Source organism: Pseudoalteromonas aurantia (assembly GCF_005886875.1).
Lineage (GTDB): Bacteria > Pseudomonadota > Gammaproteobacteria > Enterobacterales > Alteromonadaceae > Pseudoalteromonas > Pseudoalteromonas aurantia_A.
Map to the genome: position 1 here is coordinate 1 of NZ_PNBY01000025.1, position 57671 is coordinate 57671.

General features: G+C 40.2%; 55 protein-coding genes and 2 pseudogenes (1 of these 57 running past the window's edge). 28 read left to right on the forward strand and 29 right to left on the reverse strand.

Annotated features, from left to right (window positions below; genetic code table 11):
* Positions 1-1908 (reverse strand): sensor histidine kinase (locus tag CWC18_RS05540; protein WP_249930083.1); only part of this gene is annotated, 1908 nt, incomplete at its 3' end.
* 363 nt (positions 1909-2271) lie between these two features.
* Between CWC18_RS05540 and CWC18_RS05545 the strand changes: the two genes are divergently transcribed.
* The 5 genes from CWC18_RS05545 (at position 2272) to cydB (ending at position 8375) form a co-directional block, all read left to right on the forward strand.
* Entirely contained in the window at positions 2272-3411 is a 1140-nt protein-coding gene (locus CWC18_RS05545; RefSeq protein ID WP_138591851.1) for a Na/Pi symporter, read from the forward strand.
* A 196-nt stretch (positions 3412-3607) separates the two neighbouring features.
* On the forward strand, positions 3608-5287 hold the full coding sequence (locus tag CWC18_RS05550) for an asparagine synthase-related protein (RefSeq protein WP_138674874.1): 1680 nt from the start codon (positions 3608-3610) through the stop codon (positions 5285-5287).
* Between the two features lie 191 nt (positions 5288-5478).
* Complete coding sequence (locus CWC18_RS05555) at positions 5479-6024, forward strand: GbsR/MarR family transcriptional regulator (RefSeq protein WP_138591849.1); 546 nt, start codon at positions 5479-5481, stop codon at positions 6022-6024.
* Positions 6025-6040: 16 nt separating this feature from the next.
* Positions 6041-7384, forward strand: a complete 1344-nt coding sequence (locus CWC18_RS05560) for a cytochrome ubiquinol oxidase subunit I (protein WP_138591848.1) — start codon at positions 6041-6043, stop codon at positions 7382-7384.
* Complete coding sequence (gene cydB / locus CWC18_RS05565; protein ID WP_138674875.1) at positions 7377-8375, forward strand: cytochrome d ubiquinol oxidase subunit II; 999 nt, start codon at positions 7377-7379, stop codon at positions 8373-8375. The genes CWC18_RS05560 and cydB overlap by 8 nt, the downstream gene beginning before the upstream one ends.
* Before the next feature lie 120 nt (positions 8376-8495).
* Here cydB and CWC18_RS05570 read toward each other — a convergent pair whose 3' ends face one another.
* Positions 8496-9512, reverse strand: a complete 1017-nt coding sequence (locus CWC18_RS05570; protein ID WP_138591846.1) for a lytic murein transglycosylase — start codon at positions 9510-9512, stop codon at positions 8496-8498.
* Positions 9505-9786 (reverse strand): YcgL domain-containing protein, encoded by a 282-nt coding sequence (locus CWC18_RS05575; protein WP_138591845.1) that lies wholly within the window; start codon positions 9784-9786, stop codon positions 9505-9507. Before CWC18_RS05575 ends, CWC18_RS05570 begins: the two co-directional genes overlap by 8 nt.
* 214 nt (positions 9787-10000) lie before the next feature.
* Between CWC18_RS05575 and minC the strand changes: the two genes are divergently transcribed.
* Genes minC through minE form a run of 3 tightly spaced genes read left to right on the forward strand, consistent with a single transcriptional unit; the run spans position 10001 to position 11788 of the window.
* Positions 10001-10702, forward strand: coding sequence for a septum site-determining protein MinC (gene minC / locus CWC18_RS05580; RefSeq protein WP_138591844.1), 702 nt, complete (start codon positions 10001-10003; stop codon positions 10700-10702).
* 5 nt (positions 10703-10707) lie between these two features.
* A complete protein-coding gene (gene minD / locus CWC18_RS05585; protein WP_010361934.1) occupies positions 10708-11517 on the forward strand; it encodes a septum site-determining protein MinD in 810 nt (269 codons plus the stop codon).
* Position 11518: 1 nt separating this feature from the next.
* Positions 11519-11788 carry a cell division topological specificity factor MinE gene (gene minE / locus CWC18_RS05590; protein WP_010361933.1) on the forward strand — a complete coding sequence of 90 codons (270 nt, stop codon included), beginning with the start codon at positions 11519-11521 and terminating at the stop codon, positions 11786-11788.
* Between the two features lie 62 nt (positions 11789-11850).
* Here minE and rnd read toward each other — a convergent pair whose 3' ends face one another.
* From rnd to CWC18_RS05605, 3 genes are all read right to left on the reverse strand, one after another.
* Positions 11851-12981 carry a ribonuclease D gene (gene rnd, locus CWC18_RS05595; protein ID WP_138591843.1) on the reverse strand — a complete coding sequence of 377 codons (1131 nt, stop codon included), beginning with the start codon at positions 12979-12981 and terminating at the stop codon, positions 11851-11853.
* A gap of 55 nt (positions 12982-13036) precedes the next feature.
* Positions 13037-14689 carry a long-chain-fatty-acid--CoA ligase FadD gene (gene fadD / locus CWC18_RS05600; protein ID WP_138674876.1) on the reverse strand — a complete coding sequence of 551 codons (1653 nt, stop codon included), beginning with the start codon at positions 14687-14689 and terminating at the stop codon, positions 13037-13039.
* A gap of 120 nt (positions 14690-14809) precedes the next feature.
* Entirely contained in the window at positions 14810-15673 is an 864-nt protein-coding gene (locus tag CWC18_RS05605; RefSeq protein ID WP_138591841.1) for an alpha/beta fold hydrolase, read from the reverse strand.
* A gap of 131 nt (positions 15674-15804) precedes the next feature.
* Here CWC18_RS05605 and CWC18_RS05610 point away from each other — a divergent pair, with 131 nt between their 5' ends.
* Positions 15805-17094 (forward strand): alkaline phosphatase, encoded by a 1290-nt coding sequence (locus CWC18_RS05610; protein WP_138591840.1) that lies wholly within the window; start codon positions 15805-15807, stop codon positions 17092-17094.
* A 4-nt stretch (positions 17095-17098) separates the two neighbouring features.
* Here the strand turns inward: CWC18_RS05610 and CWC18_RS05615 are convergent, their stop codons facing one another.
* The 6 genes from CWC18_RS05615 to CWC18_RS05640 form a co-directional block, all read right to left on the reverse strand.
* A complete protein-coding gene (locus tag CWC18_RS05615) occupies positions 17099-19123 on the reverse strand; it encodes an EAL domain-containing protein (RefSeq protein WP_249348262.1) in 2025 nt (674 codons plus the stop codon).
* Between the two features lie 91 nt (positions 19124-19214).
* Entirely contained in the window at positions 19215-19505 is a 291-nt protein-coding gene (locus CWC18_RS05620) for a hypothetical protein (protein WP_138591839.1), read from the reverse strand.
* A gap of 45 nt (positions 19506-19550) precedes the next feature.
* On the reverse strand, positions 19551-20234 hold the full coding sequence (tsaB, locus tag CWC18_RS05625; RefSeq protein WP_138591838.1) for a tRNA (adenosine(37)-N6)-threonylcarbamoyltransferase complex dimerization subunit type 1 TsaB: 684 nt from the start codon (positions 20232-20234) through the stop codon (positions 19551-19553).
* A gap of 1 nt (position 20235) precedes the next feature.
* A complete protein-coding gene (locus CWC18_RS05630) occupies positions 20236-22062 on the reverse strand; it encodes an ATP-dependent DNA helicase (protein WP_432760773.1) in 1827 nt (608 codons plus the stop codon).
* Between the two features lie 176 nt (positions 22063-22238).
* Complete coding sequence (locus CWC18_RS05635; RefSeq protein ID WP_138591837.1) at positions 22239-23843, reverse strand: methyl-accepting chemotaxis protein; 1605 nt, start codon at positions 23841-23843, stop codon at positions 22239-22241.
* 144 nt (positions 23844-23987) lie between these two features.
* Positions 23988-24212: a hypothetical protein gene (locus CWC18_RS05640; protein ID WP_138591836.1), complete on the reverse strand. Its 225-nt coding sequence runs from the start codon at positions 24210-24212 to the stop codon at positions 23988-23990.
* A 319-nt stretch (positions 24213-24531) separates the two neighbouring features.
* Here CWC18_RS05640 and hisG point away from each other — a divergent pair, with 319 nt between their 5' ends.
* The 10 genes from hisG (at position 24532) to CWC18_RS05690 (ending at position 32889) form a co-directional block, all read left to right on the forward strand.
* On the forward strand, positions 24532-25431 hold the full coding sequence (gene hisG, locus CWC18_RS05645; RefSeq protein ID WP_138591835.1) for an ATP phosphoribosyltransferase: 900 nt from the start codon (positions 24532-24534) through the stop codon (positions 25429-25431).
* A gap of 4 nt (positions 25432-25435) precedes the next feature.
* Positions 25436-26734, forward strand: a complete 1299-nt coding sequence (gene hisD / locus CWC18_RS05650) for a histidinol dehydrogenase (protein ID WP_138674877.1) — start codon at positions 25436-25438, stop codon at positions 26732-26734.
* Positions 26727-27800: a histidinol-phosphate transaminase gene (hisC, locus tag CWC18_RS05655; protein WP_138674878.1), complete on the forward strand. Its 1074-nt coding sequence runs from the start codon at positions 26727-26729 to the stop codon at positions 27798-27800. Before hisD ends, hisC begins: the two co-directional genes overlap by 8 nt.
* A 10-nt stretch (positions 27801-27810) precedes the next feature.
* The gene (hisB, locus tag CWC18_RS05660) at positions 27811-28872 is read left to right on the forward strand and encodes a bifunctional histidinol-phosphatase/imidazoleglycerol-phosphate dehydratase HisB (protein WP_138591832.1); all 1062 of its coding nucleotides are present in this window, start codon (positions 27811-27813) and stop codon (positions 28870-28872) included.
* The gene (hisH, locus tag CWC18_RS05665; RefSeq protein WP_138591831.1) at positions 28869-29459 is read left to right on the forward strand and encodes an imidazole glycerol phosphate synthase subunit HisH; all 591 of its coding nucleotides are present in this window, start codon (positions 28869-28871) and stop codon (positions 29457-29459) included. The genes hisB and hisH overlap by 4 nt, the downstream gene beginning before the upstream one ends.
* Before the next feature lie 11 nt (positions 29460-29470).
* Positions 29471-30205: a 1-(5-phosphoribosyl)-5-[(5-phosphoribosylamino)methylideneamino] imidazole-4-carboxamide isomerase gene (locus CWC18_RS05670; RefSeq protein ID WP_138674879.1), complete on the forward strand. Its 735-nt coding sequence runs from the start codon at positions 29471-29473 to the stop codon at positions 30203-30205.
* Complete coding sequence (gene hisF / locus CWC18_RS05675) at positions 30187-30966, forward strand: imidazole glycerol phosphate synthase subunit HisF (RefSeq protein WP_138591829.1); 780 nt, start codon at positions 30187-30189, stop codon at positions 30964-30966. Before CWC18_RS05670 ends, hisF begins: the two co-directional genes overlap by 19 nt.
* Positions 30957-31568: a bifunctional phosphoribosyl-AMP cyclohydrolase/phosphoribosyl-ATP diphosphatase HisIE gene (gene hisIE / locus CWC18_RS05680; protein WP_138591828.1), complete on the forward strand. Its 612-nt coding sequence runs from the start codon at positions 30957-30959 to the stop codon at positions 31566-31568. Before hisF ends, hisIE begins: the two co-directional genes overlap by 10 nt.
* 62 nt (positions 31569-31630) lie before the next feature.
* Positions 31631-32116: a hypothetical protein gene (locus CWC18_RS05685; RefSeq protein ID WP_138591827.1), complete on the forward strand. Its 486-nt coding sequence runs from the start codon at positions 31631-31633 to the stop codon at positions 32114-32116.
* The gene (locus CWC18_RS05690; protein WP_138591826.1) at positions 32116-32889 is read left to right on the forward strand and encodes a glycosyltransferase family 25 protein; all 774 of its coding nucleotides are present in this window, start codon (positions 32116-32118) and stop codon (positions 32887-32889) included. The genes CWC18_RS05685 and CWC18_RS05690 overlap by 1 nt, the downstream gene beginning before the upstream one ends.
* A gap of 75 nt (positions 32890-32964) precedes the next feature.
* Here the strand turns inward: CWC18_RS05690 and CWC18_RS05695 are convergent, their stop codons facing one another.
* A complete protein-coding gene (locus CWC18_RS05695) occupies positions 32965-34749 on the reverse strand; it encodes a M61 family metallopeptidase (protein WP_138674880.1) in 1785 nt (594 codons plus the stop codon).
* 184 nt (positions 34750-34933) lie between these two features.
* Between CWC18_RS05695 and CWC18_RS05700 the strand changes: the two genes are divergently transcribed.
* The 6 genes from CWC18_RS05700 (at position 34934) to CWC18_RS05725 (ending at position 42016) form a co-directional block, all read left to right on the forward strand.
* Positions 34934-36475 (forward strand): GGDEF domain-containing protein, encoded by a 1542-nt coding sequence (locus CWC18_RS05700; protein WP_138591824.1) that lies wholly within the window; start codon positions 34934-34936, stop codon positions 36473-36475.
* Between the two features lie 14 nt (positions 36476-36489).
* Positions 36490-37833 carry a nucleotide 5'-monophosphate nucleosidase PpnN gene (ppnN, locus tag CWC18_RS05705; protein ID WP_138591823.1) on the forward strand — a complete coding sequence of 448 codons (1344 nt, stop codon included), beginning with the start codon at positions 36490-36492 and terminating at the stop codon, positions 37831-37833.
* The gene (gene xni / locus CWC18_RS05710; RefSeq protein ID WP_138591822.1) at positions 37830-38621 is read left to right on the forward strand and encodes a flap endonuclease Xni; all 792 of its coding nucleotides are present in this window, start codon (positions 37830-37832) and stop codon (positions 38619-38621) included. The genes ppnN and xni overlap by 4 nt, the downstream gene beginning before the upstream one ends.
* A 48-nt stretch (positions 38622-38669) precedes the next feature.
* Positions 38670-39056 (forward strand): DUF3192 domain-containing protein, encoded by a 387-nt coding sequence (locus tag CWC18_RS05715; protein ID WP_138674881.1) that lies wholly within the window; start codon positions 38670-38672, stop codon positions 39054-39056.
* A complete protein-coding gene (locus CWC18_RS05720) occupies positions 39056-40750 on the forward strand; it encodes a hypothetical protein (protein ID WP_138591820.1) in 1695 nt (564 codons plus the stop codon). Before CWC18_RS05715 ends, CWC18_RS05720 begins: the two co-directional genes overlap by 1 nt.
* A gap of 258 nt (positions 40751-41008) precedes the next feature.
* Positions 41009-42016: an isocitrate dehydrogenase gene (locus CWC18_RS05725; protein ID WP_138591819.1), complete on the forward strand. Its 1008-nt coding sequence runs from the start codon at positions 41009-41011 to the stop codon at positions 42014-42016.
* A 211-nt stretch (positions 42017-42227) separates the two neighbouring features.
* On the opposite strand, the pseudogene CWC18_RS05730 reads toward CWC18_RS05725, so the two are convergent.
* Both CWC18_RS05730 and CWC18_RS21915 read right to left on the reverse strand, forming a co-directional pair.
* Positions 42228-43070: pseudogene (locus CWC18_RS05730) on the reverse strand (IS4 family transposase); the annotation flags it as partial.
* Positions 43051-43236: pseudogene (locus CWC18_RS21915) on the reverse strand (transposase domain-containing protein); the annotation flags it as partial. The pseudogenes CWC18_RS21915 and CWC18_RS05730, both read right to left, overlap by 20 nt.
* A gap of 671 nt (positions 43237-43907) precedes the next feature.
* Here CWC18_RS21915 and CWC18_RS05740 point away from each other — a divergent pair.
* Positions 43908-45632, forward strand: coding sequence for an acetolactate synthase 3 large subunit (locus CWC18_RS05740; protein ID WP_138591817.1), 1725 nt, complete (start codon positions 43908-43910; stop codon positions 45630-45632).
* Positions 45632-46129, forward strand: a complete 498-nt coding sequence (gene ilvN, locus CWC18_RS05745) for an acetolactate synthase small subunit (protein WP_010361903.1) — start codon at positions 45632-45634, stop codon at positions 46127-46129. Before CWC18_RS05740 ends, ilvN begins: the two co-directional genes overlap by 1 nt.
* A 62-nt stretch (positions 46130-46191) precedes the next feature.
* Here the strand turns inward: ilvN and CWC18_RS05750 are convergent, their stop codons facing one another.
* The 14 genes from CWC18_RS05750 to CWC18_RS05815 all read right to left on the reverse strand — a co-directional run bounded on the left by CWC18_RS05750 (position 46192) and on the right by CWC18_RS05815 (position 57055).
* Entirely contained in the window at positions 46192-46467 is a 276-nt protein-coding gene (locus tag CWC18_RS05750; RefSeq protein ID WP_010361902.1) for an HU family DNA-binding protein, read from the reverse strand.
* Positions 46468-46668: 201 nt separating this feature from the next.
* Positions 46669-47178 (reverse strand): DUF2878 domain-containing protein, encoded by a 510-nt coding sequence (locus CWC18_RS05755; RefSeq protein ID WP_171041041.1) that lies wholly within the window; start codon positions 47176-47178, stop codon positions 46669-46671.
* The gene (locus tag CWC18_RS05760; protein ID WP_138591815.1) at positions 47150-48412 is read right to left on the reverse strand and encodes an SAM-dependent methyltransferase; all 1263 of its coding nucleotides are present in this window, start codon (positions 48410-48412) and stop codon (positions 47150-47152) included. The genes CWC18_RS05755 and CWC18_RS05760 overlap by 29 nt, the downstream gene beginning before the upstream one ends.
* A gap of 4 nt (positions 48413-48416) precedes the next feature.
* Positions 48417-49142 carry a DUF1365 domain-containing protein gene (locus CWC18_RS05765; RefSeq protein WP_138591814.1) on the reverse strand — a complete coding sequence of 242 codons (726 nt, stop codon included), beginning with the start codon at positions 49140-49142 and terminating at the stop codon, positions 48417-48419.
* A 1-nt stretch (position 49143) separates the two neighbouring features.
* A complete protein-coding gene (locus CWC18_RS05770; protein ID WP_138674882.1) occupies positions 49144-50397 on the reverse strand; it encodes an NAD(P)/FAD-dependent oxidoreductase in 1254 nt (417 codons plus the stop codon).
* Positions 50394-51104, reverse strand: a complete 711-nt coding sequence (locus tag CWC18_RS05775; protein ID WP_138674883.1) for an SDR family NAD(P)-dependent oxidoreductase — start codon at positions 51102-51104, stop codon at positions 50394-50396. The genes CWC18_RS05770 and CWC18_RS05775 overlap by 4 nt, the downstream gene beginning before the upstream one ends.
* Positions 51101-51529, reverse strand: a complete 429-nt coding sequence (locus CWC18_RS05780; protein ID WP_138591811.1) for a nuclear transport factor 2 family protein — start codon at positions 51527-51529, stop codon at positions 51101-51103. The genes CWC18_RS05775 and CWC18_RS05780 overlap by 4 nt, the downstream gene beginning before the upstream one ends.
* A gap of 1 nt (position 51530) precedes the next feature.
* On the reverse strand, positions 51531-52919 hold the full coding sequence (gene phrB, locus CWC18_RS05785) for a deoxyribodipyrimidine photo-lyase (protein ID WP_138674884.1): 1389 nt from the start codon (positions 52917-52919) through the stop codon (positions 51531-51533).
* Positions 52919-53878 (reverse strand): YbgA family protein, encoded by a 960-nt coding sequence (locus CWC18_RS05790; RefSeq protein ID WP_138591809.1) that lies wholly within the window; start codon positions 53876-53878, stop codon positions 52919-52921. Before CWC18_RS05790 ends, phrB begins: the two co-directional genes overlap by 1 nt.
* 10 nt (positions 53879-53888) lie before the next feature.
* Positions 53889-54539, reverse strand: coding sequence for a ChrR family anti-sigma-E factor (locus tag CWC18_RS05795; protein WP_138674885.1), 651 nt, complete (start codon positions 54537-54539; stop codon positions 53889-53891).
* Entirely contained in the window at positions 54532-55155 is a 624-nt protein-coding gene (locus CWC18_RS05800; RefSeq protein WP_138674886.1) for a sigma-70 family RNA polymerase sigma factor, read from the reverse strand. The genes CWC18_RS05795 and CWC18_RS05800 overlap by 8 nt, the downstream gene beginning before the upstream one ends.
* 59 nt (positions 55156-55214) lie before the next feature.
* Entirely contained in the window at positions 55215-55796 is a 582-nt protein-coding gene (locus tag CWC18_RS05805) for an LON peptidase substrate-binding domain-containing protein (RefSeq protein ID WP_349304811.1), read from the reverse strand.
* Positions 55797-55869: 73 nt separating this feature from the next.
* On the reverse strand, positions 55870-56175 hold the full coding sequence (locus CWC18_RS05810) for an MGMT family protein (RefSeq protein ID WP_138591805.1): 306 nt from the start codon (positions 56173-56175) through the stop codon (positions 55870-55872).
* Positions 56159-57055 (reverse strand): LysR family transcriptional regulator, encoded by an 897-nt coding sequence (locus CWC18_RS05815; RefSeq protein ID WP_138591804.1) that lies wholly within the window; start codon positions 57053-57055, stop codon positions 56159-56161. The genes CWC18_RS05810 and CWC18_RS05815 overlap by 17 nt, the downstream gene beginning before the upstream one ends.
* A gap of 109 nt (positions 57056-57164) precedes the next feature.
* On the opposite strand from CWC18_RS05815, the gene CWC18_RS05820 reads away from it, so the two are divergent.
* Positions 57165-57671, forward strand: partial view of an efflux RND transporter periplasmic adaptor subunit gene (locus CWC18_RS05820; protein ID WP_138674887.1) — the 5' portion only. 573 nt of this gene lie beyond the right edge of the window; only the first 507 of its 1080 coding nucleotides appear in the window; it begins with the start codon at positions 57165-57167; its stop codon lies off the right edge, out of view.

Below are 57671 nucleotides of genomic sequence, written 5' to 3' on the forward strand. Positions count from 1 at the left end.
AGCGGCTTCGTTCAACAAGCTATTATGTGAACTAATCTTACCGTGATGTGCTTCTATAATTTTTCTACACATGGCAAGTCCCATCCCCTTGCCACCCAACATAGCACTGCGCGATGCCTCTTGCCTATACAGAGGTTGAAATAATTGCTGGTGTGCTTCATAAGTGAGAGGGGTACCAGAGTCTTCAATCCTTATTATTAAACCACCGGCATCTTGCAAAAAACTAAGTTGTACTTCAACGTCCTTGCCACCAAAGCGCAACGCGTTCTTTACTACCTCTAAAATAACTTTCTTCAACGCGTCAGGATCAAACTGAATACACTGAAGCTCCGTTATTTGTGAGTTAAGGTTTAAACTTTGGCGACGCATATCCACCAAATGCTGACACTCTTGATATACTTCATTAATAAATGGCTTTAATGTCATACTTTTAAATTTCAACAACTTATGCATATCACCAGAGCTCGTAACTAACATGAGGGAATTGATGAATTGATTAAGTTCATCAATTTTATCCATCAATTTAACATAAGAGTCATGAACGTTATCGACAATATTATGTTGCAGTGACTCTACCTGTATTTTCATGACGGTCAAAGGCGTTCGCAGTTCATGAGATAAATCAGTAAACAGCTGCGCTTCGTGCTTCTTAATATCATGCTTTTGCTGCTCGAAAGTAAGTTTTTCAAACGCCACCGTTTGATTCAGTGAGTTAACTTGATTTTGTAGTTGAAAGACCAATTGTTTTTGTACTGATTTATGTTGAATTGCCATTGCTATCGTGAATAAACACACCTCGACTAAGTAACCAATTTTGATATAACTGGCAATGTCGAATACATCAAAAGCATTCCCATAACTCGCCCCCATTATCGTAAGTGCATTTAGAAAAAAAATATGATTAACTAAACTCAATGCAAAAATTCGAATTCCTGGCGCTGACTGCTTTAATGACCACCAGCAGGTATAAGCAAACAAGGGAATAATGAGGGTACTCGTTATGAGGTTGTAATATACAGTCTCAAGATAAAGCGCGATAGGCAATAACAAGCAGTAAAGAAATGTAAATCCGATGTATAGTTTATCCAGAACCACATTGTGATATTTCAATTGTAAAAAGCCGCGGACAAATAACAGATGAAATATAGGCACCACGGCCATCAAACCAATTGAAAATAGACCAGCGAACGCACCATGACTTGGCCAAATATACTGATAGGTAAACCCAGCCATATCAACAACGATAATAAAAAATAGAAACGTCCAAATGGCGTAAAATACATTGGTTAGATTCATGTTAAACCACAAGTTAACCACGACTATCAGCAGTATTGCCGTGATAACACCAGCTAAAGCGGCATTCGTCAGCAAACTGGTTTGTGACGTTTTCATATAATGTGCAGAACTATGAATTCGAATATTAGCAGGTGCATTAGCGAATGTTTGATATTTAACAAAGAGAGTTTTAGTTTCGCCAGCTGCAATGCTTATTGGAATATACATCTGAGGGTCTTGCACAGCCCTGTCGTCAAATGCGCTATGTTCCGTTAATTGGTAAATGGGCGCTTCATCTGGGGTATTTTGCCAGTAAACAGCCAACTTAGGTAACCGAGCAAACCCGAAAGAAAGATACCACTGTGTTGTTTGTGATTCATTTACCAATGTTACCTTAAGCCACCGATCATATTTCAGGCTATGTGGTTTTTTTTGTTCTTCGTTAAATGGAGAAAGTAATTGTGGCTGATCAATGAACTGCTGTTTTGTCGAGATTGCACCTGAGAAATCATTATAATGCAATGCACTGGGCTTAATAGAATACACATCTTGCGTGTTCTTAAGCGACAAACTTGCTTCTTGCGCAAAAACACTAGAACATAATAGCAACAGTAAAAAACTTACTAGCTTCATTTTCTTCACTATTCTTTTTTTGATTAACAACAGCTTATTATCAAAAAATGTAGAAAATATGGAGAAACATTCTCCACTAGTTCTTAATAGCAAATGAGGCCATTACATTGTAAATCAATGTAAAACCAAACCATCAACTACTTATGTGAGACTTTAAATTATCTTAAACTAAAGCAATAAGTTACCAATACACTCAGAAAATAGATAGTTCGTTTTTGGCAAAAACACTCCGGTCTGCGTGCTGCTTGTGCCTTTTATGACCGCAGTGAAATATTTCTGTAATATTTAGATGTTCTAATCCTCGCTGAAGTAAAAACGTCATAATAGCTAATCGAAAGCTAGACACACACTTGAGAACACACAATGAGTGAATCAAACCAGAATTCGTTATTTTCAAAAGTTATAAATTGGGCAGCAATCGCACTTTTAGTTTATTTAGTGCTCGTTGCTGTTGGTACCGTAAGCGGTGGTTTTAAACTCGCATCTGGCGGCAGTGCCGGTGCAAAAGAAATCTTCGAATTTGCTACTAACCCATTCGTCGCATTACTCTTAGGTGCGCTTGCCACAGCGCTTGTGCAATCTTCGTCTACTGTTACATCGGTCATCGTTGGGCTAGTTGCCGGCGGTCTCCCAATTGGCATCGCAATTCCAATGGTCATGGGGGCAAATATTGGCACTACTATTACTAACACGCTCGTTTCAATTGGTCACATACGCTCTAAAGAAGAGTTTCAACGAGCATTTGCTGCTTCTACGGTTCACGATTTCTTCAATTTACTTGCCGTTACTATATTTTTACCACTTGAAATTATGTTTGGTGTGTTACAAAAGTTAGCTGAAAGCCTGTCTCATTTATTTGTTGGTGATGCTGATTTATCACTTAAAAGCTATAACTTTATCAAACCACTCGTCAAGCCTGCAGTTGGCTTAGTAAAAGATGCTGTTAGCTTTTTGGATGGCAAAGCTGTAGGCGTTGCCATGGTTGTTGTCGGTATAGCACTGATCCTGTTTGCAGTAACGACGTTAGGTAAACTATTGAAAAAAGCGCTAGTAGGCAAAGCAAAAGACCTGCTCCACAGTGCAATTGGCCGTGGCCCGGTTGCTGGTATCTCCTCAGGTGCTGCCGTCACAATTATGGTTCAGTCTTCTTCAACGACCACAAGCCTTATGATCCCTCTTGCTGGTAGCGGTGTCTTTAATACAAGACAAATCTACCCTTTCACATTAGGTGCTAACATTGGCACAACTATTACAGCGCTACTTGCTGCAACATCAATTTCAGGTCCAGCAGCAGAAGTGGCATTAACGATCGCATTAGTACACGTAATGTTTAATGTCTTTGCTGTTGCGCTTATCTATGGTATTCCAACACTGCGAGAGCTACCTCTTGTCATGGCAGAAAAGCTTGCAAAAATAGGTGCTAACAATAAACCGGCTGCGCTTGGTTATGTATTAGGCTCGTTCTTCGTTGTGCCAGGTATCATCATGATGGCTGTTCGATAAATTAATATAAAATAAAAGTAATAAGCTCAGTTTTTGCTGACTTATTACTTTTAAACTGCTTTGCAATTTGCTAACCATAATCCCTCCCCAACCCCTACTAACCTATAAACTATTGATATATATATACTTATAACGTTGTGTGATATGGCATGCGACATGCTACACCTATTGATATTACTTTAGGTGGGATCTTGATATGTCACAGCTCAGCATTAAATTTAATCTAATCGAGGGCGTAAATGTTAACTCGTCAACGCCGTTGTACGATGTTGAACATGACTGTAATAACGACAAACACGCAATTGTGCAAATGAAGAATGACTGGGGCCATCTCGTTATTTGGGGTGATGTAGCACAAAAACATCAAGATGCTAAGATTTGGCACAACGTGCAAGACAATCAATCTTCTTCTGTCGCTGGGAGAAGCTGGATATTTATCAACAAGCTAACGAGAACCGTTTTTGCCGGCTGTGACAGCTTCGGATCATTCCCTGTATTTCTTTATCAATGTGATAACACCATTATTATTGCATCCAGTCGTCAGGCCCTCGTGAAACAGCTGGGAAAACCATTATCTCTTGATACAGATGCAATGCGCTGTATGCTTACTTTTGGCCAGTTATTTAATGAATCCTGTATATTAAAAGATACTCAACACATTGGCGCGAGTTCAACATTTTCTTTATCACTCACGTCTGAGCGACTTTTTGAATTATCCACAAACCCACTCACTGGCTTTCCTCGAGACAATACAACATGCTTCAAAGATGCCCTTGAGGCCGTTGTTGAATCTGTCAGGAGCAGTGTCACCAATTGCGAAAATCCTATGCTATCTCTGTCTGGTGGACTTGACTCGCGACTGATTCTTGCCTGCTGTGAAGCACTTAATGTCAAATTACCCGCCTTATGTTATGGCAACAAGCTCAGCGCAGATGCGAGAATAGCAAATGAGTTAGCAGCAGCCTGCAATATTTCTTTAGTTACCAGCACCGACTTAACCGGTCATGTCACAGAAACCAGCAGCCGCCGGATTGCGTTTGCAGGTCAAGGTGAGGTACCCGTTCATCATGCACATGCACTCATTGATGAATCATTGATTGAAGCAACTAAACATCATACGCTGTTAACGGGGACCGGCGCCGAAACCTACCGTGCATTTTATTATGATAGGGGAATGCTTGGTTTCTCAGTATTCGGTTTGAAATGTTTAAACAAACTCACGATGCCAAGGGTGAAGCGATACATAACCGAAGAATATGGCAAAACAGCCAGTGCAGCTTATACCCTATTTCCTCATCATGCTGAACAACTACAGTCTCAAGTAACAGAGCTACTCTTGGCATTAAATGACAATGCATTTAGCGCGGCTCAATACGCCGATAATTTCTATCTAAGAGTACGGGCTGCCCGTATGGTTGTTGCTGACCAGCAGTTGCTCGATGAAGACTATAACAGAACCCACCCTTTTCTATCTCCCGAAGTCGTCAGTTCAATTGGTTCACTCCCAGCACGCTATAAATTAAGTAGTGCATTTCACCGCAAAGCAATTTGCAAATTATCTCCAAAATTAGGGAGGATTGAGTGGGATAAAACCTCCAAGCCCCTAAACCAAGGTTTGTCGCTCTTCCAACGTTACCCTGGGCTTGCCTCTCGTTTAGGCTTAAATAATTTCTTTGGAAAAAGTGCAGCGCCTATGTTCCAGTACAAATATAGTGGCCATACTTCTCATAGTTTATATGCCGTACTCAAGTATGTTGGCATAGACAATACGAAAAGCATACGAGATTGCTATGAAGAAATGGAGAAGGCAGGTATATTGGCACATGCTCTGGGTTTAGCTGCAGTTTGGCAGCACCTTCTGCACGAAAGTCATTGAGTGTTTGTTGCATATTACATGACAAAGACGTACGTTTGATGTACGTCTAAAGCAGTCCATTTTGATGGCCGTTTAATATAGTTAATTAATACCTAAAGCGCAGCTGTGCAAAATATCTCCACATAAAGCTTGATCCAAATCAAATGGCCCTATATATTAAACTTTCAATAATTACTGAAAGTTTAATAACTATGATCTTATCGCCTAAAATAGAAAACTTTGTGCTGCATTGCGGCGAGATGGGCAGTCGTTGGGGTTTTAATCGCACAATAGGCCAAATGGTTGGCCTACTAGTAATACATGAAAAGCCACTAACAGCAAATGAAATCGCCGATGCGCTTAAGATCAGCCGCGGTAACGTAAGTATGGGGATCAAAGAACTTCAATCTTGGCAACTCGCTAAAGTACACCACATCCCTGGTGACAGAAAAGAGTATTATTCGCCGAACGGGTCAATTTGGGACCTAGCCAACAAAGTATTTGATGAACGTAGAAAACGTGAAATTGATCCAACACTTAGCCTACTCCGTGACCAAATACTGGAAAATGCAAATTCACCAGAGGAAAAGTACGCACAAGAACAAATGCAATCGATACATGATCTTCTAGAAACCGTCACAAAATGGTCGGCAGAGTTGCAGCGCTTGTCTCCTGAGCAGTTGCAAACACTTATGAAACTTGGTTCGTCAGTCAGTAAAGTCATTGATTTAAAAGATAAGCTTCTAGGAAAACAGTAAAAATCGGAGTTGCGCGATGCTTGATACATTATTATTGTCTCGAATACAGTTTGCTACTAATATCAGTTTTCACATTCTATTTCCTACTATAACCATCGCACTTGGGTGGTTTCTCGTTTTTTTTAAAGTACGATTCGATATTACAAACCACCCTGTTTGGTTAAGGGCCTATCGATTTTGGGTTAAAATTTTTGCATTGACGTTTGCTTTAGGCGTTGTCAGTGGCATTACCATGTCATTTCAGTTTGGGACAAACTGGCCTGGTTTTATGGAAAAGGTGGGGAATATCGCAGGGCCACTATTGGGCTATGAAGTACTGACGGCCTTTTTTATGGAAGCGACATTTCTTGGTGTAATGCTATTTGGGATGAATCGTGTATCACCCAGAGTTCATACTTTATCTACTATTGTTGTTGCCATCGGCACGACTATTTCTGCATTTTGGATCCTCTCTTTAAACTCTTGGATGCAAACACCTGCTGGCTTTGAACTGCGTAATGGTATTGTTTATCCAACAGATTGGTTAGCTGTCATTTTTAACCCCTCGTTTGCTTATCGATTTTTTCACATGTTATTGGCAAGCGGACTGACTGCCGCATTTCTAATTGCAGGAGTCAGTAGCTATCGGTTACTCAAAAAAGACAATAAGCATGCGCCAAACATGACATTAAAAGTTTCTTTGACTGTTGCATGTTTATTAGCGCCGTTACAGGTTTTTGTTGGTGACTTGCATGGGCTTAATACGTTACAACATCAACCGCAAAAGGTTGCAGCAATGGAAGGTGCTTGGGAGACACAAAAGGGGTTGCCGTTAGTATTATTTGCTATTCCAAATGAGGAAACCCGAACAAACGACTTGGCAATAGAGATCCCCAAAGTCGCAAGTTTAATATTAACTCATGACCTTAATGGCGAGATTAAAGGGCTAAATGAGTTCGAAGGAGCTCATCCACCTGTGAAACCTGTGTTTTTTGGTTTTAGGATCATGGTCGGCATGGGAATACTCATGATAGCCGTTGCGTTCATAACACGTTTGTCATTATGGCGAAATAAACGACTCAGTCACTGGCAGCTCAAAATACTCGTTGCAATGAGCTTCTCTGGTTGGGTTGCGACCCTCGCGGGCTGGTATGTTACAGAAATTGGCCGTCAGCCTTATTTGGTTTCTGGGGTACTTACGGTAGAAGAGGCAGTAACCACCGTTGCTTCAAGTAACGTCGCCATATCGCTAGCCGCTTACCTCTTAGTTTATGTTGTGTTATTAGTTCTATACATCAGAACACTTTTTTATACCGCAGATAAAGCAGTGCAAGTTGAAGAGTATGATTACTCAGTCGTTGAAGAGGTGCGCCATGCTTAACCCTGAAATGCTATCTTATGTTTACGGCGCACTCATGGCACTGGCTATTCTTGTGTACGCAATTTTAGATGGTTACGATTTGGGTGTGGGTATATTGCTACCCACCAATAATGATACTGATGCAGACACCATGATCGCGTCTATTGGTCCATTTTGGGATGCCAATGAGACATGGCTTGTACTCGCTGTTGGTCTTGCGTTAATTGCCTTCCCCACGGCACATAGCATCATTTTACAAGCGCTTTACTTACCAATCACCGTTATGCTCATTGGCTTGATCCTCAGAGGTGTTGCGTTCGATTTTAGAGCTAAAGCAAAAGTAAAACGCAAAAAACTTTGGGATACCATGTTTAAGCTAGGCTCAATACTTGCCGCATTTATGCAAGGGTTTATGCTCGGTCTTTATGTTATGTCATTTGAAACATCCATGCTGTCACTATTATTCGCATTACTTAGCGGTGCTGGCGTGGTTGGTGCTTACACCTTAATTGGGGCTGCTTGGTTAGTGTTAAAGACCGAAGGAGAACTCCAATCAAAAGCAATTCATTGGTGCCAGTTTGCCGGAAGGGTTACCTTTATCGGTGTCATTGCCGTATCAATAGTGAACCCTATTATTAATAGCAGCGTATATAAAGCATGGTTTGAGTCGCAAACAATGGCTGTAATATTAATGTTGCCTATTTTGTGTTTAGCACTGTTTATTTTTCAGGACCTTATTCTAGAAACGCTGAAGTTGAATAATAAAAAAAGAGTTTGGTTGCCATTTGCATTGTCGGCTGTGATATTCATATTATGTTTTTTTGGCCTCACATATAGTTTTTATCCTTATGTTGTGCCTGGAAAGCTTACAATTTTTGATGCTGTCGCGGCCCCAGAGTCTTTAAACTTTTTATTCTATGGTGTGGTTGTTGTTGTACCGACAATCATCATGTATACGATTTTCTCATATCGCGTTTTTTGGGGAAAAGTACAACCGCTCTCATACTATTAAAAGGTTATCGATACATATCACACTTGAAGGGCGCTAGCAGTAACTGAAGTAGCCCAAACAAAAAGGCAGCCTGTTGGAAGGCTGCCTTTTTTTTACACTGATATTAACTAGACAATCTCATTAGATTTTTGGGTAAGCAATTCTATCAGACAAATACCCTACACTCGTTGCAAAGTAATATGAACGGTTCCAATGCATCAAGGCTTTATAGTTATCATACGCCAAGTACATTCTGCCATTGATATCGTCTGGCATCACAAGCGCAGCTGTAATGTTAACGTTAGGCAAATTGGTTCCATCCGCTTTACGTAGTCCAAGCTGTTGCCATTGAGCAAGTGAACGCTCTGAATCTTTCCAATACTCAAGCCACTGCTTACGCGTTTTTGTGCCTCGTTTAAGCACGTAACTTTGGTCTAAACGTTGCGGCAATTTAACCTGACGACCCCATGTTAAGTTATCATTCCATCCTGCCTGCTTTAAGTAGTTTGCGATAGACGCGAATGCATCTATTTCTGTTGTCCAAATATCTTTACGTCCATCTTTATTGTAATCGACGGCATAAGCATTGAAAGAGGTTGGCATAAACTGTGTTTGCCCCATTGCCCCAGCCCACGAACCTTTAAATTTATCTAACGATATATGACCACTTTTCAATATGTCTAATGCAGCCCATAGTTGTCGCTTATAAAGAGCTTCACGGCGACCATCAAATGCGAGCGTAACTAATGCACTGATAACAGAATAACCACCTTGAATACGGCCAAAATTGCTCTCAAGGCCCCACAAAGCAACTATAAACCTTGCTTGCACACCATATTCTTGTGCTATTTTTTCTAATTCAACTTGATGCTTTTTATATAATTTACGTGCGCGTTCTATCTTCCATTGAGGTACGCGTTTTGGTAGATATGTTTCTAGTGTTTCAATGACTTCAGGCTGATTTTTATCAGCCTTAATCACTTTCTTCTTAAACTTTGCAGTCGCAAATGCTGTATCAATTAAAGACTGTTCGTACCCTTTATCTTGGGCTTCTTGCTTCAATTGAGCCACGTAAGAATCAAATTTTTCTTGCGTATTTGCGTAACTCGCCGATGATAACACGACCGATGCAAGTAATAAGGAAGCTCTTTTAATCACTTTCTACTCCATTATGGGCCTTAAATTGATCCAATAAATTCTCTTCTGGCGGCGGAATCTGTAAGTAAAAACCATCTTCGCTTAACTTTTCCTTAACCAAAACTATATCAGCAATTCCCAACTTTTCACGTTTAGATAAATCAAACATCATCACATATTTAGGTAACCCGAACATATCCATCAAAGGCTGCGGTACCTTGCTAAAATCATCACGTTTTTCGATATAAAGATAGGTATCGGCTTTTTTTGAACTTTTATACACGGCGGTAAGCATTATACACCCATAATTTCTTGCTTATGTCTAACTGGCACTATACCATGACAGACATTATATTTGGAAAGTTTTGCGACGCTCAAACGTATTAAATACAGGGCCAAACAATAATATTAATACAAAGTGATGTAAGGTGAACGGTGTTATTTAAACTGAAAAGTTTCCCTCTACTCCCTTTGAGCTTTCTTGAGTTTATATAGTTATTAGAGCGCTTATGTCAGATCAAATATTTGAGTTAAAAGGAAACTTGTTCACCCTTTCTGTTTTGCACTTATTCTTAGTCGACGTCCCACGGCTTAGAAGTGAATTAGATGAGAAGATTTCCCAAGCACCTAAATTCTTTTACGGTGCATCGATTGTTGTTAACTTGGCAGAAGTACAAGAAGTCGATATTGACTTTGTATTATTAAAACAAACTCTGTCTGATCTGCAACTCAACCCCGTAGGGGTTTGCAATGGAACCGAACAGCAGCATATTCAAGCCAAAGCAGCTAAACTTTCGGTATTAAACTATAGTAAAGATATAAAACCAGCTGCTTCGGCTCAAACAACAACTGAAGTCGTAGAAAAGCCTGTGTACTTACCAGCTCAAATTGTTCAAGCAACTGTAAGATCTGGTCAGCAAATATACGCTAAAGACAGAGACCTAATTGTTTTAGGCTCAGTGAGTCACGGCGCAGAAGTCATCTCGGATGGCAACATACATATATACGGAACACTCCGTGGTAGAGCAATCGCAGGGGCACAAGGGTACGATGAGGCAAGTATCTATTGCCAACGCCTTGAGGCTGAATTGGTCTCTATCAATGGCAGTTATTGGATCAGTGATTCACTACAAGGTGAACACTGGGGCAATCCTGCTCAAGTAAAACAAATTAATGATTCATTAGAAATTACCGCTTTGGTCAAAGGATAATTCAGATGGCAAAAATTATTGTCGTAACATCAGGTAAAGGTGGTGTTGGAAAAACAACTTCTAGCGCTGCAATTGGTACAGGTCTTGCCCTAAAAGGCTACAAAACTGCCATAATCGACTTTGATATTGGTTTACGTAATTTAGATTTGATCATGGGTTGTGAGCGCAGAGTAGTCTATGATTTCGTTAATGTGATCAATGGTGAAGCAAACTTAAATCAAGCCCTCATAAAAGACAAACGCGTAGAGAAGCTGTTTATTCTGCCTGCGTCTCAAACCAGAGATAAAGATGCGCTAACCAGAGAAGGTGTAGAAAAAGTTTTAAATGAAATGAAAGAAAGCTTTGACTATATTATTTGCGATTCACCCGCTGGTATTGAAGCGGGTGCGATGATGGCATTGTATTTTGCCGATGAAGCCATTGTCACAACAAACCCAGAAGTATCTTCAGTCCGAGATTCAGATCGTATTTTGGGCATACTACAGAGTAAATCACAACGTGCAGAGCAAGGCTTAGCACCCGTTAAAGAGCACTTACTACTCACTCGTTATAACCCAGAGCGCGTTGAAAATGGTGAAATGCTCTCTGTTGAAGATGTACAAGATATTCTTGCCATTGATTTACTTGGCGTCATTCCCGAATCAACTGCGGTACTCAATGCCTCTAACTCAGGCCAACCAGTTGTACTAGACAGCGAGTCTGATGCAGGTCAAGCATATAGCGATGCTATTAACCGGTTATTAGGCGAAGTTATCGACTTTAGATTCCTAGCAGTTGAAAAGAAAGGTTTACTAAAACGGATATTTGGAGGTTAATGTGTCGCTACTTGATTATTTCCGTTCAGAGAAAAAAAGCAGTGCGTCCCTTGCTAAAGAGCGCTTGCAAATAATCGTTGCACATGAACGCTCGAAACGTGGAACACCTGATTATTTACCACAGCTGAAACAAGACATACTCAATGTTATTCGTAAGTATGTGAAAGTTGACTCAGATGCCGTCAATGTTCAATTTGAACAAAACGAAGATGATTTAGCAGTGTTAGAACTCAATGTAACTCTTCCTGATGATGTCAAAGAAGAAAAGTAATTCACACAAAAGGCGCTAACTTAATAGCGCCTTTTACTTTATATATGCGTTTACTGTAATAATTACACGTCCCACTGAGACAGTGATTTTTTAACATAATCATATCGCCAGCCTTGCAAAAGGTCAGGCTTAAGAGATACCGCCCTTTCCTCTGATGTTTTCTTCCAGTTCCAACTCAACAATTGATTGATTTGTTTTTTTGAGGCAAAAACGTCTGCAGGAATACATGCGGATTCTGCAACATGCTTTATGGTATTTGATATATCTTTCGCCGCTTTTTTATAATCTGGATAATCAATAAGCCTCAAAAGCTTTTCAGGACAGTTTGATTCATGTATCGCTTTGCCACGTTCAACACATTGAATAATTTCTTTTCCTGAACGCTTGACTTCAGAAAGCTCAATACCCGGAATGTTACGTAAGCTATTTAATGAACTTGGTCTGCGCTTTGCGACTTCAACCATATTATGTTCTTTGAGAATAAAACTTAAGGCTAAATTCTTCTTCTGTGCTTTGCTTCTTCGCCACGCCGCTAGCTCTTTAAGTACGGCTAGATCTCTTGGTTTCAATTGCCACACATTTTTAATATCTTGATAAACATATTCATCGGGTGTTTCAAATGCACGTTTGACGGCAATTAACTGCGACTCTTGAATCACAATTTCAGTTAATTTTCTCTCAGAAATTTGTTCAATAATTTTTTCAAAGCAAGGTAACAAGTAATATACATCACTGGCTGCATAATCAAGCTGTTTCTCAGTCAATGGCCTTTGTAGCCAATTTGTCCGAGATTCACTTTTATCTATTTTAACATTAAGTAATGTCTTGACCATACTTGCAAATCCAACACAATTCCCTTCACCAAGTAGTTGCAATGCAAATTGAGTATCAAACATTGGATGGGGTACAAACCCTGCAAACTTCTGAAAAACTTCAATATCCTCTGAAGGTGAATGTAGTACTTTTAACATTTTATCGTTGTTTAATAACTGCCAAAATGGCTCAAAATCAATGCCACAAAGAGGATCAATTAACGCAAGGTGTGTCCCGTCAAAAACTTGGATCAAAGCGACTTCTGGATACAAGGTACGACGGCGCATAAACTCAGTATCTATTGCTAAAATTTTCGCTGTAGATATTGATGATACAAACTGGTTCAACTGCGATTGTGTGGTGATTAACTGATACTGCACGTTCACTCCTAGTAACATTTGTACATAAAAAAGCCGGCTAGTGCCGGCTCCTTAGTTACTCCTTTAAGGCCCTACGAAGAATCTTACCGACATTCGTTTTTGGGAGTTCTTCACGGAACTCTACCAATTTGGGAACCTTATAATTCGTAAGATTATCTCGACAATGACTAATTATATCCTTTTCTGTCAACGATGGATCTTTTTTCACAACAAATACTTTAACTTGCTCCCCACTCACGTCATGGGGTATACCAATCGCAGCAACTTCGAGCACGCCATCATGCATGGCAACTACTTCTTCTATTTCATTTGGGAAGACATTAAATCCAGATACAATGATCATGTCTTTTTTTCTATCTACTATGTAGAAAAACCCTTCATCATCATAAGTTGCAATGTCACCCGTTGCGAACCAGCCATCTTTTAAACATTCGGCTGTTGCATCGGGTCTGTTATAATACCCGGCCATGACTTGAGGGCCTTTCACAAGTAACTCTCCAGACTCGCCTTTGCCTGCTTCTTGCCCATTTTCTAATACTATTTTCAGTTCAGTACTAGGCGCAGGTAAGCCTATAGAGCCGTTATATCCACCTAAGTCCCACGGGCAGATAGTAACAAGCGGTGCGCACTCGGTTAAGCCATATCCTTCCATTAGCTTACTGCTTGTCACCTTTTGCCACTTTTCAGCAACAGGGCGCTGAACAGCCATACCACCACCGAGCGACATCTTAAGATTAGAAAAGTCTAACTCTGAAAACCCTGGTGTGTTCAACAAACCATTGAACAAAGTATTGACCCCAGTAATAGCTGTAAAGTTATGCTTTGCAAGCTCTTTCACAAAACCAGGCATATCACGAGGATTCGTGATCAAAATGTTGTGACCACCATACTTCATAAACGTTAAGCAATTCGCTGTTAGCGCAAATATATGATAAAGCGGAAGTGCCGTTATAACGACCTCTTTACCATTATCTAGCACCTTATCTAAACAACCCGATACCTGTTCAAGATTTCCAACCATATTACCGTGTGTCAACATTGCACCTTTCGACACACCTGTAGTCCCGCCAGTGTATTGTAAAAATGCAAGATCGGTTAATGCGACATCTGGCACTTTATAAGAATCTGGGTTTGCTGCCATAACATCTTTGAAAGGTATTGTTTTTGGCAAACTAAATTCAGGCACCATTTTCTTAATATGCTTAACAACAAAGTTTACTAGATACTTTTTAAAGCCCCCCATCATATCGCCGATTTCAGTCAATACGATGTGCTTAACCGACGTTTTAGGTAACGCTTTTTGCAGTGTCTGAGCAAAATTAGCAAGAATAAAGATAGCTTTAGTCTCTGAGTCATTTAGCTGATGTTCTAGCTCCCTAACGGTATAAAGTGGGTTGACATTTACCACTGTACACCCTGCACGCAATATCCCCAAGATTGAAATCGGAGTTTGTAACAAATTAGGCATCATTACGGCAACCTTGTCGCCTTTGCCTAATTTCAAATCATTTTGAATATAACTCGCAACAGATTTAGTTGCTTCATCTACTTGTTGATAGGTTAACGTCTTACCCATGTTGGTATAAGCGGGCAACGACGCAAACTCTGTAAAACTTTTATCAAACATTTCAAGCAACGAGTTGTAGTGCTCTGGGTCGATAGTTTCAGGCATCCCTTCCGGATAGCGCTTTAGCCAGATTTTTTCCACTCTTAGCTCCTGTGTTCTCTTTATTTTTTTAATACTTTACCTTAATAGAAATAAGGCACATAAACAATTGAGCAAATACTCTAACCGTGAGATATTCCCATATTTCGTATAAATATACAATCACGTTCCATTAATTGTGTTCAGGTGTTTTTCAATATACGTAATGCACTTAACTGGATTTTGCATATGGCAATGATGTCCTCCCTCAACAATTTCAACCTGCAGATCCCAAAAGCTGGCTTTAAATGTCTCTAAATTTTCCTTAACAAATTCATACCCTTTATCTCCTATAATAAGCAAGCTTGGTATACTAATGTCTTTAAAAAGGTGCATACTCTGCTCTAAGCTAAATCTAAACGCTGAATGAGTCTTTAACCTAGGGTCTGTCGTTAAACAGATTTTACCTTCTCGTTCTTCACTATTTCTACTCATAAGTAACTTAGCTTCTTCTTCACTGAAATCAGAAGCAGTCACTCTTGCCTGTACCAGTGTTTTAAAGGTTGGAAAGTACTTTACCTCCTTAGCGCTAATATGCTGTCTTTGCTTAAATGACTGCACTACCTGCTGCTTTATATCAGCTTCATCCGAGTACATTAAGCCTATTCCTTCAATCATAGACAAGCTTTTAACTCGTTGTGGATACAGTGTAGTAAACATACCGCATACCAAGGCCCCTAATGAGTGCCCAATTAAATGACATTTTTCTATATTTAACTTTTCTAAGACAATCAGTAAGTCATAAACATAATCAATGAAGTAATAATGCGCATCTTTGCCTCGCCACTGTGATTGCCCATGACCGGGTAAGTCAATCATAAGCCACCTATAACCCGGCTTCTGTAAATTAGCCATTGGCACAAAACTATTAGAATTATCAAGCCAACCATGCAAACAAATCACCCATTGAGGCCCATTTCCATAGATCTGAGCAGCCACTCCACAATCAACTAGACGCTTTATCGTATTTTTTTCATCAATGTGCATTATTTCCGTATTCTTTGTGGAAGTTATAATTTAATATCTTGCCTGACATAGCTGTCTTATAACAAGTTAAATGTCACAACTTGTGATTAGACTGCGCTATGTATAACCACGGGAATCTTAAGGAAGTAATCATGAGAAATACATTGCGCCTCATAACGGCAGGCGTTGCAATTGCATGCAGCTCATCTGCACTGGCCGGACCAAAGAACATCATCTATATGATTGGCGATGGTATGGGCCCCGCTTACACAACAGCTTACCGCTATTATATGGACAACCCCAATACCAAACATGTCGATCCGACCATATTCGATCAGATCCTCGTAGGGATGGCTCATACATACCCAGAAGACGACACCGTAGTCACTGATAGTGCGGCTAGCGCTACAGCACTTAGTACAGCAAAAAAAAGTTATAATGGCGCTATCGCAGTCGATGCACACAAAGCACCGTTGAAAACCATGCTAGAAATTGCAAAAGAAAAAGGCATGACGACCGCCTTGGTAGCGACGTCACAAATTAATCATGCTACGCCAGCAAGTTTCGCGGCACATAACGAATCAAGACGTAATTACAATGAGATAGCAGATGATTATCTAGACAATAAAATATCTGGCAAATTGCCTGTAGACCTTCTTTTAGGGGGAGGAATACAATACTTCCTGCGCGAAGACCGGAATTTAGTCAAAGAGTTTCAAAAAGCTGGATATCAATATTCAGACTCTTTTTCAACACTGTCAGATATCGATAAACTGCCAGCACTAGGCTTGTTTGCTGACAAGGGCTTACCCTATGCCATTGATGAAAACCCAGAGCGGTTAAAAATTATGACCAAGAAAGCCCTTTCTTTACTTGATAAAAGTAAAGAAAAAGGTTTTTTCATTATGATAGAAGGTAGTCAAATAGACTGGTGTGGCCACGCTAATGATATCGCCTGTGCTATGCATGAAATGCACGATTTTGCGCAATCGATTAAGTTAGCCAAAGCCTATGTTGACAATAACCCTGATACACTGTTGGTGATAACAGCAGATCACTCTACGGGTGGGTTAACACTCGGTGCTGACGGAAAGTACTTGTGGCTGCGTGACGTAGTTCAAGGCGTTTCTAAATCTGCCAGCGAGCTTGCCAAATCGTTACACAATGCTGAAGATTTAAAAGCTACATGGATAACGCATACTAAGCTTCCTTACAATAAATCAACAGCAATAAAGCTTAAGCAAGCTAAAACGGAAGGCCTAGATACGCTTAACAGCGTGGTTAAATCTATAATCAATAAAGCAAGTTATACAGGTTGGACGACAGGTGGGCATACGGCCATTGATGTTCAGGTCTTTGCTCATGGCAATGGCTACCAAAACTTTATTGGTTCCCAAAATAATACTGACATTGCAGAAAAATTAATAAACTATCTTAGATAGTTTATTAATGCTCGATTTTAGTTCCATAGATGTCAATAGACTGCTCTATTGGCATCGCTTTGTAATATAAAAAACCTTGTACACAGCCAATATTTGCTGCTTTGACGACTCTTTCATCTTCTTCTGTTTCAACTCCTTCAGCAACCGTATTAAACCCTAATTGTGCACAAAGGTCCGCAAGATTTTTATACAGTAACGCCGCTTTTTCATTATCTTGATCTGGCAATAAACTTTTATCAAATTTGATGGTGTCTATGTTTAATTTAGACAGTACAGATAGGCAAGAGTATCCAGTACCAAAATCATCCATTGCGCAGCGAATTTTATTACTTTTAAGTGTATTAACTATCGACATCGTTTTACTAAAATCTTCAATATAACTTGATTCCAAGAGTTCAACTTCGACTTGATCTGCGAATCGAGAGAATGCTTTAACCACGCGTTTATAACCACCCGAAAGTAAATTATCCGGTGATATGTTAAAACTCACTTTGGGATATTGCCCATGTTGAGCAAAAGTATCTAAATCTACTTCTAATTGGTCAATAACAAAATTATCTATAACATGCAGTAGGTTATGCTCGCCTAACGTTTCCAAAAACCATGGCCCTGATACACTGTTGTCTGGGTTAACCAACCGTAATAACGCCTCGAAACCCACGACTTCTTTGCTCAATGGATTTATCTTAGGTTGATAGTAAAGCGTCAATGCGCCGTTATTTAGGGCATCAGTCACTTCGGTTAAGCTATGCCCAGAAATTTGTAGCTTAGCATGGTGTGTCGCAAAACTACTTTCAGCTTGATCTTCAATCATTCGACCTGCGGAATAGCGTTTCACTAGCATATCAAGTGCTTTACCAGACATGTTATTTTTCTGATGTGCGACCAAAAATGGATAATATATAGCCACATTTGCTGCGATCAGAAAAAACTGCAATAGCACGACCCAAAAGCTTTCTGTCAGTATCCAAGCATTTACAAATACGGGCGTAAACCAAGGTATAGATTCTTGGGTAACAATAGGAATAAACCCATTTATCAAAAATTGGTATGAAACAATGGCATTAAACGCAGGGGATATTAAAAACGGAATTAAAATATAGGGATTAAATACAATAGGGAGTGCATAAAGCATCACTTCACTGATATTGAACACGGCCAGTGGTGCCGATAGCTTTGCAATACGCTTTTCGTGGTTTCCTTTTTTAAGTAATAAACACGCAATTATTAACCCCCAAACACACCCTGTTCCGCCTAAAATTACGAATGTACTGAAAAAATGGTAGTTGATCAGCTCAGGCGTAACCATAAAACCTGAAAGATCACTCGAAACCAAAATATGATAGGTATTGTCACCGTGAACGCCCAAGAACCATAATAAATGCGCACCAAGTAACTGTAATGTGACTTTATTCTCTGCACTAAACTCGAGTTGATCAAGAGCTAAATAAGACAAAAAATAATCTACAGCCAGATCGATAAATGGATACAAAAGCAACGTAATTGTGGTAACCAACATATACGGAAAAATGAGATTAACGTGTTTTTTGAGGAATAAGCTAATTGTACTCACTTCGACAATTTTAAATGCTCGCGTTAGCTCGAAATACGCGAGTAAGTAGCAACAAAAGATGGGCATAAATAAGGTATATAGCACACCTACGCGATGATCAATACGCAGACTTTGCTCATCAACAAAAATATACCCTGTGGTTGCAACAAAACAACTTGTAACCAGTATCGGGGCAGCTATGGTGTGTATTTTTATATTTTTTGCTAAATGATAACTAAATGAAATCAGCGTAAATAAAGGAAAAAGACCCCAAACCAATTGGTTAAATTGATTTAAGTAGTCATGATCAAATCCTTTTGCTGCAATATCCAACCATTGATTTATCAGTGTAATGAGAGAGGCAACAATAAAAAAAGGAATTAATGCAATATATCCTTCCCTTAACGACAACACGAGCGTGTTAGACGACACCTTAACAGCAGCTTGATTGAATCGGTTGAATGACGATCTGAACAAAGTATTCCCTAACTTTTTCTTTTAACAATACCTAACTTAGAGAATAAAACAATCTTCGAAGAATATTTTTAAGTGAAATAATTTCAAACACCTAGGCGTAGATATTTATACCAATTAAGGCTTCTACATCTGCTCTGCGTTCCTGATTATTTATCTCCTTGTAAGTGTTAATCGCCACACTTGTTTTGAAGTCAGGCTGATCATAAATCGTGGAGCGTGAGTGTTCTTGAAAAGCTTGGGCAAGTTTAATACCCGATAGCGAGTTGTTAACTCGGGAACTAGGCTGCGCAGCACTACTCACCTCTTGCTCTGTGAATTTCCCCTGGGCACTAGGTTTTAATTGATAAGTAAATTGGTTATTACTAACCGTTACCATTTGCATAAAATGACGCTGCGCAAATCAAACTATATATCTAAAAGTACCGAATTATTCCTTTCCTGGCAACTTTTTCCACGTTACCGTGTCTCTGACATAGTTAGGTTGTGCATCACAGGCATCGACTGTTTCACCATTTGAAAAGGCACGCTCCGCAATTTTTAACATGTAAAATGCATCTGGCAGCATCGCACCTTCTAATACATTTAAATTGTTATCTGAGGCAGCTTTTGGATACGTGACCCACGCAGTACCTACCGCACTATCTACATTGGTATTAGCTAGACTTTCTGGTGCACAGACCATTTCTTCGTGCGTATTTTCAGCTAACCCATCATCACCTGCAACATAAGCACCGACATAGACTTCTCCCATTCGCGCATCTATTCCGGCCAATACCCCTGTAACACCATGTTCATCAATGGCTTGTTGCGCCATCGTTTGCAGCGTTGAAACCCCAACCAATTTCAATCCTTGCGAATATGCCAACCCTTGTGCAATCGCCACTCCGATCCTTACACCCGTAAAGCTACCCGGGCCTTTACCAAACGCGATGCCATCTAAATCCTGCAATTTGCAGTTGGCATCATTGAGCATGGCTTCTATTTGTGGAAGTATTTTTTGGCTATGCTGTTGAGGGCACTCCTCAAAAAAGCGAAATGTTTTACCGTTATAATTAAGAGCGATACTAAGCGCTTCAGTGGAAGCATCAATGGCCAACAGGTTATACGTCATATTATTCTATATTCTCTAAGAATTGAGTTGCTGCTTGTAAATTGCGTGTCCGTCGCATATTTGGCAAGCTTTTTAAAAATGTTTCACCGTATTTTCGCGTAACTAAACGATTATCGCAAATAACAAGCACACCTTTGTCACTTTTATCTCTAATTAATCGTCCAACGCCCTGTTTAAGGCTGATCACCGCTTGAGGTAATTGCACCGCATCAAAAGGTTCCTTGCCTAACATTTCGGCATCTTTCATTCTTGCTTGTAACAAAGGGTCATCAGGTGAGGCAAATGGTAATTTATCAATCAACACACAACTCAGCGTATCGCCTCTTACATCTACCCCTTCCCAAAATGAAGCAGTCCCCATCAGCACTGCGTTACCATTACGTACAAACTGCTCTAATATAATCCGTTTTGATGATTGCCCTTGCATAAAAATAGGATACTCTGTTGCCGTATTAAGACCCTCATACACTAAATGCATCACTCGATAACTGGTAAACAATAAAAAGGTTCTACCTTTGGCCGCATTAATTAATTGCTTTGCAATTTTTACCAACATGTGAGGCATCGCATCATCTCTGCTCTCGGGCAGATAACGCGGCATACATAATAAGGCTTGGTTTTGATAATCAAATGGGCTATCTACAATGCTTTCATGCGTTGGCTTTAACCCTAAACTCGCGGTAAAGTGCTGTAATGAGTGATCAACTGACAATGTTGCCGATGTAAACACAAAACTTGCATCAGTTTTGGTTACGATTTCCTTAAATTTATTCGATACGTCAAGTGGGGTTATGTAGATGGTTACAAAGCGCCGTGTTGTTTCATACCAGTAACTGTATCCGGTTTGAGATACATCGAATGCTCGTTCTAGTTGACTTTTAAACTTAATAACTCGTTCAAACGGGTGCTCAATTTTATCTGTTCTGTCTAAACACAACTTTAACACTTGATACAAAAATTCCAAGTCGCTAATAACGCGATGTAATGCATCACACATTATTTTATCTGATAGCGCTTCTCGCCAGTCCCCGCGACTACCGTCATTACCAAATGCAATTCGTAGATCGGCAACGGTCGTTTCTAATTTATTTAGGGTTTTTCCCAACTGAAGCATGTCCGGGATGTCTGAACGGTAAATTAAACGAATATCGTTAATAAGCCCGACTAACTGCTTTGTGCTAACAGACTCACCAAAGTAGTCACTCGCTATTTCAGGTAATTGGTGCGCTTCATCAAATATATAACAGTCGCTATTAGGCATTAACTCAGCAAAACCTTGCTCTTTAACCGCCATATCAGCAAAGAACAAATGATGATTTATCACCACTAAGTCTGATTCTGTTGCATCAATACGCGCTTTTCTTATATAACATTCTTGAAAATCTGGACATTCTTTGCCTAAACAATTATCCGCAGTAGAGTTAACATATGGTAGAACCTTGGCATCCTCTTCAATACCCACACAGTCTGCTAAGTCCCCGGTATGCGTTTGTGCCGCGAACTTTGCAACCATAGCCAATTGATGCATGACATCAGGATCGTCGGTGGGGACATTAGTGACATGTTCGTTCAGCCTATAACTGCAAAGATAGTTCGATCTCCCCTTTAGTAACGAAACTTTTTTCCCCACCTTAAGCGCTTTTTGTAATACCGGTAAATCGCGGTGAAATAATTGTTCTTGTAGCGCCTTTGAGCCAGTTGAAATTATGCACTTGTGTTTACTCAATAAGGCAGGTGCTAAATATGCAAAGGTTTTACCGGTACCAGTGCCCGCTTCAACAACACATTGCCCACGCGAGTCAATTGTCTCAGAAATCGACTGGGCCATATCAATTTGTGCTTTGCGAGGTTTATATCCTGAAAGCGCTATAGCAAGTGGACCTTGCTCTGAAAATACTTGTTGAATAGACAAATTAACTATACTGCTAAAAAAATTTGCCAAGATTGTACGAAGAGTTCACGCATAGAGCAAGTAAGCTCTATGCGCAGATACCATGGCACATCCTAAACGGCAAACTTACTTAGTGTGGTTTCGAGGTGTTCAACATTCTCAGATAGTGCGCTTGCAGCACTTTGCGCAGCCTCAGAATTAGCAACGGCTTCGGTCGCAATTTCATTAATACTTGTAATGTCTTGACTAATCTCTTTGGTTACTGCTGCTTGCTCTTCTGCCGACGCAGCAACTGAGTCAATCATTCTATTAACCGTTTGAGCCTGGCTGACAATATCTTCGAGCGCTGCTAAAGCCTCTTCGCTTAACGATACTCCTTTATCAACAACCTCAGTGCTTTGTGCCATTCTTGACACCGCAATATCTGTCTCTTGCTGAATAGCACTTATTGACTCTGCGACTTCTTGTGTTGCTGTTGCTGTTCGACTAGCAAGCCCTCTAACTTCATCAGCAACTACCGCAAAACCACGCCCTTGTTCGCCAGCTCTTGCTGCCTCAATCGCCGCGTTAAGCGCCAATAAATTAGTTTGCTCGGCAATCTCATTGATCACCTTTATGATCTCTCCAATTTGCTTACCACGTTGCCCCAAATTACCGACCGAATCCGACAAGTCTTCAATGGTGGACGACACATCACGAATACTCATCACCATTTCATTAACAATCTTTCCGCCATGACTTGCGCTGCTGCCTGCTTGGTTTGCAATATCCGCCGCGTCGACACTCTGGTGAGCCACTTCAGCAATGGAGCTACTCATTTGAGCTGCCGCGGTGGAAATTTGATCTGCTTTTAGTTGCTGCTTATTGATCCCTTGTGCAACTTGCTCATTGATTTTGCCAAGTGTAGCACTGCTATCGCCAACTTCACCGGTTACTGCCTTAATTTGTCCGACAAGTGTGGTTAATGACGTTTGCATATCATTGATAGATGATGATAGCGCACTGATTTCATCTCCATGACTTGTTTCAAGTGCTTGAATATCCAATCGCCCTTGGGCAATATTCCCCGCTTGTACTACCACCAATTGCAGCCTCTGTGAGATTGAACGACCTAAACGCCACGCGATTAATACCGAGATAACTATCGCCACCAGCGTCATAACAACTAATATTGTATTTAAAAAATCAAGTTGATTCTGAATTTCTGTCATCGCGAGTGCTGTATCATCACGCTCTTCATTAGCCCCTACCTCTAAGATACCTTCTAACTTCGAAATATACTGTTTATCCAACTCGATTAACGTATCTAACTTTTCATTAAATGGTAATGACGCGCTAATTATTTTTGTCTCTGCAACCTGTATTAAGTCATCAATTAACCGTTTTATTTGAGCCATAACGCGTCGGTCTGCGGCCTTTTTAGATTCTAATTTATATAATTCTTCGTAATAATCTAATAACTCATTCTTATTATCATAGTAGCTTTGCGTCGCCCCATCTACAGCATTAACAATTGCATATAAAGCAGTATTAACATCACCCAGTTCATCAATCAGTTGCATATAGACGAACGCGCCGGGTACATCGTCACTGGCTACCTCTTGGGTAACGTAAGAAATCTCAATTTCTTTATAAATTACAAAGATTGAGGTGCATGAAAATAAAATCAACACAGCAAAAAATGCAGCGTGTAACTTTTGGACAATGGTAAAGTTCATATATATAACCCTGAATAGACTACATTACTACCGTGTAAATATCATACAGGCAGACCAACAAAAAACTTAATTAAATTAGATGATTGGGAAAGATTATATATTGAAGCAGCTAAAAAATACAACTTTTATATTAGTACAAAAGAACTAAGCCCATAAATCTAGGTGTTTATCAGTTTCATCTAGGCCATTGTTGCTATTTTGTTTATTTTTTGATGCTTTCGATTGCTTCTTGTTTTCAATATTCTCGCGCTTTTCTCGCTCAATTTTTATTCTATCAACTGCACTTTCTTGCACGCCTGCAATATAAAATAAAGGCTTGTGATGAACCTCAAGTCTGACAATATTAAATTGTGGTTTTAACGCATCCATAAGCATTTGTCCCCAACAACATGTTCTCATAATTTATTATCGGCAGTTATAAGATATTCTAAAGTTGATATAAAAAAAGCTTGCGCTACGTTCTGGTAATATGTTTATCTATAAGTGTAATCAAATACTAACGAAGAGTTAACCATGTTCAATACAATGACAGCTTTACATCATCATCATCATTCATCGGGATAACCTGTCAGGTATTTCGCTGGTGGGTTATTCCTAAAAGGAACCTCCGGCGAGCAAAATTCATAGCTTATTTTCGCCCTGAGGTTCCCTCGGGGTTTTTAGTTTTTAAACTTATGGAAAATAAATTATGAGCAACACAAATAGACTACGTATCGCAATTCAAAAATCTGGCCGCTTATCAAAAGACTGCCAAGACCTTTTAAAACAAATCGGTGTAAAATTAAATTTGCGTGAGCAACGTCTCATTGCGCACTCAACCAATATGCCAATTGATGTACTTCGTGTACGCGATGATGATATTCCAGGGTTAGTTATGGACGGCGTTTGTGATTTAGGCATTGTTGGTGAGAATGTTCTGGTGGAGTCTCAAGCCGAAAGACAAAATCAGCAACAAAATGCAGATGTGATCAAATTGTCTAAATTAGACTTTGGTTTTTGCCGACTGGCACTTGCCTGGCCGCAAGAGCTTGGTGAACAGTCAAAGGACTGGTTTGAAGGCAAAAGGATTGCAACAACGTACCCAGAGATTTTAAAACAGTACTTAAAGCGCGAAAATATCAGCGCAAGCGCAGTCATGCTTACAGGCTCGGTAGAAGTCGCGCCTAGAGCTGGTTTAGCTGACGCAATTTGTGATCTAGTATCAACCGGTGCTACCTTAGAAGCCAATGGATTAATGCAAGGAGAAACAATCCTTGAATCTAACGCTTGCCTCATTCAAAACCCAGCCCTGCAAGAGCCCGAAAAGCTCGCCCTAATTGAAAAGCTTATGCCTCGTTTAAAAGGGGTCAAACAAGCAAAAGAAAGCAAATATATCATGCTGCATGCACCAAAGAGCAAGTTAGATGAAATATGTGCGCTGCTGCCGGGCACAGGCCAACCAACACTTCTCGCATTGGCTGGTAGTGATGAATACGTTGCACTTCACATGGTAAGCAGTGAAACGCTTTTCTGGGAAACAATGGAAGAACTAAAAGAACTCGGTGCGAACTCAATCCTAGTTATGCCAATCGAAAAAATGATGGAGTAATCACGTGATCCGTTGGAACGAATTGACGTTACAGCAACAGCAAGGCGCACTAATGCGCCCTGCACTTTCAGCCAGCAAAAAAGTTGAAGCCGCTGTAAACGATATTATCGAGCAAGTAGCATTAAATGGTGATAGCGCACTCATCACATTCGCTGAAAAATTTGATAAGCGAAGTAATGTAAGGCTTCAGGTCCCTCAAGAAGAGATCGACAATAGTGTTCAAGCGCTGAGCGAAGAACTAAAAGTGGCAATTGACACAGCATATAACAATATTAAGACGTTTCACCAAACGCAGTTACCAAAAAGTACATCATTAGAAACAACGCCTGGGGTACTTTGCGAACTGCGCTACCAAGCCATAGATGCTGTTGGACTTTATGTGCCTGGTGGCAGTGCACCTTTACCTTCATCAGTATTGATGCAAGGTGTGTGCGCACAACTTAGCGGAGCAAAGACGATTGTACTTGCCACACCAGTCAATGGTGACAAGAAAATTGACCCAGCAATACTCTATGCCGCCAAGCTATGTGGGATCTCGACAGTGATTGAAAGTGGTGGCGCAGGTGCCATCGCAGCGATGGCGCTCGGCACAGAAACGGTGCCAAAAGTATGTAAAGTTTTTGGCCCTGGTAATAGCTATGTCACAATGGCAAAACAAATATTGAGCCAAAGCAAAGCAGGATTTGCCATTGATATGCCAGCAGGTCCCTCTGAAGTGTTGGTAATAGCAGACCAACGTGCAAACCCCGATTTTATTGCAGCAGATTTGTTATCACAAGCAGAGCATGGTCGTGATTCTCAGGTTATTTTATTATGTACCAACACATCAGTCATTGAAAAAACGCAGCAGGCCATCGAAGCGCAATTAGCGTCACTCCCTCGAGCAGATATCGCGCGAGCGGCTATGCAAAATAGTAGTCTCATTTTGGTAGAGTCAATTGAGCAAGCCTTTGCCGTTTCGACTGAATATGGACCAGAGCATTTAATACTGCAACTTGGAGAACCGGAGCAGTATTTGCCGTTAGTCAATAACGCAGGATCTGTATTTGTTGGTGACTATACCCCAGAGTCGGCTGGCGATTATGCCTCAGGTACCAACCATGTATTACCTACTTATGGTTACAGCAAAGTATATTCTAGTTTGAATCTATTAGATTTTTTTAGAACATACACCGTTCAAACAATATCAAAACAAGGGCTTAAAGCATTAAGCTCAGCCATATTGCCACTAGCAGAGGCTGAAGGGTTAGACGCCCATGCCTACGCAGTTAAAGTAAGACTGGAGCGATTAACCAATGACTGATAAACCAGCACAAGACACGTTGTTACCTGGCAATATAGAAGCACTGACGGCTTATAGTTCTGCAAAAAGTGAAAAAGTATCAGGTAATATATGGCTCAATGCCAATGAAAGCCCTTATGTGAAAGACGTAAATATCATACTGAGTGACCTAAATAGGTATCCTGACCCACAACCTGCCCCCGTTATAGATGCATATGCAGATTATGCGGGCGTAAGTTCAGAACAAGTTATTATGACCCGCGGTGCAGACGAAGGTATCGACCTATTAGTGCGAACCTATTGTGAGCCTGCAACAGACAATATTGCACTATTTTTGCCAACTTATGGCATGTATAAAGTAACCGCTGACACACATAATGTTGCTGTTAATGGCCTATCGCAAGATTTATTGCTAAGTGGCACTGTCGAAGACATCATTAAAGCAGTATCAGGCAGTAAACTGGTATTCATTTGCAACCCAAACAACCCGACAGGTAGTATCACGCCAGTAGAAAAAATTGCCCAAGTCACTAAAGCATTGGCCGGTAAGGCCATCGTTGTAGTTGATGAAGCCTACATAGAGTTTTCAGAATCTAATTCATGCGCTCTACTGCTTAAGGACTTCGACAACCTTGTAATTTTACGAACGCTATCAAAGGCATTTGCACTGGCAGGCTTGCGCACTGGATTCATGTTGGGTGATAAATCAATCCTCACGCCTATTCGCAAAGTTATAGCGCCTTACCCTGTATCAACCGTGGTTGCACAAATCGCTGAAAAAGCCTTGAACAGTGATGCAATCACTCAGATGCGTCGCCAAGTAACCATTTTAAACAAAGCCAAACTAACGCTTTTAAGTTGGTTGGAACAGTCTCCCGCTGTCAACAACATACTCAGTGGTGACGGCAACTTTGTGACATTACAACTTAAAGACAAAAGCTGTTTATCTTTCGCGGCACAAATGGGGTTAGTAATGAGACCTTTTAATTTATATGGCCAAGATAACTGGCTGCGTATATCAATTGGTAATGAACAAGACTTAAAATCCGTTAAAGATTGGCTAGACGTCATCTCGGCGCAAGTGTAAGGAATTAATAATGAGCAGTCCATATTTATTCATAGACAGAGATGGCACGCTAATAGACGAGCCAAAAACAGATAAACAAGTCGATAGCCTTGAAAAGCTCGTCCTGTTGCCTAATGTGATCACCGCCCTCCTCCAATTACAAAATGCAGGTTACAAGCTTGTCATGGTATCTAATCAAGATGGGCTAGGTACCGATAGTTTTCCAACCGCTAACTTCGACATAGCACAAAATAAAATGATGGAGATATTTGAAAGTCAGGGAATATGTTTCGAAGAAGTGTTGATCTGCCCACACTTTGATGAAGAAAACTGTAACTGTCGAAAGCCAAAAACCGGGTTACTCACACAAATTATGCGCTCTGGTAAAGTTGACCTTGCTAAATCATATGTAATTGGAGATCGACAAACCGATATAGGGCTCGCTGAAAACTTGTGTATCGAAGGTATTTTATATGAAGGAAGTTGGTCCCACATTGTAACCCAGCTGACCACATTAAACAGAAAAGCAACGGTAAGTCGCAATACCAAAGAAACACAGATCAGTGTTTCAGCTAATCTTGATCAAACAAAAAATGGCGACATTTCAACAGGGTTAGGCTTTTTCGACCATATGCTCGACCAAATTAGGACGCACGCAAATATAGGCTTAAATATTATCGCTAAAGGCGATCTTCACATCGATGAACACCACCTTGTAGAAGACGTTGGCATTGCATTAGGGCAAGTCATAAAACAAGCTCTGGGCACAAAATCACAAATAGCGAGGTATGGTTTCTCTTTACCAATGGATGAGTGCAAAGCAGAATGTCAACTTGACTTATCAGGGCGTGCATCATTTGTGCTCAATGCCGAGTTTAGCCGGAAAAGTACGGGAGACTTGGATGTACAAATGGTGGAACATTTCTTTAAATCACTCGCCGATAATGCACAGATCAGCTTAATTTTATCGGTCTCTGATGGTAACTGTCATCACCAAGTTGAGGGGTTATTCAAAGCCTTTTCTCGGGCATTAAGAATGGCTATTGCACAAGATACCACGCAACAAACAGCCAGTTCTAAGGGGTGCTTATGATAGCCATTATTAATACCGGTTGTGCCAACATCAACTCAGTGAGATTCGCTTTTGAACGCCTTGGCGTTAAGCCTGAGGTGATAATAGATCCTGCTAAACTGGCGCATTTTGACCGCGCCATTCTCCCAGGTGTCGGACATGCTAAAGTCGCAATGGAACGCCTAACAGCCTTAGGCTGGGATGCCGCAATAAACGACTATCAAAAGCCACTGATGGGGATCTGTTTAGGAATGCAGCTACTATGTGACAGCACTGAAGAAGGAAATATATCGTGTCTTGGCAAAATACCGGGGGATGTTTCTGCATTAGACGTAAAAGGGTTAACCGCCCCACATATGGGTTGGAATAACTTAACACACTGTGTAAAGCACCCATTGACTGCCAATATCAGTCGCAATGATCAAGTCTACTTTGTGCACAGTTTTGCGCACTCGGTCAACGACACGACCTTGGCGCAAGGCGAATATGGTCAGTGCTTTTCAGCTATTGTTGCTAAAGACAATTATGCGGGAATGCAGTTTCACCCTGAGCGAAGTGCCAAAGTCGGCGCAACCTTACTACAAAACTTTGTTAATTGGACACTGTAAAGGACCTTATTATGATCATACCTGCATTAGATGTATTACAAAATCAGATTGTTAGGCTGTATCAAGGCAAATACGATACCGCTCAGTTTTACCCGTTCAAACTCGATGAACGGCTACTGACTTACCAGACTTGTGGCGCAACTAAACTTCACTTAGTTGACTTGGAAGGAGCTCGGGATCCTGCTAAAAAACAATGGCAACAAATTCAAGCCGCCACCAACCAATTATCGGTTCCTTATCAAATTGGCGGTGGGATCCGAAGCTATGAAGATGTTAAACAATGGCTTGACGCTGGTGCTTCTCAAGTTGTGATCGGCTCAATGGCTGTCGACCAACAAGGTCAGGTGTCGAATTGGATTCAAGAATTTGGCGCTGAACGTTTCGTTATAGCCCTAGATGTAAACAAAACTGATACACGGTGGGCACCAGCGACACATGGTTGGTTATCTGACGCAAAAGTTGAATTGTTTGAACTCGTCGACTTTTATACTGAACTGGGCATAATCGACTTTTTATGCACGGACATCAGTAAGGATGGTACCATGACAGGTCCCTCTTTTACGTTATACGAACAACTTTGTGCACATAATAAGAACATCAAAGTGCAAGCATCTGGCGGAGTGAGTTCGTTAGCAGATATAACTCGACTCGTTGAGATAGGGGTAGGCGGTATTATTCTTGGAAAATCACTGCTAGATGGCGCATTTACAGTTGAGGAGGCACTCGCATGTTATCAAAGCGAATAATCCCGTGCTTAGACGTCAAGAATGGACAAGTCGTCAAAGGCGTTAAGTTCAAAGGCCATGAAGTTGTTGGCGACATTTTAGAGTTGGCAAAGCTCTACAGTGATGCCGGTGCTGATGAGTTAGTATTTTATGAGATAAGTGCCAGCGTAGAGAAGCGTTTATTAGATGTTAATTGGGTGCAAACGATCGCTCGATATATTGATATTCCTTTTTGTGTTGCCGGCGGCATAAAATCAGTAGCCGACGCTGCAAAGGTACTGGAACAAGGTGCTGATAAGATCAGTATCAATAGCCCAGCAATAGCACGACCTGCACTAATAAAAGAATTGCACGATGAATTCGGCAAGCAATGTGTTGTTGTAGGGATAGATAGTTTTTACGATGTAAAGACAGACCAATACTTAGTGTATCAACTTACTGGCGATCCTAATGCTTCGAGTCAAACGCGCTATAAAACCCAAGATTGGGTTAAAACAGTACAAGAGTTAGGTGCAGGTGAAATCGTTCTAAACTGTATGAATCAAGACGGAGTAAGAAAAGGTTACGACAATGACCAATTAAGTGAGATAAGAGCCATTTGTGATGTGCCGCTGATTGCTTCCGGTGGTGCAGGTACAATGCAAGACTTCGCTGATGTATTTAAACAGAGCCAGGTCGATGGCGCATTAGCCGCCAGCGTATTTCATAAAAACATTATAAATATTAACGAACTTAAGCAGTTTCTAACATCTCAAAATATAGCGAGTAGACTATGCAATTAACCCCCACAAACCTAACACAATTAGATTTTGATAAAGCAAAGTTACTGCCAGCCATTGTGCAACATGCCACATCAGGTGTGATCCTCATGCAAGGGTTTATGAACAGTGATGCAATAAAAATGACATTAGAAAAGAAACTCGTGACATTTTATTCTCGATCAAAACAACGCCTTTGGACCAAAGGGGAGACTTCTAATAATGTGCTCAACTTGGTAAGCGCACATACCGATTGCGATCAAGATTCAATATTATTGTTTGCGTTACCTGAGGGGCCCACATGTCATTTGGGTACCCAAAGTTGCTTTGGAGACGCCAAACCCGCAATCGGATTTTTAGCAGAGCTAGAAGAAGTCATTGTATCTCGTAAAAATGATAACCCAGACTCAAGTTACACGGCATCCTTGTTTGCCAAAGACATTAGTCGTAGCTGTCAAAAAGTCGGAGAAGAAGGCGTTGAAGTAGCCCTTGCTGCAATGAAAGCTGACGTAAACGAATTAGAAAATGAGTCTGCAGATTTGCTCTATCATTTATTGGTCTTGTTACAGCGCAGTGAAACTAATTTATCAAGCGTTATAAACTGCCTGCAAAACAGACATAAATAACACGAGTCTGGTCTTTCCGTTTTACCATGGTATGCTTGCTAAAAATAGTTAAGGATCTCACCATGGTAAAACCTCTTCTTAGCGTCTTTTCCCTTATTATTGGTTTAACTGGCTGTAATACATCATCACCCTCAAAGCAAGATCAAGTCGATACACTGAGTCTGTGTGAAAAGGTTGAAGCACTCATTAATAGTGCTCCATCGGGTTTTGAACCGTTAAAAGGTGCTCAAACCTCGACCCCATTTTTAACATCATGGCAAGCAAAAGCACATTTGGTCGGTAAGCAATGTCAAATAAGTAACTACAGTACTGGATCTACTGGCTATCATTGTGAACAGAATTTTTCTAGCGAAAACCTTGCCTCACACGTATTTGATACCTCAAAGCACCTGGTTGAATCATGTTTAAGTACTGAGTGGAAAGCGGTAAAAAAGAAAAACACGCTACAATTTTCAAAAGCGGCGCAGTCTCCTACCCTTAGTCTTTCCAAGCACGATACTTTTGATAAAAATAAGCCTTGGCAAGTTAAATTAGAGATATCACAGTAATGCACGATAACATTCCTGCTATATTTTTGATCAACTTAGATCAAAGTACCCAACGCTTAAAAGCGTGTACCGATAGGTTAAATAGCCAAAATATTCCTTTTGAACGAGTATCTGGCGTCTATGGAAAGTCTTTAACTCAAGAGGAGCTCACCCGTCACTACAGTCACACCTTGAATCTAAAAAAGTATCATCGTGCACTTAGTCAAGGTGAAATCGGTTGCTACTTAAGCCACAGAAAGGCATGGCAAACCATTGTTGATCGACAACTTGATTATGCCATTATCATTGAGGACGATTTTAAAATTGTTGGCCCTTTACAAGATGTATTCGACTCAATAGCTGAACTTAACTTTGATTGGCAACTCATTAAACTTGCCGCTTATGAAAATAGAGAAAAACCAATTTCGTATAAGTCTAAGTTAAATAGCCACTTCGACCTAGTGGTCCATAAAAAGGCGATGACAGGCTGCTGTGCTCAAGCCATTAGTTTAGAAGGCGCTAAGCAGCTTCTAAAGGCGACCGACAAGTTTGCACGACCAGTTGACACTGATATACAACATATTTGGGAAACCAACGTCCCCGTGTATTCAATGATGCCCTATTACATTGAACAAGCTGGTGAATTTGAGAGTGATATTGCCAAAGCATCGAGCGGTACTCCAGTTAAAAAGTACTTTTGGAAAAGAAAATGGCAGCAGTTTCTAGAAAAGCGGCTTAACCACACAGCAACACGCAAAGCCATCGAGGCACTCAAAAGTAAGCTCAATAACTAATATACACCACGCTATGTTCACTCCAGCTAATGTAAGATAATAACTGGAGTGAATATGTTCAGCTGAGGTAGCTAATTACTTAATAGGGTGAGATGGGTGCTCGACCCCCATCCAAGCTTTATACAGATTAGCTTGTCTAATTGATGGATTTAATATCGCCCTTACTAACTTAGGCTTACTATAATCACGTGACAGGGTCAATGTTGTACTCATCAATCTGTCGCGCCTGATAAAATCAACCGTCACTTTATCACTGGCAGAAAAACTTTGTAATGTTGCACTGAGTGACTTTCTAACATGTTGCTTGTTCACCGCGACAATCTTATCACCAGGGGTAAGGCCCGCAGTCCAAGCCGCTCCTTCTCTTGCAACATGATTGAGTATTAATACTTCGCCACTATTTTTTGCTATGGCATCCATTGACGCAACGGGTTTTGCAGATGAAGGGCGTGCATGTTCTAAACCGACCTGCGCCAATAATGCATCAAAGTCCAAATTTAATGGCTCATCTACATGTTTCGTCCACCACTGACTATAATCTCTCCCACTTAACTGCTTTAAAATTGCTTTTACATCAGCACTGGTAAACGAATTTGGCAGTTTATGCTGTTTATATAACTCGCGATGTACGTCCTTATAGCTGACGCTCCCATCACTCTTTGCTAATAAATCAATATCTAGCGCCATAGAAACAAGCGTACCTTCAGAATAAATATTGGTACTGAAGTTTTTGCCGTGATCGCCCCCTTGGTTGATCCATTTATCGAAACTTGTTTGGGCAACAGACTGAATTTCTCGACCGGGAGTGTTTAAATGGCGATTAATGGTACGAGTGAGTCCTTTAAAGTACTCTTGGTTGGTTGTGATACCTGCACTAAGTAATAAATAATCTTCCAAATAACTTGTTGACCCTTCAGCCAACCAAAGTAAATCGCTATAGTTAATATCCATATAGTCGTAAGGTACTAAGCCCGCTGGCCGATAGTTTTTCACGTTCCAAGTATGAATAAACTCGTGAGCAGCTGTGGAGATAAACGCAACATAGTCATCTCTTTTAGCAAACGAATCTCTATGGCGTTGAATTATTGTTGAGTTTAAGTGTTCGGTAGCACCGCGTGCACCACTCGTTGCGTGTACCATGAAGACATAACGTTGGTATGGGTAAGCATCCCAAATCAGGGTACCCGTTTTGACTAGTTTTTCTAAATCTCTCAGCATTAACGCAACATCGTAATTGCCTTCACCCCATATCACTAATTCGTAATGTCGGCCGTCAACTTCAAACTTACGTAATTCATTAATACCCGTTTCTATTGGTGAATCTAGTAAAACATCATAATTGTTAGCGACAAAACTGTGTTTATTATCTCCAAACGCCATGCCCGATACAGATCGCCAAGTGTCAGGAACATCTAATTCAACACTCACAGGCTCTTGTCGAAAAGAATCGCTGAACATAAAAAAACCCGATGCATCAATGAATGCATGACTGTCATCAATATGCCTTGCTCGAAGCCCTAACTCATTTGCGTAAACCTGATAATCAATATTAACTTTTGTAGGCTCATCAAAATGAACACGCCAGGTACTTTTATCTACTTTTTCCCACTCTAACGCTTTGCCATTTTGATCTTCGGCATTAAATAGTCGAACACCATTTGCTAAATTCAATATTTCATAACGACCCGTGCGCCAATCAGGTAGTTTTATATCTAGATGGGATTGCGCAGATTTAGGGAACGTAATTGACACGTCACCTAAATGATGAGTGCCTTGGTCTATTTTTAGTTGGTATGCAACTTCAGCAAACGAAAAGAACGGCGTACACGCCAAAGCAATTAGGGTTGGTTTATTTATCATAACTTTTTAAATAACAATGTTTTCTTCGACCCTATCAAATCTCTTATCTTGTTATTTATAAAACGCGGTGAATCCCCATTTTTATTTGAAGAAATGCCAGCAAAACGCAAAATCATCTACATTAGTCAGATATTTGTTGTAAACTTGTGAGTGAGAACCTTTACAACGGAAATGGCCTATATTTGTGACTGATAATACTGAGCATTTAGAAAAAAAACTCGGGCAAGCAATAAAAGTTCGCAAAGCCCTAGAAACAGCAAGAAAATATCAGGTTGATGTGCTATCGCAATTTGCGGCCAAATTATCTCTTAGCTGTAAAGGTCAAGACGTCGCCTTAGATAACCAACTTGCTAAATTCAGAAGTGCGTTAAACAAGGGCATGGACTTTGAAGAATTCTCTCCCCTGATTGATAATATGAGCACCATGCTAAAAAAGCAAGAAGCGGTCAATTCAGCTAACCATCGACAGTTACTTCAATCCATTACTGACTCAGGAAAGCAACTACAGCGCGTAAAAGGTTTGCCTGAAGATGGACGAAGAATGCTTCGCTACCTGTTAGATCATGAACTTGACGTACAATCGACCAATGAGTTTATTCCCATACTCGATAAACTTGTTACAATTTACAATAAAGCACTGCAAAGCAAAGCAACGGTATTAACTGATACACCCAGCTCAGGGCCAGACAAAAACCCTGAAGTTGCTGCTGAGTTACTCGCTTTAGCTAACGAGTTAATTTTTGACGAAGATGTCGCAAATGAAGTTAAATCAATCAAGAATAATATAAGTCTAAATGACAATGTTGATGTATTGCTAGAATCAGCACTGGGTATTGTCAGAATCATTGTAAAAAGTATTGCTAGAGAGCGTCAATCTGCTCAAGGTTTTTTAGTTTCGTTAAATCAAACATTAGAAGAGCTACATTCTTCTATTATTGATACAACTAAAAACTCTCGCTCAATGAGTGACGAACTCAATGGCTTGAATAAAAAAATAGAAACAAAAATAAAAAGCCTGAACGAACAGACGCAAAAAGCAACTTCTATGACAGAACTAAAAGCACTAGTAGATGGCGAGCTTAAAATTTTAAGCAGTGATTTAGTCAAACGAGAAAAACTCGAACGAGCTGATAAGGAGGCACTTTTTGCCAGCTTTGAAAAGATTAACGATAGGATAAATGTTCTTGAAACCAAAGTCACAAATTATAAAAAGCGGCTCTCTGAGCAACGTTTTAAAAACTTACTAGACGGGTTAACCAAACTGCCAAACCGAGCTGCGTTTGACGACCGATTTAATCAAGAGTTTCACCTTTTTGATTTACAAAAAACAGATGTTACATTAGTGGTCATTGATATTGACCATTTTAAGTCTATCAACGACCAGTATGGTCATAGTGCTGGCGATAAAACGCTGCAAGTTATTGCCCGAGCACTAAAAAAATCAATTAGAAAAAGTGATTTCATTGCCCGTTATGGCGGTGAAGAGTTTGTACTGCTAATGCCTGGCATGCCGCTTGGTCAAGCAAAGCAACCTCTAGAGAAAGTACGTACTACAATTAAATCAATACCGTTTAAGTTCAAAGAGAAACAAGTACAAATCACCATATCTTTAGGCGCAACACAGTTTAAAGAAGGTGATACACCGTTGTCAGCTTTTGATAGAGCCGATGACGCACTTTACGAGGCAAAGAACAGCGGAAGAGACCGTATTTGTCTTCGTGAATAATAAGGAGAATGCCTATGCAAATACAGTTAAACCCAACGGGTGTACTAAATCTGTTATCTCAACTTGAAGTAGACTTATTACAACAATCTTCACATAGCGAACGCTATCGCCTTTTTAGGAACTGCGCTCTTGCAGTACTCAACGTCGGTAGCCATACCGACTCCAGCTCTGAAATATACAACAAGTACCAAGACTTTGCGATAAGGCTTATCGCAAGAGAGCGAGGTATTAAAATAGAGCTGGATAACCCGCCTGACACCGCCTTCGTAGACGGAGAAATAATTACAGGTATTCACGAGCATATTTTCTCAGTAATAAGGGACATTTTATTTATTTGCCAAAAACATCAAGAGCAAATACACGTCCCTAGAGAAATCACTCATATGGTGTTTGATATGCTGCGCAACGCAGATGCCTTACAAGTGAATGCTGATCCTAACCTCATTGTATGTTGGGGTGGACATTCTATTAATGAAACCGAGTATCAGTATACTAAAGAAGTTGGCTATCAGCTTGGTTTGCGCGGTATGAACATATGCACAGGCTGTGGTCCAGGGGCGATGAAGGGCCCAATGAAAGGTGCAACTATTGGGCATGCTAAACAGCGTATTACAAGCAATCGCTATTTGGGACTTACAGAGCCAAGTATCATTGCAGCAGAGCCACCTAATCCCATCGTAAATGAACTGGTTATTTTACCCGATATTGAAAAACGGTTGGAAGCATTTGTTAGAATGTCTCATGGGATCATCATATTCCCTGGAGGGGCCGGTACAGCTGAAGAGCTACTTTATTTACTTGGGATTTTGTTACACCCAGATAATACAAAGCAATGTTTACCCGTCATTTTAACAGGCCCAAAAGAGTCAGAAAGTTACTTTACTGAAATATGCGCGTTTGTAGAAAGCATCCTAGGAAAAGAAGCGCTCAATAAATTCGAAGTGATTGTAGACGACCCAACACTAGTCGCAACAAAACTCAAACAGAGTATGACGGATGTCAGACAATACAGAAAAGAGCAAGGTGACGCATATTATTTCAATTGGACATTAAAAATTGATAATGAATTTCAAATGCCATTTGCGCCGACTCATGAAAATATGTCTGGACTTAACTTACATTTAGAACAACCAACGCAATTATTGGCAGCCAATTTACGTCGTGCGTTTTCTGGAATTGTTGCTGGTAATGTCAAAGATGAGGGGATCAGAGCCATCAAGCGCAGTGGACCATATACGCTCAGTGGTGACACCTCTTTAATGAAGGATATGGATAAACTTCTGCAAGCTTTTGTCGAACAAGGTAGAATGAAGCTTCCAGGCAGTAAATATATCCCGTGTTATAAAATAAAAGCATGAATAAAAACATAGTACTTATCGATGCGCTGAACTTAATTCGGCGCATTTTTGCTGTTGATATGCAGCATTCACACCACAGCGACCAACAGATAATCGCATCTTGTAAAGCAAGGGTGAAGCACGCAACCCAAAAAATTATTCAATTAACTAAACCAACACATATGATTGCGGTTTTTGACGGCGATCAAAGTTGGCGTTATCACTACTTTGAACAGTATAAGCATTCAAGGAAACCGATGCCTTCTTTGCTTTTTGGCAACTTAACAACTATCTGTGAAGCATTTTCTGAATTAGGTGTCACAGCATATCGTCCAGAGCAAGATGAAGCTGATGACATTATAGCGACACTTGCCTATAAAGCTCAGACTAACGGTATCTCCTCAACAATTATCTCTACAGACAAAGGGTTTTACCCTTTTATAAGTGACTATATCGGTATCTTTGATTATTTTAAAAAAGCATGGGTCACCGATGAAGAGGTAGAATCTCGATTTGGCGTTCCTAAATCATCACTTATTGAGCTATGGGCATTAGCAGGCGATAAAACCAACGATATCCCCGGTGTTGCAGGGATTGGGAGCAAATCTGCCGTAGCGCTAATTAGAGAATATGGTAATGTTGACACGGCTATGGCAAACGAACAATTTAAGCCTGCCTTGCGTAATAAAATCACGGAGGGTATGGATAACTACATCATTAGCAAAAATCTCGTTACGTTACGTACTGATATTCATTTAGGCTTCAACCTAAATCAAATAAGATTAACTGCTTTAGATGCAATGGTTTAAATATACAGCGCTTTGCTATACTCAACATAATCGGTTTATGAGCATTATATGATAAAAAAAGTACTACAATACATTGTGTTAGGATTAGCAGTATATGCTGTCATTGTTATGTTGGTCATTAACTTTTATAAAGACGATCCGCAGGCAATGATTTGGCAAGACCGAGAAGCGTTTAACAATCGCTTTATTTCTAAATTAGAGATTGGACAGGAAAAAACCATTGATGGTGTGCTCAAAACTCTAGGGAGTCCTGATTTAACTTTTGCTAAAAAAGACAATGATAACGTTGTACAAATTATTTACTATCGAACCCAATTGGTTAAGTCCGATGGCATTACCACTCGTGACGAATGCACAGGTCTATTATTTGAGAACGGCAAACTGACATTGTGGGGCCCTAGTGCCTCTGTAGCATATGAGAAGGCGTTTAATTAGTGTATGAATTTGAGGCCAGTCCAAAGCAACTAAAGCGATTGTTTGATCACACTCATCAAGCCCTTCGTTTATATTATAATAAAGAAAAATGGCCTGCGATTTACCCCACATTAACCCAATTAGCTGAACGCTTTGTTTTAATGTATAACCATACACCCAATGCACTACACGCACATTTACAATTTTACGCTGCAGACCATGGATACACCACTAACCTCGTCGTAAATCAATGTATTGTGATATGCGCACTGTGTCACGCAAACGGATATTCGTCACAATTTACAGAAGAACTCGTATTAGCTTGCCTATCAGACCACATTTGCAGCACGAATGAAACCAATCGCTTAGCTAACGCGAAGTCGCTTAATGTCCAAGAACAAAAACTATTAAAACTACGTCACCAAATCGCAATCAAGATGCTAAAAAGTGCGAAAGTACCAAGCGGCCAGTTGCAACGAATTTTAGCTCGCCTTGATAAATACACCGCCGCGATCACAGGTGTCAAGCACATCCCCCTTTATGACAATACAACCGTGCTAGTGTGCCTAGCAAAGCGAATTTCAAAAGCGATAACCCCGCGCCCCAAAGTCAGAACTTTTAATATTACCCAAACAATTAAGTCTTTATATGTTAATACCCACAATCAGTTTGCACAATCGAGTCTAACAGCACTTGCACAGCAATTTGCACATTACCCGACCGGTGTTATGGTTAATTATAAGAGCGACCATGCAATGGTGCTTGCAAAGGCCAATAAATCTATAACTCTGGGAATATTAAAAGATAATAAAGTTGCAGGAGTGGTCAAAACATCTAAACAACTCAGCCCTTTTTATAAACCAATCATTACAACAGACAAAACGCTTTTATATAGTATTTGGTTTAATGATCAAGTCATTGAGTTGCCGCAACGAGAGCACAATAATAAGGATATGATTTTAGAGGCCGTTGGTAAACTAGGCCAAGAACAATATATAGAGTTTAAGGCAATTGAGAAAACCATAGCCCCTTTTACTCAATTAGAACAAGCATTGCGTCACGCTGCTCGCCAATATAATAGGCAGGGCCAAAAAGCCACAACACTTAGACATTGTTTAACTATGGTTGGACTGGATACTGCTGGGCTCCTTTGTCAACGTGTATTGTTAGAAACCTTATTAGCTGAACAACCCCATCCATTCTCTGCCGATATTTGGTGTAAATACACCCTAATAAATAAGATAATTTTTGTTTTACTCAGTAAAAGTAAACCTGAATCGTTTGAAGCCCTTTTGGGGCCATTTACTGCTGTCATCTATTTTATTGTGCTGAACCATGACTCACAAATCATGAGACTAGTTACTCCGCCATCAGATGATTTCTCTCAAATACCTATTTCAACCGCCTGTATTTTTGGATTTGAACAACTCGATGGCTCATTATTAAATGAGTTTGTGCAAGACAACTTCAGGTTTTCTAAGATGCATAATGCCTTTGCCGAAACAGAGCTAACAGAAAAGCAAAGCTTATCTGTCGATGCCAAGCTGTTTTCTGCTATTAAACTCATTACTGTCATTATACTAACCGGTGAAACCCAACTAACCGCTTGGCAAAGCCAAGTTTTAGACTCAATATTAGACGAATTTAACTGGCAAAGTCGGACGCAAATCTTGACAGCCATCTTAGAGCAATCGCCTCTGTGCACAATTGAATAACCATATTTGTTTAAAAAAAAACCAAGATGCAGTAAATATGACCCATCATTTACGATATAAATACCATGCATAGCAAACATAATTAATATTTATACCTTTTCTACATTCCTTACTGGAATATCTCAGTATAAATTGATATAAATCGCCCTTAAAATTCAAGCGAACAGACACTCCCCTCGATTTTGTTTACTACACTAAATGATGTCAGCTCAAATGTAGGGCTAGTGTTTATATACATATTTGATAAAGGAAACTTACATGGCTAAGCAAACCATTACCGTAATTAAAGGCGACGGCATCGGCCCAAGCATCATTGACTCAGCAATTGAGATCCTAAATGCAGCAGGCTGTGACTTTGACTATGAATTCGTCGATGCAGGTCTTGCAGCTCTTGAAAAAACAGGTGCATTACTGCCTAAAGAAACGCTTGAAGTCATTGAGAAAAATAAAATCACCTTAAAAGGCCCACTCACTACGCCTGTTGGCGAAGGGTTTACATCAATCAATGTAACACTACGTAAACAGTTTGGTCTATATGCAAATGTGCGCCCGGTAAAATCTTTTGAAGGCACTAAAGCACGTTATGATGACATCGATATCATCACAGTACGAGAAAATACACAAGGTATGTACTCAGGGCTTGGTCAAGTAATCTCTGAAGATGGTAACGAAGCAGAAGCAATGTCAAAAATCACGCGAGAAGGGGCGGAGAAGATTGTAACTTTCGCTTATGAGCTAGCACAAAGAGAAGGCCGTAAAAAAGTAACCGCTGTACACAAAGCCAATATCTTAAAATCAACTTCAGGTCTTTTCCTAAAAGTTGCACGTGAAGTTGGCGAGCGTTACCCTGACATTGAGTCGGCAGAAATGATTGTTGATGCAACCTGTATGAAACTCGTAATGACGCCTGAAGAGTTTGACGTTATTGTTACGACAAACCTGTTTGGTGATATCTTATCAGATTTATGTGCGGGTTTGGTCGGTGGACTTGGTATGGCGCCAGGTGCAAACATTGGTGAAAATGCTGCAATCTTTGAAGCTGTTCACGGAAGTGCACCAGACATTGCGGGTAAAAACTTAGCGAACCCAACATCTGTTATTTTAGCTTCAATTCAGATGTTGGAATATTTACAAATGGGTGACACAGCCGAGCGAATTCGCAACGCCGTTGCTGAAGTAATTAGAACCGGTGACCGTACTACACGTGACCTTGGTGGTAATAGTGGTACAACTGACTTCACACAAGCAGTTATCGACCGCCTATAATTACTCACTTATCAAAAGTCCCCATTATACGCAATGCCAGTCAGTTAAGAATTGACTGGCATGTTCTTTTATATGGATATTTCCTATCAAGAAGCCGGTCTGGTAATACGAACATGCTCAGTGTTTTCAGTAATTCTTCATAGTGTAAAGGCAACTTATTTGCACTGTGGATTGGTGTAAACATTAAAAAAGCGACGATATACCGTATGCATTAACTAAAACTTAGTTGTCTTGGTATCAGCTTATTTTCCGCTTTTGCTGCATCAGTCATGACTATACGTATTAAGTTATATGCCACTAGCAAGCCCAACAACCCCTGACGTGCCATATCTGGCTTTTTACTTCGTAATGCATGTTTGGATTGATGCAGTCCTAGTTTCATTTCTCTAAATCCGAGCTCTATCTCCCAACGTTGAGTATAAACTTCCGTTAACTCATCATATGGATAACGCGCGGGGTCAATCAACGAGATTAGTACACGATAGCTTTTTCCATTCACTTTATAAGTTGTGAGCTGTGCGGTTATTTGCTCTGGCAAATCAGCAAACTTTCTTTTAGCTTGAGGACTGCTTGTGAGAATGATAATTTTATCGTTGGTGTTGATGCTGCGCTCAATTTGATATTGTAAGTCCTTCCGATCTGGTAGGTTCCAGTGTGTATTCTGTCCTTGAGTGTGCCAATGAGATAAAAGGCCTAAAGAATAGTAGCCTAGGTCAAATAGCGTTGAAGAGTCGTCAGGGACTGAAGGTAAAAGTATTTTAGCAAGCGTCATCTCTCCAACATGACGAGCATTAAAACTGCTATTCAATAAAAGGTGGCTCGATACTTCCATCAAACTACACATTCTGATTTGAGGATAACTCCCTTCACCAAATTGATTGCTGTCGCTCCCAAACGCATTGTGATTTTCTTTATTATATTGCGTTCTAAAACTTACACCATCAACAACCAATAAATTCAGCCAACACCACTGTTGAAAAGCATGTTCGAAAAATGTTTTTTTGGCAAGTAATTGAAATGTGTATTGTACCGCATCAGCGCCTAAACGTTGACGGCCTTGAACTAAACACTGGGCGCAACCAGTTTATTTTTTCAGTCAGAGTAATATCTAGTCGACTAGCGATATCCCAGAGCGTTTCGTTACGAAATAAGCTCATACCAATGACTGACCACATTATGGCTTTTAATGGCAGTCTTCTACGGCGAACAGTTGCTACTCCTGCATGCTCAAAAGTTTACTCAAGTATACCCAGTTCAAGGACATTCTTATGTTTATCCAATGTATGTACATCATCTAAAAATGTAGATAGGTCTTCAAAATGGTTAGAAAGAGACATAAAAAATTTGATATTAGTTTTCTAATATCGGATTCTGAACCCTTTAAAAGATCGGTTAACTGATCTATTTATTTCTTGACTGATCAGCACTGAGCATTATGCGGACTTTTTTACACTCATACTTTAATACTAAACTATATTTACCTGTTTTCTAGCCAGATTAGTGCAATAGATGACTACCTGACAAAACTATTCTGACTTTATGACGATTAGGAAGTCCTGTGAATCAAGAAATAGTGAATTAATAATGCCATAAATCACTTAAAGCCACACCAAATACACATAAAACTTTAAAAAAAAATATATAACGCGTTATTTATGCAAAAAGTAAGAAGTGCGGTTGACAGTTCAGACAAAAACATTTTTAATAACTTATGTTAATAAATATTTGGATCGTCACCAAAATGAAACGTATTTCTCACTTATCTGTCCTCGTCCTGGTCTTATACTTAAGTCCAGCGGGGTCGTGTTGAGTAAATTTACGCTTTAACCCCGCAACTGCGGGGTTTTTTTTGGTTCAAATTTAGTGTTCGGGCAATAACTGAGGAATGAGGATGAATAAAGAGCAATTTAATGGCTCCGAGTTAGTAGTAAAAGCGCTGAAAGAGCTTGATGTTGAATATATATTTGGTTATCCAGGCGGATCAGTGCTTGATTTGTATGATGCGCTTTTCCAGCAAGATGATGTGAAGCATATTTTAGTTCGCCATGAACAAGCAGCGACACACATGGCTGATGGCTATGCAAGGGCAACAGGTCAAGTTGGAGTGGTGCTCGCTACATCTGGACCAGGTGCGACAAATTGTATCACCGGTATCGCAACAGCATATATGGATTCAATCCCCATGGTGGTTCTTTCTGGTCAAGTCCCCTCCTCTTTGATTGGGGATGATGCATTTCAAGAAACTGACATTGTAGGATGTTCACGGCCGATTGTGAAACATAGCTTCAATTGCCGTGATCCCCAAGAAATTCCAACCATACTGGCCAAAGCATTTTTTCTCGCTGCTAGCGGACGGCCTGGGCCTGTTGTGGTTGAACTGCCAAAAGACATTCTCAACCCCCAAACAAAGTTTGATTATAAGTTTGGAACATGCACAAAAATGCGTACTTATCAGCCAAATGTAAAGGGACATCCTAAGCAAATCAAAAAAGCGGTCACTGCAATTTTAGATGCCCAACGGTTAGTTATCTACTCTGGTGGAGGGATCATTCTTTCAGATACTTCAAAGCAACTTACAGAGCTGGTTGAAACACTAAATGCACCAATTACTAATACCTTAATGGGCCTTGGTGGGATCAGTGGTACTCACCCTAATTTCATTGGTATGCTAGGTATGCATGGAAGCTTAGAAGCAAATAAAGCGATGGCAAATGCCGATGTAATTCTCGCTTTAGGTGCAAGATTCGACGATAGAGTTACCAACAATGTTAAAAAGTTTTGCCCGAATGCGACCATCATTCATGTGGATGTCGATCCTACCTCGATTTCAAAAACGATACCTGCACACATCCCTGTTGTTGGCTGTTTAGCTACCGTTTTAGGTCAACTACAAACTGCACTCGATACCAATGAGAAGCGAATCGACCGCAGTGCCCAAGAAGATTGGTGGCAACAGATAACACAATGGCGAGCTGCTAAATGCTTACAATACGATACAGAAAAGGATTGTATCAAACCACAAACAGTGATTGAAAAAGTTTACCAAGTTACACAAGGTGAAGCATATGTCAGTTCCGATGTAGGACAACATCAAATGTTTGCAGCCCAGTATTATCCATTTAAATATCCGCGTCAGTGGATCAACTCTGGTGGTCTTGGAACAATGGGGTTTGGTCTTCCCGCAGCAATGGGGGTTAAACTTGCTTTTCCTGATAAACATGTTGTGTGTGTGACTGGAGATGGTTCAATTCAAATGAACATACAAGAGCTATCTACCTGCCTTCAATATGGGCTTGCAGTAAAAATTGTCTCATTGAATAACCGCTCTTTAGGCATGGTTAGGCAATGGCAGGATATGATGTATGATGGTCGGCATTCAAGCTCCTACATGGACTCTTTACCTGACTTTATAAAGCTAACTGAGAGCTATGGACATGTTGGTATTCGGGTTGACCATCCTGATGAATTAGATGCTGCGCTGGAGAAAGCATTTTCGATAACAGACAAATTAGTATTTTTAGATATCCGAGTTGATGAAAAAGAACATGTATACCCCATGCAAATCAAACTCGGCGCAATTGATGATATGTGGCTTAAAAAGGGAGTAAAAGGATAATGCGTAGAATTCTGAGTATTTTGTTAGAGAATGAACCTGGCTCTTTATCTCGTATTGTCGGCTTGTTCTCTCAACGCGCTTACAATATTGACAGCTTAACTGTAGGCACAACCGATGATAATACCTTATCTCGCATCACTATCACGACACAAGGCGATGACCGCATCGTTGAACAGATCACCAAGCAAGTTAATAAGTTGGTCGATGTGTTAAAAGTGATAGATTTAACCGACATGCCAAACATTGAAAGAGAGTTATTACTTGTTAAAGTATACGCTAAAGATGAAGTAACACGTGCATCAGTAACGCGTATTGCAGATGTTTACAGTGGCGCAATCATCGATATGGGTAAACAAAGTTATACCTTGCAGCTGATCAGTAATGCCGAAAAAATAGAGTCCTTTTTAGATATGTTACGCCATGAAACAGATATCATTGAATTAGTACGTTCTGGCGCGGTTGGCATTGGTCGAGGCGATAAAGCACTCAAAGGTTAGAATTACTTATAAAAACATAAAAGGGGCTGAATAGCCCCTTTTCTTTACATATAAATCAAGCTTTATGGATTAACTTGATCTTTTAGACCTTTACCCGCTTTGAAACTTGGGATATTTGCCGCTGCAATTTGTATTTCGTCACCAGTCTGTGGATTACGACCGGTGCGTGCAGCACGCTCTTTTACAGAGAAAGTACCAAAACCAACCAGTGCAACCGAATCACCATCTTTTAAAGACGTAGTTACAGCACCTGTAAATGCTTCAAGAGCACGAGCTGCTGCTGCTTTAGAAATTTCAGCATCTGCCGCCATTTTTTCTACTAGTTGAGCTTTATTCATTATAAGATTCCTATTCATTTATATTTTGCCTGAGCAAAAGCTATGTTTATGCATTTTAACTAGATGTGCAACCATTTCTTGAGATTTTTCAGAAAAAACCTACGATACTCAGTGATGGCGCGCGTTCATTGCACATTTTGCGTTAAATCTAGCCAGCAAATACAAACTACCAAGGCGTTGACAATTAAGCAATACTTTATGTTACCGTTGTTGGAATTTTATCACTGCAGTCTGATAAATAAACTTTGCAAGAGCTGCATAAGTAGCCCACATGGCCCCAAATAAAACCCAATAATGTATCATTGACTCAGAAATAGTGAGAGCACCAAAACGTGCACCTGCCATATAACTTAATGGACCGAAAACAGCAAAGGCTAAAGCAACCGTCCACCACTTTAAACTTAGCATGAACCTGAATGAATCATTAAACGTTAATAACAATGCCACCCATAGACCAACCAACCACGTCGGCACAAATGTCGCTTCATAGCTAACAATGCCTATCGATATCGCAATGAATTCGAACAAAAGAGAAAGCGGTAATAAACATACCAAAATAAAAAAACTGATTTGCCGACTTTGCGCTAATAAAGCCATAAAAAAAATGGCAATCGCTATAATTATTAGCGCTCCCTCTTGAAGAAAGAGCGCACTAAACCAACTGGTTTGAAATAGAATAAAATTAGTAATTAAGCGTAGCTTTACATTCATTTGATACATACCTCGGCTTCCTAGCAACTAAATGCACTGTACTCGTGGCTCTTTGTTTGAAGGCCCCCTCACAGTAACATAAATAAAATAACCATAGACGCTTGAAGCGCTCATCAAATTTACTATGATCCAACGTTGGCCATGCATCAATAAACCGCTTGCGCCAATCATATAACGTCCTTGCATAGTGCAACCCAATATCAGATATCTCATGTACAACCATATCTGTGCCACCCTTGATCTGCTTATTCATCTGTTCAATCGAGGGTAAGCAACCACCAGGAAAAATATGTTGTTGAATAAAATCAGAATTTTTTAAGTAATGTTCATATCGCTGACATGCAATGGTTATAGCTTGAATAAGCATGGCACCAGAAGGCTTGAGTAATGCGTTACATTTTTCAAAAAAACCTGGCAAATAGCTATGGCCCACAGCCTCTATCATTTCAATAGATACCAACTTGTCATACTTACCAGACAAATCTCTATAATCATGCTTTAGTAGCGTTATTTTATCTTGTAGACCATGCTGCTCGATAAGATCTACCACATAAGCGTGTTGCTCTTCAGAAATAGTCGTCGTGGTGACATGACAACCATATGTCTTCGCGGCATAAATAGCAAAAGCCCCCCACCCTGTGCCAATTTCGATAACAGTGTCGGACGCCTCTAAATCTAACTTTTCACAAATTACAGCGAGCTTATTTTCCTGCGCTTGCTCTAATGTCGCGTCAGTACTCGGATATACTGCGCTTGAATACATCATTTCACGGCTTAAAAATGCGGAGTATAAATCGTTACCAAGATCGTAATGCGCAGCAATATTTTTTCTCGACCCAGATTTTGAATTACGATTTTTTAAATGCCCTAGCTTATTAACAAGTCCACTTACTATGGAGAACTTTCTTTCAAAAATGTCTAGTTGCTTTTGGTTAACTGCAAATATTTCAATTAAGGCGGTTAGATCATCACATTTCCAAAAACCATCTACGTACGCTTCACCGGCACCAACACTGCCACCTAACGCAAAAGATTTATACATTTGATCATCAACGACGGTAATAGAACACATCAGGTCGCTAGACCAACTACCGAACTCATGTGTCTGTGGACCATCTTTTAATGTGATATGCCCAGTTTCTATAGTATTGAAAGCAGCAAAAACCAGCCTTTTATAAACCCCTGTTAGCCACGATGTCGCATTGCGAACTTTTAGATCTGATGTATTTTCCATGTTCTTATCCTGGGTGCCCTATAAACGGCACTTTTTTCAAAAATAGTTTTAATGCCTGCCAGTAGATCCCTTTACAAATTGAAACTGTCATAGCTGGAAAGCGTCTAATTACTTTACTGACATTCGCTGATGTTAATGCATGTCGTTTAAGTCGTAATGTTGCATCAAAAATTAACATATCGTCTTTTTTATTTTCAATATGTATTAATGTACTCTTATCTGGATTTCGAACAGTCCAATGATAATTCATGTCCAAATCCATGAAAGGAGATACGTGAAAGACTTTTTTAAAGTTCACTTTTCTATTCAAATATACGAGATAACAATGGCACTCATTCCAGGGAGTATTGCTAACCTCTGCAACCATATGTGTATAGTTGCCGTGTGCATCACTAAAAAAGTAAAAGTTGACTGGACTGAAATAAATACCAAAACACCTAACTTGACAAAGCATCATCACGCGTTCAGAACAAGCTGGTTGCCCTAGCATCTCACTAACACTTAGTGCCCTCTCTTTTAAACTGCCTTTATGGCTTTTTAAATAATCCGATTGATTAAATTTAAGTGCCTTAAAGCCTTTAGTGCCAAGCCATGGATGCACAGAATCAAGCCTGTCAGCCTCATCTAAGTCTATCCAAGCCATGTACATAGGGTACTTGAATGTATGTTTTTTTGGGTGCGAACGGCGATGCCTAATATCTCCTAAATAGAGCGCACTGTTGAGGGCCATGTTAAAAATATATCCCGAATTGCTTTGCAACGTCTACTGCACTTTTGACGCCATCTTCGTGAAATCCATTAAACCAATATGCTCCGCAGAAATAGCTGTGTTGTTTACCATCAATCAAAGGCTTTTTCTTTTGTGCCTCGATACTTATTTGATTAAATACTGGGTGGTGATATTTAAACTTACGCAGCACCATACTCTCATCTATTCCTTTATCGTAGTTAAGCGTGACACAGAATGGGATTTTACTCTCAATCCCTTGTAAGATATTCATTTGATAAGTTACAACCGCAGCGTTATCAATGGCTCCGTCAAGGTAATAGTTCCAACTTGCCCATGCCGCATGCCTCTTTGGCAACATCGCTTGGTCAGTGTGTAAAATAACTGAATTCTCAGTATATGGAATACTGCCTAAGACTTTACGCTCATCAGCCGATGGGTTTTCTAATAGAGCAAGCGCTTGGTCCGAGTGACATGCAAATACCACTTTATCGAATACATGCTCAGTCTCATCAGCCATTATGATCACAACGCCGTTATCATTGCGACGCACTGTTTTAATGTCTGCATTTAACTGAATGTTATCTTTAAACGCACCGACTAATGGCTCTATATAAGAACGAGAACCACCTGGAATTACATACCACTGAGGTCTATTTGTGATGTCTAATAATCCGTGATTAAAGAAAAACTTAACAAAGAATTCTATTTCAAAATCTTCCATTTCCTTAATACTTGTTGACCAGATCGCAGCACCCATGGGCAATATGTAATGCGTTTTGAAAAAATCATTAAAACCATGCTGACTTAAAAGCTCGCCCAAGATAGATAGGTCACCATATTGCTTTTTCGCAAAGAGTGCTTTACACACCCTATTGAAGCGAACAATATCATATAATAGCCGCCAGAACTTAGGTCGCACTATATTTCGCTTTTGTGCAAAAAGTGATGCCAGAGTATGACCGTTATACTCAAACTTAGTCCGTGTATTTTGAACACTAAAACTCATTTGCGTTGGTTGCCTAGAGACACCAATTTCACTAAGCAATTTTTCGAATTTAGGATAAGTTCGGTCATTAAATACAATAAAGCCCGTATCAACCGCATACTCCTTACCTTCTAATTCAACGTCGACTGTCGCAGTATGTCCACCAATGTAATCATTTTTCTCAAATATGGTGACTTTATTTTCCTTGTTTAAAAGGTAGGCAGCTGTCATACCCGATATGCCAGAACCAATTATTGCTATACTATTCATCGTGATAATCCTTTAGCTATTACTTTCCACATACCAAATGGTAATAATTGGAATAACTTCATTATTATTGTAAATCGTTTAGGGAAGTGTATGTCTCTTTTGCGCTTTTCAACGCCTTTTTTTATGTATATGGCTGCTTCATCAACCGTTACAGCCATTGGCATTGGGAAATCGTTCTTGTCTGTTAAAGGCGTTTTAACAAACCCAGGATGTACAACGCTGACATCTATATCCTTTAAGTCTACCGCCAACGTTTGTGCCAAATATGTCACCGCAGCTTTCGATGCACCATAAGCCTGCGCGCGCGGAAGAGCTAAAAACGCAGCACTGGAACTTACTATAACTAGCTGCCCTCCTGGTTCAACCTTTTTAAGTAATGCATCTAGGCAATAACCAATAGAGAGAAGGTTGACACGAACAACACGCTCAAATAGCACACTATCAAAATTACGAGCATCATCAATATATTCACAGTTGCCTGCATTTAGAACCAAAATGTCTATACTATCTATTGATGATGTTTTCAGTTTTATGTCGTTTATATCGGTTACATCAAATTGAAGCGGCGTTATATTATCAAACGTATTATAGTGATTCAGTACTTCGACATTTCTCCCACACGCATAAACATGGGCATGTTTTTGATAAATTTCTACCAGTCCTTTTCCTATACCAGAGGTCGCACCAGTTATTAGTATTTTTTTCATGCGTCTGAAGCCCTTTTATCAACTAACTTCACCAAAAAGCCGAGAATTGGGATCTGCCGATAAAGAAGCGAACCAACGTCAAAGTAATCTCTATGATGCACAACTTTTCCACCCAAAAAAGTAAGCTTGCTATGTCCGTCTACTACAATCTCGTTACCTGAATTCAGTTTTGGGTGGCAATAACGCATTTGCCAATACACAAACCCATTACTATCTTTTGTATAACGATCTGTTATATCAAATTCTATAGATTGAACATTGACATAAAGGTGTTGAAAATACTCTGTTAGCTCACCGAGCCCTTCGACAACATGAAGCGGGTCGATAAATACAATATCTGGATGATATACATCAGCGAGAACCGATAAATTATCGGCTCTCAGAACATCATACATACCAATAAACTTCTCTAAAATAGGCTCCATACTATACCTTAAATGCGTCCAATGCGCGTTGCCTTGCCTCTTTATGCTCAACAATCGCTGGTAAATAATTAATAGATGATGCCAAGGTTATAAACTCATGAGGAAAATGAATAAATTTACTTGGTACATCAGCGAGTTCTGGCACATATGTACGAATGAAATCACCGTCAGGATCAAACTTTTTGCTTTGCGTAATAGGGTTAAAAATCCTGAAATATGGCTGAGCGTCACACCCTGTGCTAGCTGCCCATTGCCAGCCTCCATTATTACTTGCTAAATCACCATCTATGAGCTTTGCCATGAAATAGCGTTCGCCCTTTCTCCAATCTATTAACAGGTGCTTTGTCAAAAAGCTCGCGACTATCATGCGCAAGCGGTTATGCATCCACCCAGTTTGATTAAGCTGCCGCATTGCTGCATCAACAATCGGGTAGCCAGTCTCTCCCTGACACCATGCACGGAACGAGTGCTCATCCTCATTCCAAATCACTGCGTCATACTTTTTATTAAAGTTTTTGTATTTACATAGACTCGGGTACGCAACAATCAAGTGGCGATAAAACTCACGCCAAATTAACTCGTTTATCCAGGTAAACTCTTCCCTACTGGGTGTTTGCAAAATATCAGGGTAATGACACTGCACTTCAGCTAACAGCTGCTTCACAGATATTGCGCCAATAGCTAGGTATGGACTTAACCCCGATGTCCCTTTTATACTAGGAATATCTCGATGAGCGTGATAACTAACACACTTAGTAGCAACAAAGTGACTCGCAACTCCAGCTAAACTTTCATCGTCTACTGGCCATTTAATAGAGCTGCTATCGCCGATTAAGCATTCTGGGGTAGACCAGCTTAATGCAGGGACCATTTTATCTTCTAAAGGCCAGCGAGGGATAATAAATTGCTGACGTTCAAATAGCTTTAACCATGCTTTTTTAAAAGGCGTAAAAACCTTAAACATTTCATCATTTTTAGTCAGTACAGATCCAGGTTTAGCTATTACATCTCCATCAAATAATGTCAGGGCGATACCAATCGACATACACTCGCTGTCGCGAGCGCGTTCGTTCACTTCATATTCTTTATTCGCGTAAACCTCTTCTATTTGATATGACGCACAAACTGATTGTAATCGTGCAGGTATGTCGCAGAATGAATCGACCACCTCTATGTGCATCTTTATCCCATATTGTGCGAGCTTATTTCCCAAATAAGCAACTCGCCTTTTAATCAAATCTAATTGTATTGGCGCTATACCATGCTTGTCTCGCCATTGCTGCTCACACATAAAAAACAGCGCCACTTGGGCGCCGTTTTCAACTGCTTCAATCAAGGCTTCATTTCCGAAATAACGTAAATCTCGTCGAAACCAAAACGCAATTTTCATTATATACCAAACCTCAACTTTAATTCATTCGGATAAGGATTAAAATATACCTGTTTCGCCAAGTACTCATTGCCATGCACCGTCAAATGGTGCTTTATCAGTGTCAGTGGTACGTATAAAGGTACTATACCTGCTCGGTAATGATCAATAGCCTCGCACATCTCGCGCTTTTCAACCTTAGACAGAAAATTTTTAAAATAGCCCTGCAAATGACTTAACGTGTTTGCTTGGTTTTTCCGAGACGCAGGTCTAGACAAGCCCTTCATCAACCCGCCTATATACTCTTCTTTAACTTCATCAAGGTCTCGTCCTGCTGCATGTCCTAACAGCTTACCAAGTGCTTTGTATGATTCATAATTATGACTCATCAACAAATACTTATGCTGCGCATGAAACTGAGTGAGTTCATGAACACCAACACAATCGAGGTTTAACTCTTGCCAATGCTTGTATACATATACACGAGTGACGAAATTCTCTCTCAAATGTGGATCGCTCAATCTACCGTTTTCTTCACACGGCAAGTTTGGGTTATGCTTCATCACCTGAGCAGCAAAAAAACCAACACCTTCTGAAGAATTACCTGTTCCAGCTTCGTTGTAGACCTTTACTCTCTCCATACCGCAACTTGGACTTTTAGCGCAAAATACAAAACCAGACAATTCCTTTGCTTGCTCGTGAGCGACGGTTTTACCATATTCAGTCAACTTTTCGCCTACTTCCCCAGAACCATCTGGACGACACACTTTTATCGTATCTCCAACCCTAACCTGTCGGATTGTGGCGCGCGGTATTGACATTCCGACCGCAACCTCTGGACAAAACTTTTTGTATTCTACATAGTTACCCAGCTCATCCATACAGAAATTCGAACGCTTGTGACCCGTATCAAAGCGAACCTTATCCCCAGCTAAACATGCGCTAATACCAATTTGTATTGGTGATTCGAAAATCCGCATATTCACTCTCCTAATAGATTAAATTACCGATTGGGTTCAACAGCTTACTCAAGCCCTTGTTGAAATGTAGTGCACTATTAACCAGTGTGAAACACAAACACCCATCCTGAGTCTTAGGAGTATGGGTGTGTCTGCCGTCTAACCAAATGAAATCGCCAGCAACGTAGCTTCCAGACTCATCTTCGAAACTGCCTTCTAACAATAGCGTTAATTCAAATCCAGTATGTGTATGATTGGGTATCTCACCACCTGGTGATATCTGCAATAAACTTGCCCTGACATCGCCATCGCCTAAATCAAGCCTTGCTCTCGCTAGTTTACCTACGTGTGAGAACCCTGAACGAGATAAGGTTGCTATGGCTCTTGGAACAACAGCTTTAGACCCATGATACTCAATAAGCTCATGTTCGTACTGTTTTACAAGCTCAACTGCCTTGTCTTCTGTTATATTAGAAATCATTTGTGAAAAGTCGAAGTCTAGATCTAACGCATCACTATCTGAAAACAACTCTTGACCACATAGCGCTTCATTTTTTGCTACCTGCTTTGCACAACACGGGCACATTTCAACATGGGCAGAAACAGCGATACTTAACGATTCAGGTAATGTGCCTTGTGAAAACTGCATCAACATCTCTGCTGTTGGATGATGTTTAATCATGGCTATCTCCCATTTCTGCTCTAAGTTTTTGGAGCGCTAAACGTAAGCGCGATTTGACGGTACCGACTGGAATGTTCAATTGTTCCGCCAGTTGTTCTTGTGACATTTCTTGAAAATATACGCCTTTAACAACTTCTTGCTGTGCGACTGGTAAACAGCTTATATACTTCTGTATCTGCTTGTCCTGCAGGTGATCTTTAAAGCCATCATCGTATGATTGACTCTCTTGGAGAGTAGGCCAAATTTCTTCACTAATATGTTCTTCCTTTTTACTCTTTAACTTGCGTAGAGCGTCAAACGAAGCGTTTCTCATCACAGTGTAAACCCACGTAGTTGCAGCTCCTTTATCTTTATTGTATAAGTGAGCCTTTCGCCAAACGGATGTCATCGTATCTTGCACAAGTTCCATTGCCATTGCTTCTGAACCATATTGCTTTACACCAAACCGCTTTATTTTTGGTGCGAAGTACTTAAATAGCGTAGCAAATGCTACCTTATCACGCTGATCAGCTACTTCTACAAGTGCTTCTGATAACGCTTGTGTAGGTGTATCGTCCATACTTTTACTTTGCCCAGACTCTAGCGATACAGCTGTAGTCGGTGATTGGCTAACCATAACTTATGTCCCATTCGACCTCTAATTTTTATACATTACGCACAACCAAATCAAACCGATCACTCTGCTTCAATTAAAATAGTATGAAGGAAGTTAGTGACTTGGTCAAAGCTCTGCGCTGACTTAAGCTTTTCTTTCTGACTTGTCTCCATAGGCAAAAGCTCTAACCATCTGGAAGCAACCCACACAGGTCTGGTAAATGATTTTTCTTGATACAAAGAATCTAAGTGCGGGTGCCGTTTAAAAATACTTTCTAGCATAGAAGACAACTTAGCATCACAGTCGGATATTTCATCTTCCTTGTAAAACCATAACGGATCATCTATCACTCTAATGTCACCATGCCTAAGCCCAGTCTCGTCTTGGTGCACATTTTTAATTTTAACTCTATTACGTGCATAAACGTCTATCAAAAGCTGCCCTGCTTCATCTTGTGAAAAATCCACAATTTCTACGTAAACACCTTCATTTAATAATGTATCCTCAGTCAATCTAGCCACGGTGCACAGCACAAACCCCGTATTCTGAAGCAACGCTTTTTTTACCATTTTCATATACCTGTCTTCAAATATCCGCAAACGTGTGTAGCCTTGCGGTAAAAGAAAAACAGGTAACGGGAAGATTGCTCGGTTCATAAACATGCTGTAGTTAAAAAAATATGTAATTCTATACGTCTTAGTTGCTAAACCCGATCAATCCATTGTTTGCTTGGAGTCAGTCCCACTGATAAATTCGCATGTTAATTTTGTCTTTGATGAAAACTATCCCTTCAAGTTCCAAGTTTTCTTTCTGCTCAATGTACTTTTTCGAGCCATGAGGAAATGAAATCTTCCCTTTGCTATTTACTACTCTGTGCCAAGGAAGTGCACTACCTTTAGGCAACTCTTTCAGTAAACGACCAACCGCGCGAGCTTGACGCGGCAATCCAGCTAAATTTGCTAACTGTCCATATGCGGCAACTTTCCCTTTTGGGATCGCACCAATTAGGGTAAATAGGCGTTGTTTATGTTCTCCCTGCATACGCCTCTCCTAACAGTTTAAACTCTGACCATATTGACCTAGCGACTGGCCCATGGTGCTTGCTATGTTGTCTAAACACATGTATTCCCGCTGTAAAAGAGTCTTGCCTGTCCGAAACATGTATTTGCTCCAAAACGCCCGCATCAATTTCATTTTGACAATGGCTTAAACTGATCATTGCAAAACCCAACCCAGACAATAAAAATGATTTTATAGACGCAATATCATCCAGTTTCATAATATTACTCCCTCGCGCATAAGCTAATCGTTCACTATCAAAGTCAAAGCCACTTTCAAACATCGCCAAGCAAGGATAATGCGCTAACTCATCATAGGTTAACGATGTGGGAAGTAGACCTTTTTTAGCCACTAAGCCCAATCTAAACTCGCCAATTGCGATAGATTCTAAATCCCCCGTAGCATGAAATAAATCAAACCATGGGCCAATTCCTAAATCAGCGACACCCGAATTCACTTGCTCCAATGCAGCAAAACGTTTTCCACTCGTAATTGCAATTTCAGTTTGAGTAAACCGTTTAAAAATTGATGCTATCACTCGATTATAACCATTTTGGTGACATAAAGGTTCATAACATATAGTGAGGTTTGCTTCATTACCTGATGAAAATTCATTTGCCATAATTTGAAGATCGTCTCTCACACCCAGTAATTTTATCGACTCAGAATAGAATCGCTTCCCCTGCTCGGTCAGTGTTATCCGATAGTTTTGCCTATCAAATAGCTTAAACCCTAGTTGGCTTTCTAACCTCTTCATTGCCTGTGTAATAGCTGGCTGTGTCTTAAACAACTTGCAGGCAGCCTCATTCAAGCTATTTGAATCAGCAACAACATGTAGCATTTCGATGTCTGATATCTTCATTAATTATATTTATATAGTTTAAAATATTATATAATTTTTATTTTATCGTGCTTTTCGATATTGTGCACCAAAATGTTTGATACTTCTGAATAAAGATGGAGTTTTTACCATGCTAAAACTTACTACCGTTGCGTCTCTTTTACTCTTTTTAAACGGATGTCAGGATGCACCTGAGCAAAGTAACATAGATGATATTATTCGCCCTGTGAAACTGGTTTCAGTGATAGACTCACAGCACAGTACGGTGAGAAGTTTCCCTGCGGAAGTTGTTGCGAACCAGGGCTCTTACCTTGCATTTAGAGTCAATGGTGAACTACTCGAGTTTCCAGTGCTTGCAGGGCAAGAAGTGCAAAAAGGTCAGTTATTGGCAAAACTCGATCCAGAAGATTTACAACTTCAATATGAACAACGAAGCGCACAGTATGACCTCGCTGTATCACAACTCGACCGAGTTAAGTCTTTATATGATAGGTCAATAACATCCAAGTCAGAATATGACCAAGCACTCGCGAATAAACAAGTCGCAGAGTCCGCATTTAAAATTGCTAAAACTAATTTAGAAAATTCAGAGTTAAAAGCACCGTTTAGTGGAACCGTTGCAAAAGTCTTCGTCAAG

What these genes read in the sequence shown, in the direction of transcription:
- CWC18_RS05545 (WP_138591851.1), top strand. Translation starts at nt 2,272, where the DNA reads ATGAGTGAATCAAACCAGAATTCGTTATTTTCAAAAGTTATAAATTGG.
- CWC18_RS05550 (WP_138674874.1), top strand. Translation starts at nt 3,608, where the DNA reads ATGTCACAGCTCAGCATTAAATTTAATCTAATCGAGGGCGTAAATGTT.
- CWC18_RS05555 (WP_138591849.1), top strand. Translation starts at nt 5,479, where the DNA reads ATGATCTTATCGCCTAAAATAGAAAACTTTGTGCTGCATTGCGGCGAG.
- CWC18_RS05560 (WP_138591848.1), top strand. Translation starts at nt 6,041, where the DNA reads ATGCTTGATACATTATTATTGTCTCGAATACAGTTTGCTACTAATATC.
- cydB (WP_138674875.1), top strand. Translation starts at nt 7,377, where the DNA reads ATGCTTAACCCTGAAATGCTATCTTATGTTTACGGCGCACTCATGGCA.
- CWC18_RS05575 (WP_138591845.1), bottom strand. Translation starts at nt 9,786, where the DNA reads ATGCTTACCGCCGTGTATAAAAGTTCAAAAAAAGCCGATACCTATCTT.
- minC (WP_138591844.1), top strand. Translation starts at nt 10,001, where the DNA reads ATGTCAGATCAAATATTTGAGTTAAAAGGAAACTTGTTCACCCTTTCT.
- minD (WP_010361934.1), top strand. Translation starts at nt 10,708, where the DNA reads ATGGCAAAAATTATTGTCGTAACATCAGGTAAAGGTGGTGTTGGAAAA.
- CWC18_RS05605 (WP_138591841.1), bottom strand. Translation starts at nt 15,673, where the DNA reads ATGCACATTGATGAAAAAAATACGATAAAGCGTCTAGTTGATTGTGGA.
- CWC18_RS05610 (WP_138591840.1), top strand. Translation starts at nt 15,805, where the DNA reads ATGAGAAATACATTGCGCCTCATAACGGCAGGCGTTGCAATTGCATGC.
- CWC18_RS05620 (WP_138591839.1), bottom strand. Translation starts at nt 19,505, where the DNA reads ATGCAAATGGTAACGGTTAGTAATAACCAATTTACTTATCAATTAAAA.
- tsaB (WP_138591838.1), bottom strand. Translation starts at nt 20,234, where the DNA reads ATGACGTATAACCTGTTGGCCATTGATGCTTCCACTGAAGCGCTTAGT.
- CWC18_RS05630 (WP_432760773.1), bottom strand. Translation starts at nt 22,062, where the DNA reads ATGGCCCAGTCGATTTCTGAGACAATTGACTCGCGTGGGCAATGTGTT.
- CWC18_RS05635 (WP_138591837.1), bottom strand. Translation starts at nt 23,843, where the DNA reads ATGAACTTTACCATTGTCCAAAAGTTACACGCTGCATTTTTTGCTGTG.
- CWC18_RS05640 (WP_138591836.1), bottom strand. Translation starts at nt 24,212, where the DNA reads ATGGATGCGTTAAAACCACAATTTAATATTGTCAGACTTGAGGTTCAT.
- hisG (WP_138591835.1), top strand. Translation starts at nt 24,532, where the DNA reads ATGAGCAACACAAATAGACTACGTATCGCAATTCAAAAATCTGGCCGC.
- hisC (WP_138674878.1), top strand. Translation starts at nt 26,727, where the DNA reads ATGACTGATAAACCAGCACAAGACACGTTGTTACCTGGCAATATAGAA.
- hisB (WP_138591832.1), top strand. Translation starts at nt 27,811, where the DNA reads ATGAGCAGTCCATATTTATTCATAGACAGAGATGGCACGCTAATAGAC.
- hisH (WP_138591831.1), top strand. Translation starts at nt 28,869, where the DNA reads ATGATAGCCATTATTAATACCGGTTGTGCCAACATCAACTCAGTGAGA.
- CWC18_RS05670 (WP_138674879.1), top strand. Translation starts at nt 29,471, where the DNA reads ATGATCATACCTGCATTAGATGTATTACAAAATCAGATTGTTAGGCTG.
- hisF (WP_138591829.1), top strand. Translation starts at nt 30,187, where the DNA reads ATGTTATCAAAGCGAATAATCCCGTGCTTAGACGTCAAGAATGGACAA.
- hisIE (WP_138591828.1), top strand. Translation starts at nt 30,957, where the DNA reads ATGCAATTAACCCCCACAAACCTAACACAATTAGATTTTGATAAAGCA.
- CWC18_RS05685 (WP_138591827.1), top strand. Translation starts at nt 31,631, where the DNA reads ATGGTAAAACCTCTTCTTAGCGTCTTTTCCCTTATTATTGGTTTAACT.
- CWC18_RS05690 (WP_138591826.1), top strand. Translation starts at nt 32,116, where the DNA reads ATGCACGATAACATTCCTGCTATATTTTTGATCAACTTAGATCAAAGT.
- CWC18_RS05695 (WP_138674880.1), bottom strand. Translation starts at nt 34,749, where the DNA reads ATGATAAATAAACCAACCCTAATTGCTTTGGCGTGTACGCCGTTCTTT.
- ppnN (WP_138591823.1), top strand. Translation starts at nt 36,490, where the DNA reads ATGCAAATACAGTTAAACCCAACGGGTGTACTAAATCTGTTATCTCAA.
- xni (WP_138591822.1), top strand. Translation starts at nt 37,830, where the DNA reads ATGAATAAAAACATAGTACTTATCGATGCGCTGAACTTAATTCGGCGC.
- CWC18_RS05715 (WP_138674881.1), top strand. Translation starts at nt 38,670, where the DNA reads ATGATAAAAAAAGTACTACAATACATTGTGTTAGGATTAGCAGTATAT.
- CWC18_RS05725 (WP_138591819.1), top strand. Translation starts at nt 41,009, where the DNA reads ATGGCTAAGCAAACCATTACCGTAATTAAAGGCGACGGCATCGGCCCA.
- CWC18_RS05740 (WP_138591817.1), top strand. Translation starts at nt 43,908, where the DNA reads ATGAATAAAGAGCAATTTAATGGCTCCGAGTTAGTAGTAAAAGCGCTG.
- ilvN (WP_010361903.1), top strand. Translation starts at nt 45,632, where the DNA reads ATGCGTAGAATTCTGAGTATTTTGTTAGAGAATGAACCTGGCTCTTTA.
- CWC18_RS05750 (WP_010361902.1), bottom strand. Translation starts at nt 46,467, where the DNA reads ATGAATAAAGCTCAACTAGTAGAAAAAATGGCGGCAGATGCTGAAATT.
- CWC18_RS05755 (WP_171041041.1), bottom strand. Translation starts at nt 47,178, where the DNA reads ATGAATGTAAAGCTACGCTTAATTACTAATTTTATTCTATTTCAAACC.
- CWC18_RS05760 (WP_138591815.1), bottom strand. Translation starts at nt 48,412, where the DNA reads ATGGAAAATACATCAGATCTAAAAGTTCGCAATGCGACATCGTGGCTA.
- CWC18_RS05765 (WP_138591814.1), bottom strand. Translation starts at nt 49,142, where the DNA reads ATGGCCCTCAACAGTGCGCTCTATTTAGGAGATATTAGGCATCGCCGT.
- CWC18_RS05770 (WP_138674882.1), bottom strand. Translation starts at nt 50,397, where the DNA reads ATGAATAGTATAGCAATAATTGGTTCTGGCATATCGGGTATGACAGCT.
- CWC18_RS05775 (WP_138674883.1), bottom strand. Translation starts at nt 51,104, where the DNA reads ATGAAAAAAATACTAATAACTGGTGCGACCTCTGGTATAGGAAAAGGA.
- CWC18_RS05780 (WP_138591811.1), bottom strand. Translation starts at nt 51,529, where the DNA reads ATGGAGCCTATTTTAGAGAAGTTTATTGGTATGTATGATGTTCTGAGA.
- phrB (WP_138674884.1), bottom strand. Translation starts at nt 52,919, where the DNA reads ATGAAAATTGCGTTTTGGTTTCGACGAGATTTACGTTATTTCGGAAAT.
- CWC18_RS05790 (WP_138591809.1), bottom strand. Translation starts at nt 53,878, where the DNA reads ATGCGGATTTTCGAATCACCAATACAAATTGGTATTAGCGCATGTTTA.
- CWC18_RS05795 (WP_138674885.1), bottom strand. Translation starts at nt 54,539, where the DNA reads ATGATTAAACATCATCCAACAGCAGAGATGTTGATGCAGTTTTCACAA.
- CWC18_RS05800 (WP_138674886.1), bottom strand. Translation starts at nt 55,155, where the DNA reads ATGGTTAGCCAATCACCGACTACAGCTGTATCGCTAGAGTCTGGGCAA.
- CWC18_RS05805 (WP_349304811.1), bottom strand. Translation starts at nt 55,796, where the DNA reads ATGTTTATGAACCGAGCAATCTTCCCGTTACCTGTTTTTCTTTTACCG.
- CWC18_RS05810 (WP_138591805.1), bottom strand. Translation starts at nt 56,175, where the DNA reads ATGCAGGGAGAACATAAACAACGCCTATTTACCCTAATTGGTGCGATC.
- CWC18_RS05815 (WP_138591804.1), bottom strand. Translation starts at nt 57,055, where the DNA reads ATGAAGATATCAGACATCGAAATGCTACATGTTGTTGCTGATTCAAAT.